Here is a 57671-nt window from a genome sequence, read left to right as displayed (position 1 = left end):
AGGTGCTCGTCAACTACGGCACGGAGACGCAGAAGGCCGCGTGGCTGGAGCGGATCGCCTCTGGTGATGTCGTGGCCTCGTTCGCGCTGACCGAACCGGATGCCGGGTCGAGCCCGGCGGGCCTGCGCACGAAGGCCGAGGCGGACGGCGACGACTGGGTGATCAGCGGCGGCAAGCGGTTCATCACGAACGCGCCGATCGCCGACCTGTTCGTGACGTTCGCGCGCACCCGCGAAGCGGCGGGCAAGGACCCCGGGATCGCGGTGTTCCTGATCCCGGCCGGCGCGCCCGGTGTCCACGTGGGGCCGAAGGACCGCAAGATGGGGCAGGAGGGTGCCTGGACGGCCGATGTGACGTTCGACGGCGTGCGCGTGCCTGCCGATGCGCTGGTCGGCGGTTCCGAGGAGGTCGGGTACAAGGCCGCGATGATGTCCCTGGCCAGGGGCCGGGTCCACATCGCGGCGCTCGCGGTCGGTGCGGCCCGGCGGGCGCTGGACGAGTCCGTGGCCTATGCGGCGGGTGCCACCCAGGCCGGCACGCCGATCGGCGAGTTCCAGTTGGTGCAGGCGATGTTGGCCGACATGCAGACCGGCGTGATGTCCGGCGAGGCGCTCGTGCGGGAAGCGGCGCGGAAGTACCACACCGGAGAGGATCGCAGGATCGCGCCGTCGGTGGCGAAGCTCCACTGCACGGAGATGGTCGGCAGGGTCGCGGATCTCGCCGTACAGGTGCACGGCGGCACGGGGTACATGCGCGAGGTGCCGGTCGAACGGATCTACCGCGAGGTGCGGCTGCTGCGCCTGTACGAGGGCACCAGCGAGATCCAGCGGCTGATCATCGGTGGCGGTCTGGTCAAGGCGGCGCAGCGCGGCCGGTGAGGCTCACCGCCGGAGCAGTCCTTCTGCGATCTCGCGGCCCTCGGCGAGCAGGCCCGCGCCGTAGATGCGGTGGTGGGCGAACGCGCCCTCCAGCAGCAGGAACAGGTGATCCGCGAGACTGCCGGGGTCGGGCGTGTCCGGCAGGTCCTCGGCGATGAGCTCGGCGAGCCGTGTCCGCACCAGGTGCTTGTGCCTGCGGATCACCGAATAGGCGGGGTGTTCCTCGGCGAGTTCGGCGGCCGCGTTGAGGTAGGCGCAGCCGCGTGTGATGGTCTTGGCGTCCTCGGCGTAGACGTCGAAGAACGCCAGCGCACGGGGCTTCTCCGCGGCTGCGATGGCCGCTTCGAGGACGGGCCACCACGTGTCGTGCCGATGCCGGAGGTAGGCCGCGACCAGGCCGTCCTTGTTGCCGAAGTTCTTGTACAGGATCGGCTTTGTGACTTTCGACTCGGCCGCGATGGTGTCGACGCCGACCGGATGGATGCCCTGTTCGTAGAACAGCTCGGAAGCGACCTCGAGAATCTTGCGCGCGCCCGGCGTGAGGTCATCGAGATCGATGCGCTGGTCGTCCACTCCCACTTCTCGGCCCACTCCTTGACTTTACAAACCTGTATACATAGCCTGGCCGTCGCCTGGTTACCGATCTGTATACCGGGTTGGCGGGAATTGTGACACCCCGCCTGGTCGGAGGAGGCGCCGAGGACGCCCGCGCCGCATGTCGAGTTCGCGGGCCGGGACCGCCGGTGCAGGGACGAGGGCAGTCCGGTGGCGAATCCGGCCCATCGAGACATGGTCGAACAGGAGAGTTTTCGTGGCTTCTCAGGAAGAGGCGAGTGTGGAGGCGGCGCAGGTGCCGCCGAAGGCACGGTTGTCCAAGCCGGTGTTCGTGCCGGCGGTCATCGTGATCGTCGCCGCGCTGGGCTTCGCGACGTGGTACGGCGCGCGCTACGGCGACGGCGCCGCGGACGCGTTCACCGAGTTGCGCAACGTCATCGGCACCAACATCGGCTGGTGGTACATCATCGTCGTCACCGCGATGCTGGCGTTCTGCCTGTGGGCTGCGCTGTCCAAAGTGGGCAATATCCGCCTCGGCAGGGACGACGAGCGGCCGGAGTTCTCGCTGTATTCCTGGTTCGCGATGCTGTTCTCCGCGGGCATGGGTATCGGCCTGGTCTTCTCCGGTGTGTCGGAGCCGCTGAACCACATGTTCAGCCCACCGGAGGTGGCCGGCGTCGAGGCCGGTAGCGCCGAGGCCGGGCGCGCCGCGATCGGCCAGTCGATGTTCCACTGGGGACTGCACGCCTGGGGCATCTACGCGATCGTCGGGCTCGGCCTGGCGTACATGACGTTCCGCCGCGGCCGGCCGCTGTCGATCCGCTGGCTGCTGGAACCGATCTTCGGCCGCAAGCTCATCGAATCGTGGGTCGGCCACGTGATCGACGTCGTCGCCATCGTCGGCACCGTCTTCGGTGTCGCCACCTCGCTCGGCATGGGTGTACTGCAGATCCAGGCAGGACTGTCGTACCAGGGTTGGTTCGAGCCCTCGGACACGCTGCTGGTGATCCTCGTGCTCGGCATCACCGCGCTCGGCACGATCTCGGTCGTCACGGGCCTCCACAAGGGCCTGCGGTGGTTGTCGAACGCGAACATGGCGCTCGCCACGGTGCTGGCCGTCGTGGTGCTGCTGCTCGGGCCGACGGTGTTCCTGCTGCGTTCGGTGGTGCAGAACTTCGGCGAGTACCTGCAGACCATTCCGCAGTTGGCGTTCGTCACCGGTGCCGGCGCAGGCGACACGTGGACGCTGGACTGGACCCTGTTCAACCAGGCCTGGTTCCTCGCGTGGGCGCCGTTCGTGGGCATGTTCATCGCGCGCATCTCGCGTGGCCGCACCATCCGCGAGTTCATCCTCGGCGCGCTGCTGGCGCCGACCCTGGTGTCGCTGGTGTGGTTCACGATCTTCGGCAGCACGGGCGTGATGAGTCAGCTCACCGACGGCAACCTCGTCGGCAACGACGGCGCGGTCGACCAGGACACCGCGCTGTTCCTGCTCTTCGGCGAACTTCCCGTCACCGAGGGCATCGTCACGGTGCTGTCGGTCATCGCGATCGTGGTGATCACGCTGTTCTTCGTCACCAGCGCCGACTCGTGCTCGCTGGTGGTCGACGTGCTGTCGCACAACGGACGGAGCGAGACGCCGTGGATCACCCGCGTGTTCTGGGCGGTGCTCGTCGGTGTGGCCGGTGCGCTGCTGCTCCTCGCGGGCGGTGAGGCGGCGTTGACGGTGCTGCAGGTCAGTTCGCTGGCCGGTGCCGCTCCACTGTCGATCGTCTACGTGCTCGCGATGGTCGCGCTGTGGCGGATGTTCCGCCTCGAGGTCGCCACCATGCCGCGGTACGTTCGCATCCGGTCGCAGGCCACGCCCTCGGCGTTGGTCTCCGCGGCCCGCGAGAACTCCGACACCGACCGCGAGGCCGAACGGAATCTGCGTGAACTGCTCCGCTCCCGCAACAACCACGGCAACGGCAACGGTCGCGTCGCCTTGAAACGTGCCTCGGCAACCCTGCGCGGCCTGGACATCACCGCAACGGCCTCGCCGGCCCGCACCTTGCAGCCCGACAGCACGATTCTCGCGGTTCAGGAGGTGCCCGCGCACGCGACGACCGTCGACCCGGAGACCGGCGCGATCGGACTCGACGACGACGGGGTGCACACCGACCCGACCGCGGGCGAGGTGTTCAACACGCCGGAGTTCACCGACTCCGCGGTGGGAGCCGAGCACCACTCGCAGGAGCTGCTCGAACGCTACGTCGACGGACAGGACGGCGACCGGCCCGAGAGCCAGAACGGTGACCGGTCCGACAACCAGGGCAGCGACCGGGTGACCACGCACTGACCCGGACCCGGGTGCCGGCCGGCACCGGCCGGCACCCGGGCAGCGGTGTCAGGGCAGCGGTGAGACGTTGTCGGTGTCAGGGGCGCCAGGCCGGGTCGCGGCCGAGGAACCCCATCAGCCGATCCTGGGCAGGCGCGTCGTCGGGTACGGGGACGGCCGGGCCGAACTGGCCGCTGTCCCGCAGGATCCCTTCGATGGCCCGCATGCCCTCCAACGCCGAGGCGCACCGCTGCTGGCCGAGGTCGGGCTCGTGGCCGAGCGCCTTGGCCAGATCCCAGGAGTGCATCCAGACGTCCGCGGTGTAGAACTCGTCGATCGCCTCGGCCACGGGTTTGTCACCGATGTGCGGATTGCTGAGCACTCGCCCGGCGGGCGCGTCGAGGATCGCCTGGATGTCGGTGACGTGCTGCTTCCAGGCGGCGGCGGGGTCGGCCGCCACGTCCAGGTCCGGCAACGTGATCCCGGCGCCGGCGAGGAACCCGCGTGACCACTGGACGAGGTGCTCGACGATGTCGAGCGCCGTCCACTCCGCGACCGGCGTCGGCCGAGCCCAGTCGCCGGGTGCGGCGGAGGCGACCAGGGCGCTGAAGCGGGCGGCATCGTCGGCGTGCCGCCGGGCGGCGCCGTCGAGTGCGGTAGCCATCGTCAACCGGCCTTCGCCAGCAGCTCGTCCAGTTTCTCGTAGCCTTCGCGGACACCGACGTCCATGCCGCTGGCGAGGATGCCGTCGCGGGATTCGAAGTCCGCGACGAGGCTCAGTACCCGCAGACGCGTGCGCCCGCCGTCGAGCCGTTCGAAGGTCAGCGTCTCGAGCGCGACGCCGTCGGGCACGCCCTCGTAGGTGAACGTCCACACGACCCGTTCGTCCGGCCGGACCTCGTGGAAGCTGCCGTAGAACGCGGCGATCTCCTCGCCGTCCCGGTCGTTGGCGAACGCCCACTCGCCGCCGGTGCGGGCGTCCCATTTGATGATCCTCGTCGTCAGCGAGTGCGGCCCGACCCAACGGCGGTACAGCTCGGGGTCGACGTGGGCGCGGAACACGCGCTCCGGTTCTGCGTCGAACTCGCGGACGATCTCGATCGTCGGGACGCGGTCGTCGGCCTTGATCTCGGTCTCGTGCGTCGTGGTGGTCATGATGCCTCCGTCTCGGTGTGCTGTTCGTGGTCGCCGCTCGTCTCGGCCAGCAGTGCGTCGAGTCGGCGGTACCGCTCCTCGGCTTGCCTGCGGTAGCGCTCGATCCATTTCGACATCAGGTCGAACACGTCCGCGTCCAGGTGGACCGGGCGGCGCTGAGCCTCCCTGCTGCGGGTTACCAGTCCGGCGTCACCCAGCACCTTCACGTGCTTGGAGACGGCCTGGAGGCTCATGTCGTAGTGCTCGGCGAGCTCGCCCACGGTTGCGTCGTCGCAGGCCAGTCGGGCGACCAGGTCGCGGCGGGTCGGGTCTGCCAGTGCGGCGAAGGCCCGGTTGAGCCGTTCCGTACGTTCGTCCACCGTTCTCGTCCTCAACTTGTTGGTTGAATAAAAGTTAGGACGCGTGCGCCGGCTTGTCAACCTTGCGGTTGAATAGTGTGGTCGGTGCGGACGGGCGGTCAGCTCGGGGTGGTCAGCTCAGGGCGTTCAGCGAGGCGAGCTGCTCGTCGAGCCACGGCGCGAGCGTGCGCGCGTACGTCGCGGTCAGGTGGGTCGTCACGCCGTAGACGACGACGTCGCCGATGACGGCCGGGCACGTGCCGTCGCGGCAGAACGCCGGTGTCGGGTCGAGGAGCCGCGCACCGTCGACGCGGTTCGCGGCGTGGTCGGCCACGTGCGGGTAGGCGAACGCGGTGTCCTGCGGAATGGCACACTCGGCCAGTTGCTGAGGGGCGCGGGAGACGCAGCTGGGCACGTCCTTGTCCGGGTGCGGATTGTCCTTGATCGTGACGACCCGCGCGCCCGTGCCGCGTAGTTCGGTCAGCGTGTCGGCGTAGCCGTCGCGGAGCGCCTCGGCACTGCCGGCCGCATCGAGCCGGCGTTCGCCGTCCACCACCGTGTACGTGTCGCGGCCGCCGGTGAGGACCAGGTCGGGCTGCTCCTTCTTGATGCGGTCCAGCATGTCCGCACGCCACGTGTCGCATTCGGAGTAGTAGCGCCGCAGCGCGTCGTTGTGCAGGCCGACCTGCGGCGGTGGGCAGCCGGACTTGGTCAGCGAGACCAGCCGCCAGCCCCGGTCCTTCGCGAGGCGTTCGAGCGCGGGGAAGTACTGCATCGCGTGGGAGTCGCCGAACAGCACGACGGTGCGGTCGGACTCCGGGTCGCCGTAGACGCACGCGGGCGAGGTGGTCTCGGGCCGGTCGGCGTGACAGCCGTCGTTGTAGTTGCGGGGCCAGTCCTGGCGCGCCAGCCGCGGCTCCGGGCGCACCGCGTCGACGGAGCGCTGCACGGCGTCGCCCTGGCCGAGTGCGGGGGCTCCGGTCGCCTCGCCGGGGGCCTTGGTCGGCAGCGACGGAATGGTCAGCGACAGCACGAGTCCGGGGATGACGGCGATCGTGGTGCACGCCGCACCGAGCGTCAGGGCGCGCCGTGGCCGCTGGAAGACGGGCGATCGGCGGAAGGGTTGCTCCACGAGGTGGTAGGTCGCCGTCGCGAGCACGTAGGCGCCCGCGACGGCCGCGAGCCCCTCGGCCGCCGACAACTCGCCGACAGCCGACGCCGCGAACACGAGTGCCGGCCAGTGCCAGAGATACCAGGAGTACGAGATCCGTCCGAGGTGGCGCATGACCGGAGTGCCGAGGAGCTGTTGCGGCCGGGCCGACGGCAGCGCTGTGCCCGCGGCGATGACCGCCGCCGTGCCCAGGGCGGGCAGCAGTGCCCACGGCGCGGGGAAGAGTGTCGCCTCGTCGAACGTCACGGCCGACCAGCCGATCGCGGCGAGCCCCGCCCACGCCAGGACCGTCGCCGCCTTCGATGCGAGCCGCGGGACGCCGACGAGGGCGACCGCGCCGCCGACGGCGAACTCCCAGCCGCGGCCGACCGTGTCGAAGTAGGCGGTGTCGGCGGCGTGGAGCGTGCCGAACACCGAATACGCCAGTGACGCCGTTCCCACGCCCGCGACGACCGCGAGCAGGGTTCGCCGGGGACTTCCCGTGCCGGTGAATCGCCGCACCAGCCACACCGCTCCGAGTAACAGGACCGGCCATACGACGTAGAACTGTTCCTCGACGGCCAGCGACCAGAAGTGCTGCACGGGGCTGGCCTGCAGTCCGGACGCGAAGTAGTCGACCGCCTGGCCCGACAGCCACCAGTTGATCGCGTAGAGCGCGGAGGCGACGAGGTCGACGGCCACCGAATCACGGTCGACGGGGGAGAACAGCAGCCAGGACAGGAGCGCCACGGCCGCGAGGACGACGGCGACGGCCGGCAGTAGTCGTCGCGCGCGCCGGGCATAGAAGCGGCTTATCGACAGTGATCCGGTGCGTTCGATCTCGTCGAGAATGAGCCGGGTCATGAGGAAACCGGACAGTACGAAGAACACGTCCACGCCGACGTAGCCGCCGGTGACGGGCAGTCCGGCGTGGTAGAGCAGCACGGCGAGGATCGCGACCGCGCGCAGGCCTTCGATGTCGGGCCGGAACCGGTGCGCCGCGTCGGTGCCCGGTGCGGGCGCGTTCGGTTCGCCGGTACCGGAGACACCCGAGGTCGTTGTCAGCGGCGAGTCCGACCTCGATGGCGAGTCCCGGCGGTTCGACGGCGATTTTCCGTGGCGCGACGGTGAATGCCCTGGCCGCGGCAGCGAACGCACAGTGGTGCAACCTCTCGATCGGCGTGCTCGGCCCGCGTGGGGTCGCGGGCGAGGAGAGGGCGAAGCGACGTCGGCGTCGTCGCGGACAGGAACGGGCTCGGCCGCGCGCATGCGGGGACACCGCAAAACTGCCGTCGTTCGCCGTGGCTGTCAATGGTGTCGACCACCACGTTTTCCGTTGACTCACAACGGTTTCACGCGAGATCTCACGTGTGTCTCACGGCGGTGAGGTTCCGGTCGAGGCTCGATGAGTCCGACCGGGATCGACTGGCCCGGGGTGACGGAGAGCGTACGTTCGGTCTCGAGGCGGCACAGTAGGTGATGTGCGCTCCGGTATCGCCCGAGCCTTCAGTGATCCGACGGAGCTGGGTACGGATGAGTCGTGGTCAGGTTGAGGCGTTTCAGCGGTGCCAGGCCGACGCGCAGCGGTGCGGCATCGGCGATGAGCTTTGCCGCGAGACCAGCGCCGGGGCAGACGTAGAACTTCGGCCGGAGACCACGGTGGGCCGGCACCCTCCGGTGACGGCCCACCGCACGAGCCGGTCAGCGGAAGGCCGCCTGCCCGGTGAGTGCCTGGCCGATGACGAGCTGGTGCACCTCGGAGGTGCCCTCGTACGTCAGGACGGACTCGAGGTTGTTGGCGTGCCGCAGCACCGGGTACTCGAGGCTGATTCCGTTGGCGCCCAGCAGGGTCCGGCATTCGCGGGCGATGGCCAACGCCTCCCGCACGTTGTTCAGCTTGCCGACGCTCACCTGTTCGGGCCGCAGCCGGTGCGCGTCTTTGAGTCGTCCGAGTTGCAGCGCGAGCAGCATCCCCTTGCCGAGTTCCAGCGCCATGTCGGCGAGCTTGAGCTGCGTGGCCTGGTAGCCGGACAGCGGTTTGCCGAAGATGTCGCGTTCGCCGGTGTAGGCGATCGTCGTCTCGAGGCAGTCGCGGGCCGCGCCGAGTGCCCCGAACACGATGCCGTAGCGAGCCTCGTTGAGGCAGGACAGGGGGCCCGACAGGCCGCGGGCTTCGGGCAGTATCGCGGAGTCGGGCAGTCGCACGTCCTCGAGCACCAGTTCGCTGGTCACCGATGCCCGCAGCGAGAGCTTCTGCGTGATCTCGGGGGCGGAGAAACCCGGTGTGTCGGTCGGCACGACGAAGCCGCGGATCTTGTCGTCGGTCTGGGCCCACACGACGGCGACATCCGCGACCGAACCGTTGGTGATCCACATCTTGCTGCCGTTGAGGACCCAATCCGTACCGTCGCGGCGGGCGTGGGTGCGCATGCTCCCGGGATCGGAGCCGAAGTCCGGTTCGGTGAGTCCGAAACAGCCGATCGCCTCGCCTGCGGCCATCCGGGGCAGCCATTCCTGCTTCTGCTCCTCCGAACCCCAGCGCCAGATCGCGAACATCGCCAGCGAGCCCTGCACCGAGACGAGGCTGCGCAGACCCGAGTCGGCGGCCTCCAGTTCGAGGCAGGCGAGGCCGTAGGCGGTGGCGCTGGTACCGGCGCAGTCGTAGCCCTCCAGGTGCATGCCGAGCACGCCGAGCTTGCCGAGCTCGCGGGCCAGTTCGCGGGCCGGGATCCGGGCGTGTTCGAACCAGTCCGCGAGGTGCGGGCGGATGTGGTCGGCGGTGAACTCGCGCACCGTGTCGCGGATCGCGCGCTCCTCCTCGCCGATCAGTTCCTCGCTGCCGAACAGGCCGAGCGGGGTCTGAGTCATCGGTTCTACCTTTCTGCGGCGCGCAGCGCCTGGGTGCGTGTGTTGCGGTGTGGTCGGTCGGCCCTGGTGTGGCACCAGGTCGAGTGCGGAACGGTCACAGGAAGGCGTTGACGCCTGTCTCGGCTCGGCCGATGAGCAGTTTCTGGATCTGGCTGGTGCCCTCGTAGAGGGTCATCACACGGGCGTCGCGCAGGTATTTCTGCACCGGGTACTCGTCGATGTAGCCGTATCCGCCGAAGATCTGGATCGCACTGTTGGCCGCGCGGACCGCGGCCTCGCTCGCGAAATACTTCGCCTTCGACGCCGCGACCCCGAACGGTTCGCCGCGTTCGATGAGGTCGGCGGCCCGGTAGACGAGCATCCGCGCGGCGTCGAGTTCCACCGAGATATCCGCGATCATGTCCTGGATCAGCTGGAACGACGCCAGCGGCCGATCGAACTGCCTGCGCTGGGTCGAGTAGTCCACAACGGAGTCGAGACAGCCCTGGATGATGCCGACGCAGCCGGCACCGACCGAGACGCGGCCCTTGTCGAGCGAGTGCATGGCGATCGAGAATCCCTGCCCCTCCTCGCCGAGCCGTGCCGATGCGGGTACGCGCACGTCGGTCAGGTAGACCTCGCCGGTCGCCTGGCCGCGCAGGCCGAGCTTGCCCTTGATCTCGCGGGTTTCGAACCCGGGCATGTCCGTGGGCACCAGGAACGCCGAGACACCCTTGGGGCCCGGCTCGCCGGTGCGCGCGAACACCAGGCACACGTCCGCCCACGTCGCGTTGGTGATGAACATCTTCTGTCCGTTGAGGACGTAGTCCCCACCACCCTCACGCACCGCGCGCGTTTTCAGGTTTCCCGCGTCCGACCCGGTGTCCGGTTCGGTGAGCCCGAAGCACGCGAGCGCCTCACCGGTCGCGATCTTCGTCAGCCAGTGGCGTTTCTGCTCCTCGGTGCCGTGGGACAGGATCACCTTGCCCACCAGCCCCATCGACACCGACACGATGCCGCGCACGTTGGAGTCGGCCCGGCCGAGCTCCTCCATGCCGACGCAGTAGGAGATGTAGTCACCGCCGAGCCCGCCGTACTCCTCCGGGATCGTCAGGCCGAAGAAGCCCATGTCACCGAGCTTCGCGATGATCGCGGTGTCGACGGATTCGGCGCGGTCCCACTCCATGCGGTGGGCGACGACCTCGCCGTCGAGGAACTCGCGGGCGTATTCGCGGAACTTCTGCTGTTCGTCGGTCAGGGTCAGGTCCATGTCGGCTCCTGGGGTCGCGGCCGGGGAGTCTTGGTGCCGTCGGCGGTGTAGGCGTACCAGCCGAGGCCGCTCTTGCGGCCCAGCTCGCCGCGTTCGACGAGTGCGGTGACGCTGCGGCTCGGCGCGTCGGCCGGATCTCCGGACTCGGCGAACCGGGCGCGCTTGGTGAAATAGCCGATGTCGATGCCGGTGAGGTCCATCAGCTCGAACGGGCCCATCGGGTAGCCGAGCGCCGTACGGCACGCGGTGTCGATCGCCTCGACCGAGGCGAAGTCGCCTTCCAGCAGCGAGATTGCCTCGTCCCGGACGGCGCCCAGGATGCGGTTGGCGACGAACCCGGGGATCTCGCGGTCGAGCACGACCGGGGTCTTGCCGATCCGCTCGGCAAGCGCCACGGTCACGTCGATCGTCGCGTCGGACGTCTGCGGGCCGCGGACCACCTCGACGCACGTCATCACCATGGCAGGGTTGAAGAAGTGCAGGTTGCACACGCGGTCCTGCCGCTGCGTGGCCTCGGCGAGCTGGGAGGGCACGAATCCTGACGAGTTCGAGGCCAGGATCGCGTGTTCGGGCACCAGCGCATCGAGGCGGGCGAACAGTTCACGCTTGACGTCGAGCTGCTCGACGGCGGCCTCGACGACGTAGTCGACAGTGCGAGCGGCGTCGAGTTCCGAGGTGACCTCGATGCGGGAAAGGGTGGCCTCGCCCTCCCCGGCCGAGATTCGCCCTTTGTGGACACGGCCTGCGACCAGCTCGGCGATGTCCCCGTGGGCCGCCGTCAGCCGGTCGGCGTCGATGTCGTACAGCGTGACGCGATGGCCTGCGAGGGCGCAGACCAGACTGATCTGCGAGCCCATGGCGCCCGCGCCGACGACGAGAATGCGGTCGATCATGGTCAGCTCCCCGTGAACGCGGCGGGGCGCTTGGACAGGAAGGCCTCAGCGCCTTCGCGCTTGTCGTCTGTGGTGTAGAGCAGTGCCTGGGCGAGCCGTTCCACGGTGAGCCCCGTGCGCTGGTCGGCGTCCATTCCGGTGCGGATCACCAGCTTGGCGAGCCGCACGGCCAGCGGGCCTCGGGCCAGGATGCGCCGCGCCGTCTCGCGCGCCGCGGCCAGCGGGTCGTCGGCGACCTCCGTCACCAGGCCGATCTCGCGTGCTTCAGCGGCGTCGACCGTGCGCCCGGTGAGGATGAGCTCGAGTGCCCTGCCGACACCGACGAGCCGGGCCATGCGCTGGGTGCCGCCAGCACCCGGCAGTGCCGAGAGCATCGTTTCGGGTAGGCCGAACTTCGCGGTGGGCCCGGCGACCCTGATGTCACAGGACATCGCCAGTTCGCAGCCGCCGCCGAGGGCATACCCGTCGACGGCTGCGATCGTCGGCTTCTCGAACGCCTCGACGGTGTCGTAGAGGCGCTGCATCTGCGCGGCCAGCCCGGTGCGCAGGGTGTAGTCCTTGAGTTGGCCGATGTCGGCGCCCGCCGCGAAGGCACGGTCGCCCGCGCCGGTGAAGACCACGGCACCGACCTCGTCGTCGGCGCCGACCGCCTCGAGCGCCGCGGCGATGTCGGCCTGCACCCGGGCGTCGATCGCGTTGCGGACCTCGGGGCGACTGAGCGTGATCACCGCGATCCCGTCGGTGACATCGACGAGCAGCGTTTCGAACGTGAGCCCAGTTTCGAAGGTCATGGTCCGTCCTCGGTGGCTTGGGGAGCGACTTGCGTTCGCAGCTGGAACTTCTGGATCTTGCCGCTGGGGGTGCGCGGCAGCTGGGACATCACTTCCAGCAGTTCCGGCCAGTACTGCTTGGCCACGCCCTTCTCGGCCAGGAACGTCCGCATCGTCTCCAGATCCAGCTCGGCGGAGTCCGGCTTGAGCACGACACACGCGCATGCCCGTTCTTGGAGGCGTGGGTCGGGTACGGCCACGACGGCGACCGCGTCGATGTCCGGGTGTTCGTAGAGCGTGTTCTCGACGTAGGCGACCGGGATGTTCTCGCCGCCGCGGACGATCACGTCCTTGGTGCGGCCGGCGATGCGCAGATAGCCGTCGGCGTCGAGTACGGCCAGGTCGCCGGTGTCGAACCACGCTGCTCCGCCCGCTTCGCCCTCATCGGTAGGGGAGAAGCACGCTCGGGTCATGTCGAGGCGCTCAGCGTAGCCGACGAACAGGAATGGTCCGGTCACCTGCAATCTGCCCTCGGTGCCAGGGGGCAGTTCCTTCCCGTCGCTGTCCACGACTCGGAGGTGCATGCCCGGCCACGGGTACCCGTCGGTGTCGATCAGCTTCTCGTCGGGGTCGCCCGGGATGCCGAGTGTGACGAGGGCGTTCTCGCTCTGCCCCCAGCCGCCGAGCACGACGAGCCCGGACAGTTTGCTGCGCGCCTCGCGCACCAGTGCCCTGGGGATGGGTGCGCCCATGCAGCAGAACCGCCGCAGCGACGACAGGTCGTGTTCGCCGAGGTTCGGTGCGGAGAGCAGGTCGTGCAGGAACGGTGTGGCCGCCGACGTGTAGGTGATGCCGTGCTCGGCGACCAGTTCGACGAACCGGGTGGCGTCCCAGACGTCCTGAAGTACGCAGGTCGCGCCGTTCTGCACGGGCAGCCGCGCGCCGTAGAGGAACCCGGTGAGGTGGGCGAGTGTCGAGGCCATGTGGATCACGCTGTCGGAGGTGATCCCGAGCCGCTCCGGGAGCGGGTTGTTGGCCGCTATCGCGGTGTTGTGCGTGTGCATCACGCCCTTCGGCTCACCGGTCGTGCCCGAGGTGAAGATGAGCAGCGTGACGTCGTTGGGGTCCGGGCGCAGGTCCGCGAGTTCGGCGGGGTCGCGGCGCTCCTCCCACGGCGTCGCGGCGAATTCGTCCCATGACGAGCCCACGACCAGCACGTGTTCCAGGTCGGGCCACTGTGGACGGAGCTTGTCGACCATCGCCGGGTAGTCGAAGCCGCGGAAGGAATCCGGCACCACGAGTACTTTGGACCCGGCGAGGCCGACCATGAAGCCCACCTCGCGCTCGCGGTAGATCGGGATCAGCGGGTTGCTGATGGCGCCGATTCGGCTGGCCGCGTAGTGGACAACCACCCATTCGATCCAGTTCGGCAGCTGGAAGGAGACGACGTCACCGGGACGAACGCCGAGCTCCAGCAGGCCCAGTGCGCACCGGTCGACCTCCTGCTTGAGCCCGCCGTAGGTCACGCTGCGGCGCGAGTCGACGAACGCGGTCTTGTCCGGTGTCGCCGCTGCCACGTCGTCGAGGTGATCGGTGATCGTGCGATTCACCCAGAACCCGGCGCGGGTGTAGGTGTCGATCTGCTCGTCGTTGAGGATCGTCGTGAAGGACATGAGGGACTCCGGATCAACTCATGGTGAGGCCGCCGCTGACGCTGACGGTCTGGCCGGTGACATAGGCGGCCTCATCGGAGGCGAGGAAGGCGACGACGCCCGCGAGGTCGCTCGGCTGCGCGAGCCTGCGGAACGGGATCGCCTTGGTGAGTGCTTCGCGCAGCTTCGGGTCGTCGCCGCCGATCGAGGCGAACAGCGCGGTGTCGGCGGGGCCGGGGCACACGGCGTTGGCGTTGACCTGGCTGCGGGCCATCTCGCGCGCGATCGACTTGGTGAACGCGATGACGCCGCCCTTGGCCGCCGAGTACACGGCCTCGCCGGAGGAACCGACCCGGCCTGCGTCGGAGGCGATGTTGACGACGGAGCCGTGTCCCTGCTCGGCGAGCACCGGCAGCACGGCCTTGCAGGTGTTCAGCACGCCGTAGAGGTTGATCTGCACGACGCGGTCCCAGTCGGCCGGATCGGAGTCGACGAACGGGCCCGCCTTGTCCCAGCCCGCGTTGTTGACCAGCGCGTCGATGCGGCCGAACCGGTTCGTCACCTGCTCGACCATCGCGGCGGTGGATTCGCGCGAGGTGACGTCGGTACGGATCCCGGCGCCGCCGATCGCCTCGGCCGTCTCCTTTGCGGTGACCTCGTTGACGTCGGTGACGACCACCGTCGCGCCCTCGGCGGCGAGCTTTTCGGCGATGCCGCGGCCGATGCCCTGGCCCGCGCCGGTCACGATGGTGATCTTGTCGGTGAGCTTGCCCATGGTTGTGCCTTTCAGGGTGCGTAGTTGCGGCCGAGGAGGTTGCGGGCGATGACGAGCTTGGAGACTTGTGCGGTGCCGTCGCCGATCTCGAGGCCGATGACGTCGCGGAGCCGCTGCCCGACCGGGCTTTCGCTGGAGTAGCCGAGGTGCCCGAACGTGAGCAGGCACTGGTGGATCGCCTCCGTGGCGAGCTTGGGCGCCCAGAATTTCGCCATGGCGGCCTCGCTGCTGTGCTCGAGGTCGTTGTCCTTGCGCCACAGCGCCTCGTAGCAGACGTGCCGCGCGCCCTTGAGGTACGTGGTGTACTCGGCGAGCGGGAACGCGACGCCCTGGAACGTGCCGATCGGGGAGCCGAACGTCTCCCTGTCGCGGGCCCACTGCACGGCCTCGTCGAGCGAGGCCGCGGCGGCGCCGAGGCAGGCCAGCCCGATGATCGCGCGGGAGTAGTCGAAGCCCTGCATCACCGAGACGAACCCCTCGCCCTCGGCGCCGACGAGCTGTTCACGGCTCACGGGAAGCCCGTCGAAGTGCAGCGAAGCGCGGCCGATGGCGCGGCTGCCCAGGTCGTCGAACGCGGACCGGGAGACGTAGCGCTTGTCGAGGTCGACGTAGAACGCGCTGACGCCGCGGGCGCCGGGGCCGCCGGTGCGGGCGAGCACGAGTGCCGAGTGCGCGGCCATGCCGAGCGTGATGGACGTCTTCTCGCCCGAGAGCCGCCAGCCCCCACTCCCGTCGGGTTCGGCCTTCGTTTCCAGTTTCGCGGCGTCGGTGCCGTGTTCGGGCTCGGTGATGCAGAACGCGGGCAACGCCTCGCCCGAGGCGATCGGCGGCAGCCAGGCGGCTTGCTGCTGCTCGGTGGCGTTGCGGGTGAGGATGTCGCTGATCAGCGCGTTCACGATGATCAGGTAGCCCGCGTTGAAGTCGCCCCGTGCGACCTCTTCGGCGGCCATCCCGGCGATGACCGCGGTGGCCTCCTGGCCGCCGTGCCGCTCCGGGATGCGCAGACCGGTCAGTCCCATGGCCGCCATGTCGGTCACGAGCTCGGACCGCAGCTTCGCCACCTTGTCGTCGGACTGATAGTGCGGCGCGAGCACCTTGGTGGCGAAGCGCTGCAATTCCTGTCGGTAGGCGTCCTCTTCGGACGAGAAGGTGAAGTCCATCGTCAGTGCCAGTTCACGTGCTGCGCGAAGTCGGGCTTGCGCTTCTCGGCGAAGGCGATCGCGCCTTCCAGCCCCTCGGGGGAAGCCGTGAACAGGTCGAGCGCGGACATGGCCAAATTGGACAGACCGGCCTGATGGTCGGTGTCGGCGTTGAACGACTGCTTGCAGAAGCGGATGGCGGTCGGGCTCTTCTCGGCCACCTCGCGGGCCCACTCCAGAGCGGTCTTGCGCAGTTCGGCGGCGGGCACGACGGCGTTGACCAGGCCCATCCGCTCGGCTTCGGTCGCGTCGTACTGGCGACACCAGAACCAGATCTCGCGGGCCTTCTTCTCGCCGACCACCCTGGCGAGGTAGGCGGTGCCGAACCCGGCGTCGAACGAGCCGACCTTCGGACCCGCCTGGCCGAAGCGCGCGGTCTCGCTGGCGATGGAGACGTCGCAGAGCACGTGAAGCACGTGACCGCCGCCGACGGCGATGCCGTTGACCGCGGCGATCACGGGCTTGGGGATGTCGCGGATCAGCTTGTGCAGGTTGCCGATCTCGAACATCCCGCTCTCGGTGGGGCCGTAGTCGCCGGTCTCGGCGCGCTGTTTCACGTCGCCGCCGGTGCAGAACGCCTTCTCGCCCGTTGCGGTGAGGATCACGGCCTGTACCTGCGGGTCGGCCCACGCTGCGCGGAAGGCCTTGATGAGCTCCTCGACCGTTCTGCCGCGGAAGGCGTTGTAGCGCTCCGGACGGTCGATGGCGATCACCGCCGCCGGGCCGTCGATCTCGTAGCGGATGTCCTCGTAGCTCACAGCTGTGCTCCTTCGCGAGTCGGTTCATTGACTACGGTGACGAAGTTTGAAGTGATAGTCAATATTTGACCGTAAAGTCAAATGAGTACGCTGTAGTCGATAGCAGGTGAGGGAGGATTGGCATGAGCACCGAGGAGACGATCGAGCCGACGCGATCGGCGTCCAGCCGGGTACAGCGCAAGCGGGGACGGCGGATTCAGGAGATCCTCACCGCGGCGGCCGAGCTGTTCGGCGAACGCGGCTACGACGCGGTCAGCCTCGAAGACGTCGCGGAGCGGCTCGACGTGACCAAGGGCTCGCTGTATTACTACTTCTCGAGCAAGGACGAGCTCGGTACCGCCGCTATCGAGACGTTGGGCACCGAGTGGACCGCGCGCCTGCAGAAACTGGTCGACGGAACGAGCGGGTCGGCGGCGGACCGGCTTCGCGCTCTGATTCACGAACACGTGCTGATCGCGGTGCGTGACCATCCGGCCGCGCTCCAGGTGTTTTTGGTGCCGCGCCGCTGGCCGCACGAACAGCGCGAAAGCATCAAGGAGTTGCGTCAGCGACACGACCGGCTCTTCCGTGCGCTGATCGAGGAGGGCGTCGCCGCTGGCGAATTCACGGTGACCGGCGTCGACACCGTGCTGCAATGCATGCACGCGGCGATGAGCCAGGCGCCCGTGTGGTGCGCGGACTTGCCGGCCCGGGCTCAGTATGAGGCGGTCGACGAGGTCGCCGACACACTCATGATGCTGGTCGGGCAGGCACCGCCGGAGTGATCCGGAGGGTGAGCACGGCCGGTCCGATCAGCCGGTCGAAGCTACGCCTCGCCGGCCGTCACGCGCTCGCCGTACTAACCTCGGTTCACCGGCCGGAAGCCGCCCATGCCCGGGGGACGTGCCCGAGACGGATCCGCTGTGGATGGTCGCCGAAAGGTATCGACGCGACCTTCTCCCCGGTGGTGGTGAAGTCGATCGCGCTCACCCTGTCGTCGGCGCTCTCGGAGATCACGCAGTGGCTGCCGTCGCCGTTGACGGTCGCCCAGTACGGCTTTCCCGACGGTACGAGCGGACCTTCCTCCAGGGTCTCCCGGTTCACGATGGTGGCGTAGTCGTCCATGGTGCCTGCGACGCACAGCCGTTCACCGGACGGGTTCATCGATATCCCGTGGTGCCGGGAGTCGTTGACCCACTTCGTGCGGTTCTCGGTGGTGTCGGGGTTCTTCGGCAGCGTCTTGACGCGGGTGATCCGGTCCTCGGCCACGTCGTATTCGAGGAATCCGTTGAAGAACGAGACCTGGAAGTACGGTCTCGACTCGTCAGGGCTGAACACGGCAGGGCGCAGCGCGTCCGAGAACTTCTCCAGTCCCGCCGCATCGAGCCGTTCGCGCATGTCGATCACCCGGACCACGTCGAAGGTCCTGGTGTCGACCACCGTGATCCTGCGGTCACCTTTGGTGAAGTCCATCGCGGGGTCGTCGAACGGTGTGTGGACCTCACCGATGGACATGTTCCACAGATACCGGCCGCCGTCGGTGCAGACGTTATCGTGCGGCTTGTCGCCGGTCTCGAAGGAGCCGACCTCGTTGCCGGTGCGGATGTCCAGGACGTGCACGCTGTGGCCTGTCGATGCCGACACGGCGACGCGTTCGCCGTGTCGGGGGAGACCGCCATGTGGTCCGCGCGGTAACCCGAAACCGGAAACCGCCAGTTGGAGGGCTCTCGAACACCACGAAAGTGGCACGGAGCGAGCCGCCAGAAGTAGAATATGTTTCGGTAACGAGGACAAGGCACGGTTCAACGGGAACGAACCGACCGGGTCGCCGATTCGTTAGTGTCCGATGTGGATACCTGTGGCCGGAACTCGCCGGGTGCGGCGCGTTCGCGATCCGGTCACGTCTCGTGTGGCTCGTCCGCCCTGTGCTCGGGCCGTCGTGCGTGTCGCCGCCCGTACCAGATGACGGCCGCTGCCGAGGCGTACATGAGCAGCCCGTATACCCCGGGCGGCACCGCCATCTCGGGCTGCCCGATGACGGTGACGGCGATCAGGATGCCGATCGTGGCGTTCTTGATGCCCAGCTCGACGGCCCCGGCGACCCGGTCGGCCCACGAGGTTCGCGCCAGCACCATCGCGCCGAAACCGATCGCCAGCCCGCCCAGGTTGAGCAGGATCACCGGCAGGCCGGCGCTGCGCAGGTACTCCCAGAACTCGTCGCCCAGCGACACCGAGATCACCACGATCAACGCGGCGAGGACGAGCCCGCCGAACACCGACACGACCCGCTCCATGGCATCGGCGATCGCGGGCTTCGCGGCCCGAACCGCCATCCCGAGCAGGACCGGAACCAGGACGAGCACGAGGAGCAGGGCGATGGTGCGCAGCACGGGCACCCGGATCTCGCCGACACCGGCCACCGGCCAGATACCGAGCGCCAGGTTGGCGAAGACCGGAAGGGTCACGATCGTGATGAGGCTGGCGACCACCGTCAGCACGATCGACAGCGCGACGTTGGCCCTGGCCAGGTACGCGATGAGGTTCGACGTCGTGCCGCCGGGGCACGCCGCGATGATCACCAGGCCGGCCGCGACGAGCGGCGGTAACGCCAGCAGCCATGCCAGCGCCAGGCCGAGCAGCGGCATCAGGACCACTTGGCCGACGGTCCCGGCAACGGCGCCCCGGGGAGTGCGCAGCAGCTGGTTGAAGTCCCTGCCGCTGAGGCTCAGCCCGATCCCGATCATGATGACGAACAGGGCGATGGGAAGCCCCGTGTCGAGCAGCGGGTTGTCGAGCAGTGGGTGATTCTCGTTCACGGCCACCTCCCGGCTGTCGGCCGATCATCCCAGCTTCTCCGCGAGTGCGCGCGCCGTAGCGCTGCCGGAGGTGATGCCGGCGCCGTGCCGGGAGGGGCGGTTCACAACGGCTTGCCCGGCGGCAGCTGCTCGCCGAGGAGCCATTCGTAGCCACGCACGCTGGTGAACAGGCTCGGATCGAGGGGCTCTCCGCCGGGGTCGTCGGTGAGCACCGAGACCTCACCGGTGCTCTCGAGTACCACGGCGCGAACGCGGTCCAACCGGGTCACGCCCGCGAGCCGGAGCTTCGCGCGGACGTCGTCGCGGGTCATCTGGCCCTGGACGAGGTTCTCCTCGATGACGTTCGTGCCGACCATCAGCAGTAGCGGACGGTTGTCGACGACGTCCTGGACCCCGTCTGCCTTGCGCACGCGCGCGATGAGCCACTGCAGGGCGAACAACACTCCGAGGCCGACAGCTCCCTGCAGGAGCGACACCTCCGTGCTCACCGCGGTCGTCGCCGTGATCGAGCCGAGCGCCACCGTCGCTGCGACATCGAAGTTGGTCATCTGGGCGAACGAGCGCAGCCCGGCCAGCCGGGAGTACACGATGAGGGCCAGATAGATCGCGGTGGTGCTGACGGCGACCAGTGCGAGTGTCGCCCACGGGGAGCCGAGCTGCGCTACGAACATGGCGGAAGGGTACGTGGATCACCGGGCCGGGGCAGGCGAGGCGGCGGTGTTGCCCGGGCCTGCTCGGCAGGCGATCAACGCGGGTTCAGTCCTGCTGCCTTCGCGGTGAGTTCGGCGGAATGGAGACGGTTCGCCAGCCTCGACGACGGGTGCGTGACGATCAGCTCGTCCGCGTCGGCGTGCTTGCCGAACCAGTCGAGGTAGTCGGCGACCTGGTCGGCCGTGCCCACGGCGGTGTAGCGGACCATGTTCGTGATCGACGTGCCCTGCGGCGAGTCGAGCAGCGCATCGGCCTCGGCGTCGGTGAAGGTGCGCCCCCTGCCGGCGAGCAGGCGCAGCCGCGCGCGTTTGACGAACTGGAAGTCCGTGTTCGCCTCGTCGGTGGTGTCGGCGGCGATGACGTTGGCGCCCGCGATCACGTACGGCTCGTCGAGCTGCTCGGACGGCTGGAACTCGCTCCGGTAGGCCGCGACGGCGTCCTGCAGCGCGTCCGGTGCGAAGTGCGAGGCGAACGAGTACGGGAGCCCCAGCGCGGCGGCCAGCCTGGCGCCGAACAGCGACGAGCCGAGGATGTAGAGCGGGACGCCGGTGCCCTTGCCCGGGGTCGCGTTGACGCCGGACACGATGGAGTGCTCGCTCAGGTAGCCCTGCAGTTCCTGCACGTCGCGCGGGAAGCCTTCGGCGGAGCTCGGGTCACGGCGCAGCGCCCGCAGCGTGTTCTGGTCCGTCCCCGGCGCGCGGCCCAGCCCGAGGTCGATGCGGCCGGGATGCAGTGTCTCCAGCGTGCCGAACTGCTCGGCGATGGTCAGCGGGGCGTGGTTCGGGAGCATGACGCCGCCGGAGCCGAGGCGGATCGACTCGGTCTGCGAGGCCACGTGTGCGATGAGCACGCTGGTGGCCGACGACGCGATGGTCGGCATGTTGTGATGCTCGGCGTACCAGATCCGCCCGTAGCCGAGCTTCTCCGCGTGCTGGGCCAGCGCGACGCTGTTACGGAGGCCGTCGCCCACGGACTCTCCGCTGCCGATCGTGGCGAGATCGAGGATGGACAGCGGGAGAGTCATGGTCGCGCGCCTTTCGTCGGGGATCCACCGGGAGACGGGGTGTCTCGTCAGGGACAACCACGGGGCGGGACCCGATATTTCGACACCGGGCGATTCCGGCACAGGGCGTGACTCACAGCCGTGACTCACAGCTGGGACTCATGTGACTTTCTGCCTGAATCGGACAACCTCGGTACCACCTTTTCACCACAACGGCTCCATACGGTGACCGCACAGCAGCGCGGCTCACTCGAACAGGGGAACCCTGGGGGAGCTGTGGGTCGCGGGCACAGTTCACACCTACGAAAGGAAGTGCCGCGGTATGTCCGCTACCCAATCGCCGCAGATGCCCCCGGCTCCGACCGAGGAGCCGGCCCGCGAGGCCAGGAACGGCCTCGGCATCACCGGCTTCGTCCTGGGCCTGGTGGGCCTGTTGTTCTCCTGGATCCCGTTCATCGGCGTGATCGCCTGGCCGCTGGTGGTGCTGGGCCTGATCTTCTCGATCCTCGGTCTGCTGCGGGTCAAGAATCTGAAGGCCACCAACAAGGGCATGTCGATCGCGGGTCTCGTGGTCTCCGTCCTCGGACTGGGCGTTGCGATCGTGATGCTCATCGTGACGAGCCAGGCCGTCAACGAGGTGACCGAGGAGGCCAACCGGGAGGTCACCGTCCAGTACGAGGTCACCGGCGACGCATCGGGCGTCGAGGTCGTCTACAGCACGTTCGGCGGCGGTAACTACTCCACGAACACCGCCAGCGTGGACAAGCTGCCGTGGTCCGAGGAGCTCACCACGAAGGGCCTGTTCAAGGGCGGCGACCTGCGCGTCGTCGTCGGCGCCGGAGGCGGTAGTGCCGCGTGCAAGGTGACGGTCGACGGCGAGGTCGTCAAGACCGCCGAGGCCGAGGGCGTCGGCGGGGTCGCCAACTGCAACGGGTTCGCCGAGTAACGGCGAGCCCGCCCGGCGACCGGGCAGCCCGAGAACCTCGGTGCGTACCGGTGCTCGGGGAGTCGTGCACCGGTACGCGCGTCGCGGCATGCCCTGCCCGTGGGCGGGCGGTCAGCCGCCCGCGAGACCTGCGATGCCTGCCGCGAAGACGCCCTGGCTGAACGTCTTGTCGAGGGTCGGCTCGTCGGCGGCGTCGGCGTCGTACTCGGTCCACCACTCGACGAACGTGTCGCCGGTGGCGGTCACCGGGGCGAGGCGGATGGTGCTGATGTAGCGCCGGATGGGGAACGGGCCGTCGAGGATGTTGTAGGTGTAGCTGCGGCCGGGGTCGTCGAGGCACAGCAGCTGTTCCCGCACGACGCCGCCGTCGGCGAGGGTCAGCTTCCGTACGGCGCCGACCTCGGTGGCGCTGTGGCCGGGTTCGATCTCGCTGCTGGCGATGCCGGGGTGCCAGGCGGGCAGGCCGTTGAAGTCGCGGACGCGCCGCCACACCTCGTCGACGTCGCCGGGCACGATTCCGCTCGCGTAGGGCCGTGGCATCTACTTCTCCTCCGTGGTCGGCGCCTTCTCGGCGTGCTTCTTCTCGGTCTCCAGTGCCTTGAACTCGCGGGTGCGTGCCGTGAGTGCCTCTTCGACGGGCAGCCGTTCCATGCTGCTGGCGCCGTAGAACCCGTGGCAGCGCTCGGTGCGTGACAGCACGTACGAGGCGTCCTCCGGCGTGGCGATGGGGCCGCCGTGGCACAGCACGAGGACGTCGTCGCGGATCTCGCGGGCCGCGGCCGACCACTCGTCGATCGCCGCGACACAGTCGTCGAGGGTTTTCGCGGTGACCGCGCCGATGCTGCCGCTGGTGGTCAGTCCCATGTGGCAGACGAGGATGTCGGCGCCGGCCTCGGTCATCGCCCGTGCGTCGTCGGGTGAGAACACGTACGGCGTCGTCAGCAGGTCGGCGCGGCGGGCGGCGGCGACCAGGTCCACCTCGTGGGCGTATCCCATGCCGGTCTCTTCCAGGTTCGCGCGGAACGTGCCGTCGATGAGCCCGACGGTGGGGAAGTTCTGCACGCCGGAGAAGCCGAGGTCGGTCAGGCGGTGCAGGAACCGGTCGGTGTCGAGGAACGGGTCGGTCGCGTTGACGCCGGCGAGCACGGGAGTGTGGCCGACGACGGGCAGCACCTCGTCGGCCATGTCGACGACGATGTCGTTGGCGTTGCCGTAGGCGAGCAGGCCGGCGAGCGAGCCACGGCCCGCCATGCGGAACCGGCCGGAGTTGTAGATGACGATGAGGTCGATCCCGCCCGCCTCTTCGCACTTGGCGGACAGGCCGGTGCCTGCGCCGCCGCCGACGATGGGTTCGCCGCGCGCCGCCATCGCGGTGAACTTCGCGAGCAGTTCCTGCCTGTCGATCCGGGGCACATTAACTCCTTGCTGCGTCGGTGAAGGCTGCCACGAGCTCCTCGGCGAACTCCGGGTCGTTGAGGTGCCGAGGCGAGCGGATCAGTTGCCGGTCTGCCGTCTGGTGGACCTCTCGTTCGAGGGTGTCGAACAGCACGGCGTCCACCTCCGGATCGTGGAACGCCTGGCCCGGTGCATCCAATGCGGACACGCCTCCCTCCGGCAGCAGGAAACGGACGGGGCCGTGACAGGCGTTGAGTTTGCGTGCCAGGAACTCGCCGATCGCGCGGACCTCGTCCGCGGTCGTGCGCATGAGCGTGACCTGCGGGTTGTGCGGGTAGAACAGGCGGCCGGAGTAGCGGTCGGGCACGGTGTCGGGCGCGCCGAAATTGACCATGTCGAGGGCGCCGCACGAGCCGACGTAGGGGACTCCGGTGCGGGCGATCGCGTCGAGGCGGTGTTGCCCGGCCGCCAGGACGCCGCCCGCGACGAGGTCGCAGATCTCGGTGGTGGAGATGTCGAGGACGCCCGCGAGGTGGCCGTCGTCGGCGAGTTTCTCCATGGCCGCGCCGCCGGTTCCGGTGGCGTGGAAGACGAGGCAGTCGTAGGCGTCACCGAGCCGGTGGGCGACGGCGTCGACGCACGGGGTGGTGACGCCGAACATGGTGAGGCCGACGGCCGGGCGGGGGTCGCCCGCGGGCACCGGGTGGGCGCAGGCGCCCGCGAGCGCGTGGGCGGCGTTGCCGAGCACCTGCCGGGAGATGCGGTTGAGACCGGCGACGTCGGTGACCGAGTGCAGCATGGCGATGTCGCTCGCGCCCACGTAGGCGCCGACGTCGCCGGCGGCCATGGTCGACACCATGATCTTGGGAACGCCGACGGGCAGTGCCTGCAGGGCCGGTGTGATCAGCGCCGTGCCGCCGGAGCCGCCGAGTCCGACGACGCCGTCGAGGTCCCGCTGGGCCGGCAGGAACCGGGCGAATGCCTCGGTCATGGCGGCGACGGCGCTGCCGCGGTCTCCGGTGAACACCGCGTCGGCGCCGCCGGGGTGCCAGGCGGCGACCTCGCGTGCGGAGACGTCGGCGTCGGACGGGGCGGAGGTGTCGGACGGGCCGTCGGTGTTCGCGCTGCCGCCGTGTTGCCCGCTGCCGCCGTGCTGTCCGCCGGTGGCCAGATCGACGGTGCGCACGGGTACCCCGGCCTCACGGATCAGTCCGGCGACGTAACGCAGCTCGTCGCCCTTGGTGTCGAACGTGCCTACGACGTACGCACTGCCCACGGACGCCTCCTTCGGCGTGGCGGTACCGGTGATCACCGTCCATCTGACCACGATGGCCGGTTCGATGCCAGAGCTCGGGTTCCGGGGAGGCGGCGGGTCAGGCAGTGGTGCGGCGGCCGTCCTGGCACAGCGCGAGGATGCCGGTGTCGGCGGCGTGGGCGGCGGCGTCGAGGCGTGCTGCCAGGGACGGCGGCACCTTCGCGGCGACCTGCTCCGGCGTGTGGAGCGAGGCGGAGACGATCTCCGGGCCGGTGAACGTGAGGGTGCCGACCTCGGTCTCGGTGACCGGCCCGCCGTCCCAGACGAACATGAGACCCTCGGGCATGCGGCCGGACGCCGACAGGTTGTCGATCACCAGGAGCCGACCGAGGCGCCGGTCGAGGCCGATCTCCTCACGAACCTCACGGATCGCGGCATCCCACGGCGACTCGCCGGCCTCCACCACGCCACCGGGGATGTCCCAGGACCGCTTGTAGCTCGGTTCGACGAGCAGCACTCGCCCGGCGTCGTCGCGCAGCAGTACGCCCGCGGCCATGCGCCGCCGGGGCAGCGAACGCACGTACTCGTCGAACGGCAGCAGCTCCACACCCCGGAGGCTACGCGGGTGCAGTGCCTGTCACGGGGCCCGGCGTTCGGCGCGGGCATCGATGACGATGCTGGTGGGCGCTCGGCGTGTCCATCCAGTTCGGACGGTCAGGTGAGGAAGGGCGTTGCGATATCCGGTAGTCGATCTTCTTGGTCGTTGATCTCGTCGGTGGAGATGTCTCTTCATACCCACAACAACCCCTCGTTCTTGAACAGTTCCCAGGTGCGACCGGCCCGATGGCCGGGTTCGTTCAGAACGGCGGAGTGTCGTTGTTCTGCTGTTCCTGGTTGGTGTCTCGTGCGGGTCCGGCCCGGGCGGTTCGACGGCCTGTCGGGGCCTCGCGTGTCGGGGTGGTGCGACTCGGGGTGAGGACGGGTTCGCGGCGGCTGGTGTAGGTCGCTCCGTGTGGGGTCGTGACGCGGGTGATGCCGTGGGTCGGGTTGTAGTGGGTGTTCCAGCCGGGTTGGTCTTTCAGGCGGTGGTGTCGTCGGCAGCGGGGGCCGCCGTTGGCCACCGACGTGGACCCACCACCAGCGCCACCGGCGGTGCCGGTGTCGGGGGTGGCCCAGGGGTGTTGGTGGTCGTGGTCGCAGTGCCGGGCGGGTCGGTGGCACCAGGGCATGACGCATTCACGGTCCCGCACCCGCACCAGGTCACGGATCACCGCACTGGGCCGTCGCCGGGTACGACCGAGATCGACCGGCTCACCCGTGCCGGGGTCGCACAGCACGGCCCGCCAGGTGCTGCGGGCGTTGGTCATGATCTCCCGCGCGATCGGCGCCGGAATCGGTCCGTAGCCGTCCAGCTCGCACCTCTCGTCGGAGATCGACAGGGCCGCGTCGGCGGGAAGGTGCAGATAGACCATGGCCGCGGCCTCCGGTGGTGTCACGCCGGGATCGCGTCCCAGTAGTAGGTCGGCCGTCACGTCGGCACGTAGTTGTTCCAGGGTGCGCCCGTCGCGACCACGGCGCAGCGATCGTGCCATCCCATCGACCCGCGAATAGCAGGCCGCCGCAACCTCCGCGGGCAGGTGCGCTTCCAGCGAGGACATCGCATGCTCGCCCGGCGTGAGCTCCAGTTTCCGTTCCGTCCGCGCCCGCCGTGCACGTTCGGTTTGCCCGCCGGGGTCGACCTTCTCCACCAACCGGCGTACCCGTTGGGCCAGGTTTCCCGGCTGCCACGCCGTTTCCGGCGCCTCCACCAGCTTCTCGGCCAGCACCTCGTCGACCTGCCGGGCCGCGTCGTCATTGAGCGGATCGACCACGGTCAGCACCCGCCGCGCCCCGTACGCCTCCAGCTCGCCGGTGCGCATCGATGCGAGTAGCTGCGGCATCCGTCGCGTCAACGACTTGCCGTCGTCGATGCGGCGTTCGACCTCCCGGGTCGAGACCCGCAACACCGGCGTCAGCTCCTCCGCCAACCCACGGTCATCACCCACGGCCGCCGAGATATCAGCCAGTAGCGCCAGTTCTTCAGCGTCGAGGCCCGCCCGCCGAACCCGCAGGCCCCGCAACTGCTCGATCCTTTCACCAACACCGCCGTCACCAACTCTGTCGTCCCCCATGTCATCCACAACCCCCACCATATCGAACTGGTGTACGAATACACCATTGCACAATAGAGTGAACCAACCCTGCCCGCGTGCCGAAGGCTCGCTCAAGGAAACTCGCGGGGGCACCCCCGCGACGTGGTCCCAGTGTTCGAGATCGTCCGATGGTTCCTGGCTCGAGAACCTCGACGGTAGGTGGAACGGCCACCGGCCGGCCGGGGTGATGCCGATGGCGCCGTCCTGCGCGGCGTCGAAGTCCACGGAGTCCACGAAGTCCCGGAGCAGCCCCTGGAGCCCGCGGACGCGTGGTGCCGTCGACGGGCGCGGCCGCATCTCGGACGGTGATGGTCCAGTCGTCGGCGAACACGAGGAACGCGGCGAGTGCAGCATGCACGAGGCGATCGCCGTCTTCCGACACCGGCAGCTGGGTGGTTGGTTCACCGAGCGGGAGGAACGCCGGACCAAGCCGCCTCCCATGTCGCAGGTCCGATCCGGCCGGACCCATCAAGGTCGTTGGCCTCCTGAAAGGTCCAGAACCGCAGCCCTGCTCTCCCGGTAGTAGCACCCGGTTCCCTGGAAGTCGTAGCCGTAGGTATTCATCTGGAGTTGCCAGTCGACCAGGGCCGGGTCACAGTCGCCGAAGGCGTACACGGTGCCGGCCAAGCCGGCCACAGTGGGTCCTCGGCAGCAGCCTGCGGGCTCTCGAACTCCTCTGAGAAAATAGGAGGTGGGCCCGGGTCAGGGTACGAAGGGTCTCCGCTGCGGCAGGAACCTTGCAGAGGTCGTCGCGGCCCTTCCCGCATCCGAACTCCCCAGCGCACCGAGCTGGTTCGCCGTTCTCACGGCTTCGTCCGGGCCTGCCATGCTCCCGAGGGACGTGAAGGCCATCAGGTCTTCTTTCGACATCGAGCACAGCATGGCCTGCGCAGCCGCGAACTCCTGCCGATCCTTCTCGGAGTCCTGGATGGAGCGGCCACCTCCCCTCCGCCGGGACAGGCGCGCGACCATTCATGCCGGTTCCGAAGTCGGCGGGGTGAAGGGCCGAAAGTCACTTCTATCGACGACCTCGGGTTCTTCCTCGGCGATGGTGTCGCGGTGCATCGTGGGAATCACGGCGGGCCCGGAGGGGGAGGCGATCGCGGCACCGGACGGCGAAAGCAGGTCCGGTGCCGCGACGCCCGTTCGGGGTGGGTCAACGGCCGGGGTCGGGTAGCGGCGCCGACCAGACCACGCGAGTTCCGCCCGTCGGCGGCCGTTCGATCTGCAGGTTGCCGCCCGCCTGCACGGCGCGCTGCTCGAGGTTGTGCAACCCGCTGCGTGCGACCGTCTCCGGAATGCCGGCCCCGTCGTCGGTGACGTCGATGACCAGGTCGTCGGCGACCGACGCCGTGATCGTCACGGTGGTCGCACCGGAATGGCGCACAGCGTTGCTGACCGCTTCCCGCACCACGGCCTCGGCGCTGTCGGCCAGTTCGCCGGAGACCACGCCGAGCGGTCCCGCCATCCGGATGGTCGAGTGCAGCCCGCTGTCACCGACGAGTTCGGTCACCGCTTCGTGTAACCGCTGCCGCAGCTGACTGCTGCCCTGCGCGGAGCCGTGCAGATCGAAGATGGTGCTCCGAATGTCACTGACGACGTTCTGCAGGTCGGAGACGGTGTCCGCGAGCCGCCACTGGATCTCGGGTGAGCGCGCCCGCTGCTGGGTGCTCTGGATCGACAGCCCGATCGAGAACAGTCGCTGGATGACGTGGTCGTGCAGGTCGCGGGCGATCCGGTCGCGGTCACCCAGCACCTGCAGTTCGCGCAGCCGCCGCTGGTCGTCGGCCAGCTGCAGCGCCAGCGCGGCCTGGTCCGTGAACGCGGCCGCCAGCGGCAGCTGGTCGGGGTCGAACGGCGGCGCTCCGGACTCGCGGACGGCCACCAGGACGCCGGACACCGCGTCCGCGGCGACCCGCAGCGGCAGGGCGAGCGCCGGGCCCAGTTGCAGGTCCTGGCCCGCGGCCGGATCGGACTCGAGCTCGGCGACCTGCAGCGGAGTGCGCCGACGGTAGGCGGAGCCGGAGGTGGAGCCGTCGACGGGCAGGACGCGGCCGGTGAAGTCGTGCCCGCCACGGCCCCCTTTGCTGACGGTGATCACGAGGTCGGTGACCTCGTCCTCCGGCTGTTCCGGGTCTTCAGGCCGGGCGAGGAAGGCGTAGTCCGCGCCGGTGAGTTCGAGAGCGCGGTCGGCCACGAGGTCGAGCACTTCTGTGGGATCCTCGGTGGCGATCAGAGCGACCCTCACCTCGCTCGTCGCTTCCTGCCAGCGCCGGCGCAGTTGCGACTGTTCGTAGAGTCGGGCGTTCTCGATCGCGATCCCTGCGGCAGCGGCCAGCGCGTGGACGACGACCTCGTCATCCTCGGTGAAACGTTGCCCCCCGACCTTCTCCGTTAGGTAAAGGTTCCCGAACACCTTGTCCCGCACGCGCACCGGCACCCCGAGGAACGTGCGCATGGGCGGATGGTGCTCGGGAAAACCCGCCGAGGACGGATGGTTCGAGAGCACGTCGAGCCGCACCGGCTTCGGCTGCTCGATCAGCAGTCCCAGCAGGCCGTGCCCCGCGGGAAGGTCGCCGATCATCCCTCGGGTCTGCTCGTCGATGCCCTCGTAGATGAACTCGGCCAGCCCGTTGCCGTCCGGGTTGAGTACGCCGAGTGCGCCGTAACGGGCGTCCACCAGGTCGATCGCGGCGTGCACTATCCGGCGCAACGTGGCGTCCAGCTCCAGCCCGGAAGCCACGGCCAGCATGGCCTCCAGCAGCCCGTCCATCTGGTCCCGGGCGTTGATGACCTCGTCGATCCGGTCCTGGACACCGCGCAGCAGCTCGCGAAGCTGCAGCTGTGACAGTGTTTCGCGCAGTGGCGTGGCTCCCGAACTGTCGGACAGGTCATCACCGTCTGCCATATGCCGAGATTGCCACCCGCGACGAGAGATCACCACACGGAGCGGTTCCCGTGCGGGCCGTGCGATGGCGGTCAGTCGGTGCGGTTGCGCGGTTTGAGCCGGGTGGCGAGGACCGCGGCCTGGGTGCGGCGCTCGACTCCGAGCTTGGTGAGCAGCCGGGAGACGTAGTTCTTGACGGTCTTCTCCGCGAGATACATCTTCTCGGCGATCTGCCGGTTGGTGAGCCCCTCGCCGATGAGAGTGAGCAACGTGTGTTCACGGTCGGTGAGATTGTCGAGGGGCCCCGCGGACTCTGCGCCGGCTCGGAGCGAGGCCATCAGCGTGGCCGCGGCACGGTTGTCGAGCAGCGACCGGCCGTGGCCGACCTCCCGGACGGCCGTGGTGAGTTGCAGGCCCTCGATGTCCTTCAGGACGTAGCCGCTGGCCCCGGCGAGAATCGCGTCGAGCATGGCCTCCTCGTCGCTGTAGGACGTCAGGATCAGGCAGCGCAGCTCGGGCAGGCGGGAACGGAGTTCTCGGCACAGTTCGATGCCGTTGCCGTCCGGCAGCCGGATGTCGAGGACGGCGACGTCCGGCCGGATTGCAGGGATTCGCGCGAGCGCCTGGGCGGCGCTCGCGGCCTCGCCCGCGACGGTCAGCTCCGCATCCCCCTCCAGCAGATCCCCGATTCCGCGGCGCACGACCTCGTGGTCGTCGACGACGAACACCGTGATCATCCCGTACCGCCTGGGTGGTTCCGTTGTGGCCGCTGTTGCGGTGTAAGCACCAGCCTACGATCCCGGCCGTCGCCGGGCACGGTCGCGGACCGAACACCGGGTCTCGTCTTCTGCCGGGCATCCCGCATGCAACGTGAAGGGGATCGGTCCGACCTTTCGGTGGCATTGGAGCCGGCACCATGTTTCTCGTCGGCGGCACCGAACGGCAGGGCTGTAAGTCCCGAGGTCGAGTGACCAACGTACGCAGCGGCCTTCGAAGGACCGTTCGTAGTGTGCGCGGTCAGGAGTGTTCGGAGACGGTTCCCATGCACGGCGGGAGGCGATCGTGGACCGTGCGCATGACTGAGGCCCAGCAGCAGGGGAACGACGATCTGGGTGCGGTTGCCGCACACGCCAGCATGCGGATTCCGGTCGTCGCGCCGGAGGATCCCGTGGACGGAGTGATACCGGCGTTACGAGGACGCCGGTTCGACAGTGCTGCGGTCCTTGCGGTCTGCCGCGGTGAGCGCCTCGTCGGAGTGCTGACGGTCGAACGGCTACTGGCTGCGCCACAAGGGGCGAGCGTGCGGCAGGTGATGAACCCCGCGCCGACAACCGTGGCGCCTGGCGCGCCGCAGGAGCGGGCGGCGTGGACAGCGGTGCACCATGCCGAACCGGCACTGGCTGTCGTGGACGGCGACGGGCGCTTCGCGGGAATCGTGGCTCCGCAGCGCCTGATGGCCGTCCTGCTGGCCGAGCACGACCAAGACCTCGCCCGGCTCGGTGGATTCCTCGGTGCGGCGTCGGCAGCGAGGCGTGCCAGCGGGGAACGGGTCCGCCTGCGGTTGTGGCACCGGCTGCCATGGCTGCTCGTCGGACTGGTGGGGGCGTTGCTGTCGGCAGGCGTGGTCGGTGCGTTCGAAGCAGTGCTGGAACGACAGGTGTTGTTGGCCTTCTTCGTGCCCGCGGTGGTGTACCTGGCGGACGCGGTCGGAACGCAGACCGAGACCCTGATCGTGCGCGGACTTTCCGTCGGTGTCCCCGTCAGCTGGACCGTTGCTCGCGAAACGGTGACCGGGGTGCTGCTCGGCGTAGTGCTGGCGGGAATGGCGTTGCCGGCGACCTGGTGGCTGTGGGGCGATGCGGAGGTTGCGTTCGCCGTCGCGCTGGCGCTGTTGGCCGCCTGTGCCATCGCGACGTTGGTCGCGCTGGCACTGCCGTGGCTGTTGTCGCGGATCGGCGTGGATCCGGCTTACGGTTCGGGGCCCCTGGCGACTGTCATCCAGGACCTGTTGTCTGTTGTGATCTATTTTCTCACCGCTACGGCGATTGTCGGGTGAGCGTTCGCGTCCCGTGTCTCATCGGCGTTGTGGATGGTTGGTGGCCGCCAGCACGTTGCGCAGGACGTCGCGCCAGCTGATGATTCCCAGCATCCGGCCGTCGCTGACGACGGGAAGACAGCGCTCGGCGCTGTCGATCATCGTTGTCGCCGCGTCGGCGACCGTGGTGTCCGGTCGGACGAACTCCGCCGAGGTGCGCATGAGTCGACCGGCCGAACCGGCGCGGGAGGTGTTCGCCGAACGGGCCTCTGCGACGAAGAACCGCGCAGTCTCGGCTTCGCCGATCAGGCCCACCAGCAAGCCGTTCCGGTCGATGACCGGAACCGTCGTGAAGCCGTGCCGGTGGAGAACGGCTGCGACCTCGAGCGGAGTCGCATCGGTGGTCACGGCTACCACCGGGCTGGTCATGATCTCGCCTACGAGGATGCCGTTCCCGGTCAGCCGTCGAAGCCGTCGCTGTCGTCGAGCCCGGCCGGGATGACGACCACGGGGCAGTGCGCGTGGCGGATGCACTCGGCCGAGGTGCTGCCGAGCAGCATCTCGGACAGGGCGCCGCGCCGGTGCGCGCCGACCACGAGCAGATCCGCGTCCGCGGAGGCTTTGACGAGCTCGATGGCGGGGTCGCCGGTGACCACGGACTCGGTAACGGGTGCCTCGCCCACGGCTGCGATCACGGTTTCGTGCAGGTAGTCTCGCACCCCGACCTCGTCCCGGACGGCCCTGCGGCCGTGGGGCTGGAAGGTGTAGGACGTCCCGGGAAGCAGGTCGTCCCGTTCCCGCACGGCGATGACCTCGACCTCCCCGCCACATCGGCCGACGTGCTCGGTCGCCCACTGCAGTGTCCGGTCGGCCGACGGCGAGCCGTCGAATCCCACGATGATCCGTTGCGCGGAGGCGTGCTCGTTCTGGTGCATGGCTGCTTCTCCCGGCTTCGGCGCTGTGTTCTCGATGCTGCGCCCGCGCCGGGCTGGTCGACAGAGTCTTAGGTCACCGGCGTCGCGAAGACGGGGTCACCTCGGCGATCGAGACATCGGGGGCGGTTGCCGAAGGTCCCTGCGGCCGGGGACTTTCGGCAGCATCGACGACCCTCCGGTGCGTCATACATTCGGCACCGATCGCCGCTGCGCAGGAAGTCGGCGCAGGTCAACCGGCCCATGGGAGGTCACGATGAGCGCGGGCGAACTGGCCGACGGCCCGATCGTCGTCGGAACGGACGGGTCGGAGAAGGGGCGTGAGGCAGTGCGCTGGGCGGCCGGGTTGGCCGCACGCAGACAGCGGAGGCTGCGGATCGTGCACGCCGCCAACTCGCTGCGTGGGTTCAGTGTCGATCCCGTGTTCTCCCGGGACGTGTTCGAACGGCTGAATGCGGAGGGCAAAGACGTCCTCGCCGCGGCACAACAGGAGGCCGAGGCGACCGGCTGGCCGGCTGACATCGAGGTGGAGATGTCGTCCGGCGACGAGATCTCGGTGTTGATCGAGGAGTCCCGTTCAGCAGCCATGCTCGTGCTGGGCGCAGAAGGTGTGGGCGGGTTTGCCGGCATGCTGGCGGGTTCCACGGCGATAGCCGTGACCGGCCACGCGGAGTGCCCGGTCGTGGTCATCCGGCACCGTGACGACGGGACACCGGCGTCGGAGGACGGGCCTGTCGTCGTGGGGGTGGACGGCAGTCCGGTCAGTGAGGAGGCGACCGCGGTCGCCTTCCACGAGGCCTCGCTGCGAAACGTGAAGCTCGTGGCCGTGAACGCCATGCTGGACATCGAGTACGACAGCGCGCTCAACCAGGCGCTGGTGTATTTCGAGGGAGAGCCGAAGAAGCAGCATCACGAGATGGTGCTCGCGGAGCGGTTGGCCGGATGGACGGAGAAGTACCCGGACGTCGTGGTCGAGCGCGTGATCGAGCGGGACAGGCCCCGGCGCCAGTTGATGGAGTGGTCCGACACCGCGTCGTTGCTGGTGGTCGGCAGCCGCGGCCGGGGCGGGTTCCGCGGGTTGCTGCTGGGGTCGACGAGCCAGGCGATGATCCACCATGCGCGGTGCCCGGTCATGGTGGTGCGCCACGAGCGGCATCGGTGACTCGGGTGGCAGCCCCGGCCGGCTCGCAGCAAGGTTCGCGCGTCGCTCCAGTTGCAGAGGGCGCTCGGTCGCCGAGCCGCTGTTCCTCCCGCCCGTCGAGGGAGCGCAACGCCCAGGGGGAGCCGGGCGTTGCGCGGCGAGAGGTCCAGGGGCGCCGGTGAGGGGGTCGGCGGGCCGGGAGGTGGGGCGTCTCGGGGGAGGCGCTCCCGGCCCGCCGACGCGACGTCGTGGCGTCGACGCTGCGAGCCTGTGCCTACATGGTCGCGGTCATTCGTTCGATGATGCCGTCGCGGGTGTGACCGCGATGCCGGACGATGGCCCGCCCTGAACCCCTGATCTGCCACTTGTCCTGGGGAAACGTGCCGAGCTGGCCCTGCCCCGAACGTCGTGTTACCTTGAGTAACAGTAAATCTTGGTAACAGGCATTCTCGTCGTCAGGGAGCTTCCTATGACCAGCGTCGACCACCGCAGTGACGCGGACGCGCAGCACGACCACGACTCGGTCGCGCAGCGGCTGCTGGACTCCTCGGAAATGTTGTCGTACGACCCCGCGACCGAGGTCGACTGGGAGACCCCGCTCGACACCTCGTACTGGGGCACGTCTCCGGAGTGGAGCACGCTCTACGGCACGCCCTACTGGGACGAGATGACCGAGGACCAGCGACGCGAGCTGACGCGCCAGGAAGCGGCGTCGGTGGCCAGCACGGGCATCTGGTTCGAGATGATCCTGCAGCAGATGGTGCTGCGCGACTTCTACGCCAAGGACCCGACCTCGCCCGAATTCCAGTGGGCCCTGACGGAGATCGCCGACGAGTGCCGCCACTCGATCATGTTCGCCCGCGGTGCGGAGAAGCTGAACGCGCCCGCCTACCGTCCGAAGTGGTACGCGGTGCACGGTGGCCGGATCTACGCAGCCACCGCGCGCGGTGAGGCCGCCTACGCGGCGATCCTCGTGGCCGAGGAGGTCCTCGACGTGATGCAGCGCGACTGGATGCGCGACGAGCGCGTCGTTCCCTTCGTGCGCACGATCAACAACATCCACGTGGTCGAGGAATCGCGGCACATGAAGTTCGCCCGCGAGGAGACCAAGGAGCGGATGAAAAGCGCGGGCAAGCTGCGCCGCCACATCAACGCCGTCAACATCGCGATCGTGGCCTACTTCATCGTCGACGCCATGTGGAACCCGAAGGTGTACGAGAACGCGGGCCTCGACCCGAAGCGGGCCATCCGGGAGGCGCGCAGCAACGAGAACCACAAGGCGATGCTGCGGTCCAGCTGCTCCGGCCTGATGGAGTTCCTCAACTCGGCGGGCCTGCTGACTCCGGCGTCGAAGCGCATCTACAAGCGCGCCAACCTGCTCTGACCCCGGTTCGGCAACCATGGCCTACGCGATCACGCAGACCTGCTGCAACGACGCCTCGTGCGTCGCGGTGTGCCCGGTCAACTGCATCCACCCCACGCCGGACGAACCGGACTTCGGCACCACCGACATGCTCTACATCGACCCGCGCAGCTGCATCGACTGCGGCGCGTGCGCCGATGCGTGCCCGGTGGAGGCCATCTTCCCGGTGGACACACTGAGCGAATCCCTCAAGCCGTACGCCGACGTGAACGCCCGGTTCTACGACGGCAAGCCGGTGTCAGGGGACGTGCTCGGGTCCTCGCCGGTCTTTCACAACTGGGGCGCGCCCACGTTCGACCGGACGATCTCGTCCGACTTCCCCGCGCTCGACGTCGCCGTCGTCGGCAGCGGGCCCGCGGGGATGTACGCAGTCGAGGATCTGCTGCTGCACACGAGCGCACGGGTCACGCTGATCGACCGGCTGGACGTCGCGGGCGGGCTGATCCGCTTCGGCGTCGCCCCGGACCATCCGTCGACGAAACGGATCGACGAGACGTTCGCGCGCTACCGCGAGCACCCGCGGCTCACCCTGCGGCTGGGCGTCGAGGTCGGCAGGGACGTGACGGTCGACGAGCTGGCCGCGCGGCACGACGCCGTCATCTACGCCGTCGGCGCGTCGTCGGCGAAGTCGCTGGGCATCGAAGGGGAGCAGCTGCCCGGCAGCGTCGCCGCGACCGACGTCGTCTCCTGGTACAACGGCCATCCCGACGCCGGCCACCCGGACGCGAGCCGCGACGTGGTCGACCTGTCGTCGCAGCGGGCGGTGCTGATCGGCAACGGCAACGTGGCCCTCGACGTCGCTCGCATCCTGTCCAGCGATCCGGGCGGGCTCGAAGCCACGTCGATCTCGCGGGATGCGCTGGCGCGGCTGCGGTCGAGTTCGGTGCGGGAGGTCGTGCTGCTGGCACGTCGCGGACCGGAACACGCCGCCTACACCGAGCCCGAACTGCTCGCGCTGACGCGGCATCCGGACTTCGACGTCGTGGTCGACAGCCACGACGACCGCGTGGCGAAGGCGATCGACGCCGCCGAGCCGGGGGAGAAGGCGCAGCTGCTGCGGAGTCTCGTCCAGGAACCCGTCGACTGGTCGGCGCCGCCCGTGGGGGGTCGGCGCCGGATCGTGCTGCGGTTCCACTCCTCGCCGCTCGAAGTACTCGGCGGCGACCGGGTGACGGGACTGCGCACGAGCGGCACCGAATCCGATGTGGACATCGCCGCGGGTTCGGTGGTGCGGGCCGTGGGGTACCGCGGTGTCGGGGTGCCGGGACTGCCCTACGACGAGGCGGCGGGCACGATCCCGAACACGGCCGGCCGGGTGCAGGGCCGGGACGGCACGTACGTCGTGGGGTGGATCAAACGCGGCCCCTCCGGCGGAATCGGGGCGAACAAGACCTGTGCACAGGAGACCGTCGCCGCCCTGCTCGACGACGTGCGCAGCAACCGGGTGCAGCCGCGGCAGCCGCGGAAGCGGGCGGGCCTGCTCCGCCGGGCCTGAGGCCGCGCCGCCGCCCGACGAACCGCATCGCCGCACGATCGCGGCGGTGCGGTTCTTCGCGCGTGCGGGAACCTGTCCGAACGGACGGGGTCGGTTCCCGTCCCACGGGGGCGTTCTGCCTCCGCCGGTGAGCGGTTTCGGCCTCGGACCCCTTGGGCCGGAGTGACCACGGCCATAGCTTCAGCGTGGTACGTGTCACGACGGAAAGGGTCAGCCAATGCAGGTCGACGAACTTCTCAAGCCGTTTCCCCTCAAGGAATTCCACCCGATTCCGCGAGCGCTGCTGGGCCCCGGCTCGCACGAGATGATCGGCCCGGAAGCGCTGAAGATCGGGATGCGCAGGCCGCTGGTGATGACCTCCGGACTGCGCGGCACCGACATCGTGAACAAGCTCGTCGAGTCGCTCAAGTACCACGGGCTCGAACCGTCCGTGTACGACAAGGTGGAGTCGAACCCCAAGGACTACAACGTCATGGACTCCGTCGCGATCTACCAGCAGGACGGTTGTGACGGCTTCATCTCGATCGGCGGCGGTTCCTCCCACGACGCGTGCAAGGGCGCGCGGATCTCGGTGGCGCACGACGGCCGCAACGTCAACGAGTTCGAAGGCTTCAACAAGTCGGAGAACCCGAAGAACCCGCCGCACATCGCCGTGTCGACCACGGCGGGTACGGGCTCGGAGACCTCGTGGGCGTACGTCATCACCGACACCACGACGGACCCCGCGAACCCGCACAAGTACGTCGCGTTCGACGACCACTCGGTCGTCACGCTGGCCGTCGACGACCCGGTGCTGTACTACGAGTGCCCTTCGCACTTCACCGCGCAGTGCGGCTTCGACGTGCTGGCGCACGCCTCCGAGCCGTACGTGTCCAGGTTGGACTTCACGCCGTCGCTCGGCAGCGCGCTGTACTCGGCCGAGCTGGTCGGTGAGCACCTGCGTACGGCGACGTGGCACGCCGACAACCTGCCCGCCCGCGAAGGCATGATGTACGCCCAGTACACCGCGGGGCAGGCCTTCAACTCCGGTGGGCTCGGCGTCATCCACTCGGTCTCCCACGCGGTCAGCGCGTTCTACGACACCCACCACGGCCTCAACAACGCGATCGCACTGCCGCGCGTGTGGGCGTGGAACCTGCCCGTGGCGTACAAGCGCTACGCGCGGCTGGCCGGGGCCCTCGGCGTGGACACCACCGGGATGAACGACGTGAAGGCGGCCGATGCGGCCGTGGCGGCGGCGATCCGGCTGCTGCGCGACGTGGGCATCACCGAGCGGTTCACCGACATCACCCAGGACACCCACCCGAAGAACCGCCTCGGCACCGGTCCCACGGACTTCTACAAGAAGGCCTCGACCATCAAGGGCGACGCGAACGACGTGGACCGGGTGTCCAAGCACATCCTCGGTGACTCCTGCACGCCGGGCAATCCGAAGGAGACGACGTTCGAGACCGTGCGGCCGGTGGTCGAGCACTGCTTCAACGGCGACCTCGACGACCTCATCTCCTGAGCCGCTTGTAGTTCAGCCATGGGTGTTCCGCGGTGCGGGCGCCGCACCGCGGAACACCCATGGCCCAGGCCGAAAGGTGTTTGCCCGCGTGAGCTCACGAAACGGTCACCGCCCCCATTCCTTCTCCTCCGTCGGCGAGGTCACCTCGTTGCTGTCCGACGTCGGTTACCTCGCCGACCGTCCACTCGCGACCACCGTCTACCTCCAGGACCAGCTGGGCAAACCGCTGCTGCTGGAGGGGCCCGCCGGGGTCGGCAAGACCGAGCTCGCCAAGGCGCTCGCCGCCGCGACGGGCAGGCGGCTGCTGCGTCTCCAGTGCTACGAGGGCCAGGACGAGACGAAGGCCCTCTACGAGTGGGATTACGGCAAGCAGATGCTGTACACGCAGATCCTGCGGGAGAAGATCGGGCAGGTGGTCGCGGACGCCGACGATCTGCCGTCGGCGGTCGAGGCGATCGGCCAGCACGACAACGTGTTCTTCTCCGAGCGGTTCCTCGCGGAGCGGCCGCTGTTGCGTGCCGTCCGTTCCCCCGAGCCCGTGGTACTGCTGATCGACGAGGTGGACCGGGCCGACGAGGCGCTCGAAGCGGTGCTGCTGGAGCTGCTCGCCGAGTATCAGGTGTCGGTTCCCGAGCTCGGGACGTTCGCCGCGGAGCACATGCCGTACGTGGTGCTGACCTCCAACAATACCCGCGACCTTTCGGCGGCGCTGAAACGGCGCTGCCTGCACCTGTCGCTGGATTATCCGTCGGCGGAGCGGGAGCTGGACATCATCCGGTCGAAGAGCACCGGCCTGCCGGAAACCGTGGCGACCCACCTCGTCGACGTCGTACGCGAGCTGCGCGAACAAGGGATGCGCAAGCCGCCCGGCATCTCCGAGGCGATCGACTGGGCACGGACGCTCGCGGTGCTCGGGGCGTCCGAACCGGACACCGAACTGCTGACGGACACGATCTCGGTCGTGGCCAAGTACGAGCGCGACGTCGAGCGCGCCATGCGGGTGCTGCGGGATTCGGGTGAGCTGCGGGATTCGAGTGGACTGCGGGATTCGGGTGAGCTGCGGGAGCAGGGCGAACCGGGTCCGGCCGGTGAGGATCGGCGGGCTCCGGTCGAGGGGGAGCGGCGCGCGCCCGTCCCCGGAGTCGATCCGGACGACGAGGGGGCGGGTGCCGCGTTGCGCGCGGCGCGGGACACGCCGGGCAGACACGGCGCGGGCTACTACGGGGAGAACACGGGCACCCCGGCGCCGCAACGGTCGGTGAGCAGCAGCCAGGGTGAACGTTCCTTCGCGGCCAACCACGGTCGCGGCAAGCGGTAGGCCGCGGCCATGCTGACCGGACTGCATCGGTTCGTGCGACTGCTGCGCAGTGCGGGGCTGCGGATCTCGTCGGTCGAGATCGTCGACGCGGCCCGCTGCGTGGCCGATCCGGCCATGATCGGTGACCGCGAACTGTTCCGCGAGGGGCTGCGCTGCGCGCTGGTCAAGGACCACCGCGACAACGCGACGTTCGACGAACTCTTCGACGCCTTCTTCGCCCACGTCCGCTTCGGCGACGAACGCGGCGACGGCCCGGGTAACACCGGCACGACCACACTGCTCGACGACTTCACGATCGCCGAGGAGGCGGGCCAGCGCCCGCCGCGGGCCGACATGGAAAGCCCCGACGCCGACCTCGGCGACCTGTTCGACGAGGACGACCTCATCGAGCGCTACAGCCCGCACCCCGAGCTCAACCCGATCGTGCTCGACAACGAGACCGACGACGAGCTCGTGTTCTCGCAGCAGGACGTGTCCACCATGGACGGTTCGAACGAGGTGCTGCTGGAGATCGACCGCAGCCACGGCGTCGCGCCCGGCGAACTCGGTAAGGCCCAGGGAAACCCGGTGGAGGCCACCCTCAGCCTGGCCGAACAGGACGCGCTGCTCAACTGGCTGGAGCGCGGCCCCGGCGAGGACGACGAAGGCGACGAGACCGATGCGGCGGCCCTGCGGTCCGGTATGGGGGAGCGGGCCCTCGCCCGGCTGCCCGAGGCGCTGCGCCGTCACCTGGAACACCTGATGCTGCTGGAGCAGTCCGTCGCGGAGAACTCCCGGTCCGACCGGGGATCCGAGCGGGGCCACGACGAGCTGGAAGACGCGCTGCGCACCATTGTCGCCTCGCTGCGCGGCGCCGTGACGCACCGCAAACGGCCCGCGTCGCGTGGCCGCATCGATCCGGCCCGCACGATGCGCCGGAACCTGCGCTACGACGGCGTGCCGTTCCGGCCTGTCACCGTCGACCAGCGGGAGGACAAGCCGCGGCTCGTCGTGCTCGCCGACGTGAGCCTTTCCGTGCGCGCCACCGCCGGTTTCACGCTGCACCTGCTGTACGGGCTGCACGATCTGTTCTCGTCGGTCCGCTCGTACGCGTTCGTCGCCGAGATCGCGGAGATCACCGGTCTGTTCGCCGAGCAGCGGATCGACCAGGCCCTGGAGACGCTGTTCCGGGGCGATGTCATCGACGTCGACGCCAACTCCGATTACGGCTCCGTGTTCGGCGCGTTCCTCGACGAGCACGGCACCGCGGTGAACCGCAGGACCACCGTGCTGGTGCTGGGGGACGGCCGGGGCAACGGCAACGATCCGAATCTCGTCGCGTTCGAGGAGATCGCGCGCAAAGCCAGGGACGTGCTGTGGCTGACCCCGGAACCGCGCCATTCGTGGGGCCTCGGTGCGTGCGATCTGCCGGACTACGCCGAGCACTGCAGCCGGGTTCGCGTGGTGCGCGACGTCGCCGGACTGGAGAACGCCGCACGCGACCTGCCTGCGGCCGTCCGATGACGAGCCCGTTGCATGCCCGTGCCGAGCCGGCTCCGCTCGGCCACGCTGCCTCGTGGGACCAGCCGGCGCCGCCCGATGACGCCGCTCCGCCGGACCGCGCTGCTCCGGCTGCCGGCCCCGCTCCGCTGGACCCGCTGGCGCCGTGCCCGCCGGGTGAGTACCGGGACGAGCGGGTCCGGGTGGTGCACCGCGGTGGGTGGCTGGGGAGCCAGCTCGGGCCGGTTTCCGCCCGCACGACGCATTTTCGGCTGCACGGGGGCGATGCGCGGCTCGTCGTGAGTCACCGGCTCGGCCACGGTGACATCGAGGACGGGTTGACGGAGCTGGTCGCCGACGAGTTGTTCCGGCCGGGGTTCGTGGCCGAGCAGGAGCTGTTCGAGCGGGTGTTCGTCGGACTCGTCCGCTCTACCGTGCCCGGAGGGCTCGCGGCGTGGCGGACCTTCTACCGCAACACGCTCGCGCGGCTGCACGGATCGGACCGCGGTCCCACCGGCGGGCTGGAGCCGGTGTACGAGTACGCGCGGGCGCTCGTGCCGCCGGGCCGGGTGCTCGACCTCGGCTCGTGTTTCGGTTTCTTCCCGCTGCTGCTCGCGGCCGAGCCGGGCTACTCCGTGACGGCGTCCGACGTCGTGCCGGGAAGCATGCGACTGCTGTCGCGGATCGCCCGCGGCGAGGGCGTCCCGTTGTCGACGCTGGCCTGCGATGCGGCCTCGGTGCCGTTGGCAGCCGGTGCGGCCGACACCGTGACCGTGTTGCACCTGCTGGAGCACCTCGACGCCGGCGCCGGTGCCGCCGTACTCGCCGAAGCGGTGCGGCTCGCCGCCCGCCGGGTGGTCGTCGCCGTGCCGTTCGAGGACGAACCGGACACTTGTTTCGGCCACGTACGCCGGTTCGACGGTGCGGAACTGGCCCGCCTGGGAACTCGCACGGGCTTGCCGTTCACCGTGGCCGAACACCACGGCGGCTGGCTCGTCGTCGAAACCGCGCCCGACGCGTGAGGGCTCTGAGGGTGCGTCTGCCGGACGTCGAGTGCGTGTGACAGGGAGGCGTGCTGCTGCTGTGTTCGCCGGTGACCGGGCAGGCGTGTGAGACATTGGGGCATGTCTTCCGGCAGGCCCAGCGTGCTCTTCGTGACCGATCTGTCGTACGAAGCGCGGGGGCGCCGGTACTGTGACGAGGACATCTACCTGTCGTCTCAATTGCGCGAGGCCTTCGACGTCGCGCTCTGCCATCCGAGGGACGCCCAGGCGCTGATGGACCGGTTCGATGTCGTGCTCGTCCGCAACAGTGGTCCGGTCATCTACTACCCGGAGCAATACCGTGCGTTCCGCGACCATGCCCTGGCCACCGGTGCGCGGGTCTTCAACGAGCTGACGGGGAAAGCCGACATGGCGGGCAAACAGTATCTCGTCGACTTGTGTCGCGCCGGTTACCCGGTGGTCCCCACGGTGGAGGGTGTCGACGACTTGGACCGGCTCCCGCAGAGCGATGCCTACGTGGTCAAGCCCAAGTTCGGCGCCGACTCGGTGGGCCTGAGGATCCTGGACCCGACGCAGCTCCGCGGTATCGACGATCGCGACGTACTGATCCAGCCGCACGTCGCGATCGATTACGAGGTCTCGTTCTACTTCATCGACCGCACCTTCGAATACGCGTTGTACACACCCGACCCCGCACAACGATGGCAACTGAGGGCGTATGAGCCCACCCAGGCTGACCTGGACTTCGCCCAGCGCTTCATCGACTGGAACGGGATGCGCCACGGCATCCAGCGCGTCGACGCGTGCCGCACCGCCGAGGGCACGTTGCTGCTGGTCGAGCTGGAGGACCTCAACCCCTACCTGTCGCTGGACAGCATCAGCGAACAGCGTCGCCTGCGGTTCGTGCGGCAGCTGACCGGCGCGCTGTCGGAGCTCGCCGCCACCGACCTGCCGGGCCGATAACCACCAGGGTGTCCTTCCCCCGGGGTGGGTTCTCAGATGGCGTCTCAGGGCGCGTACGGACGCACTGGAGCTGGGTTGATCTGAGCGCCTGAGTGGTGCCGCCCGGTCCCCTCCTACTCTGTCTGGGTGAGCTGTGACTTTCTGCTCTGTCTCGTTGGCTGGTTGTTGTTGTAATCGGCATCGACGGCCAGATTGAACGGGGGAGGTCAGTCGGTGCGTGGGTCGCGGTATGGCACGAAGGCCAACGTGCCCGAGTCCGAGGTCACGGCCGAGGTGTCTCGGCCTGTGCTCGGTGCGGAGATGACCGAGGAGGCGCCGCAGGTCGTCTATGTCCCGGCGGCGGCGCCGATGCGCGGCGAGGATCTGACGGTGGTGTTGCGTGAGCTGGAGGACGCGTCAGTCGCGCTGTTGGTGTACTCCTCGTTAGACCTCTTGGTTGACGGATGCGGCGAGGAGCAGCCGTGGATCGGGTTCCACACCGCCGGTCTGGAGGAGTTGCAGCATCAGGTCGGCGCTGACCTGGTGTTGTGGGATGCGACCTTGGCGCCGGAGATTCGGCAGTACGGCGAGTACGGGGAGGACTCATGACCGGGGGTCACCGGGTCGAGGCCGACACGCTGAACACCGTGTCGGCGACGTTCCACAGCGCGGCCGACAAGTTGGGTGCCACCGAGCAGCCGCCGGAGGATGTCAAAGCCGGGGAACCGAGTGCCGCAATTGCGATGGTGATCGCCCATCTGGCCGAACAGTCGAGCCAGTTGGTGGCCGGGTTGCACTCGATTGGCGACGCCGTGGAGCAGAGCCGGACCGACTACGAGGCACAGGAACAGTGGTCGACCGACCACCTTCCGAAGCCGGAGCAGGGTGACAACCGACCGGTCTGACGAGGGGGAAATCATGGCGTTGAACATCGAGGTCGAGGCGCAATCAGCCAGCCTTCGTGAGGTCGCAGGCTGGCTACGCACAGCCGGCAAGAAGGTATCGGCGCGCCACGAGGACGTGACGAGCGCGTCGAACAACTCCGAGGACGGGTGGGACGGCGAAGGGGCAACCGCGTTCCGGCGGAACATGCTGCATTTCAAGCCCAAGATCGACGATCTGAGCGCCGGCTACGGCGGTCTGGCGAACGCGATCGACTTGCACGCGGCCGACATTGATACGACCAACGCCCGGATGGGGCAGGCCGTCGAGATCGCCAAGAAGGGCGGCCTGACCGTCACGGACAAGGAGATTCAAGGACCGGGCGAACCGCCGCCGAAGCCCGAACCAGCACACCGGCACGCCAAGAGCGGGGCGATCAGCAGCGACGACAAAGAGCGCTTCGACGCCCAATGGGATACCTACACCGCCTGGGTGAAGAAGGCCAAGGCCTACACGCAAGCCGGCACCGTGGTGACCGAAGCTCGGAAGATCGAGACCGACTCGCAGAGCATGCTCCTCGATTACCTGAAGAACGTCGGCCAAAAGTGGTACATCAACGCGCCTGACTTTGGCACCGGGCTCGCGGCAGCGCACATCGCGGCGCACAACAGTTTCAAGACCACCGCCTCGAACTTCCGCCAACTCGGCAGCAAGCTGGGTGACCTTGCCGACGACGCCACCCGTGGATCGTCGAACCAGGCGCGCTATCTGGTTGCCTCCCTGGTCGCGAACTCGAAGGCCAACGTCCAAGCGGCACAGGCCGAGGGCAAGAAGTTCGGCAAATGGCTGAACAAGCTGCCCGGCGGGGTCAAGAAGGCGCTCACAAGCACTCTCGCCAATTTTGTACCGAGGAACGCGAAATACCTGGCCGGTGCGAAGCCACTGCTGGCGAAGCTTCCCGCGGTCGGGACGACGCTGGGCGGGTTCAGCCTCGTTGACGACTTGGCACAAGGCAAGGACCCGACGGTCACTGTGCTGTCTAACGGCGGCAGCATCGTTGCCGGGGCCGCCGCCGGTAGTGCCATCGGCGGTCCGCCCGGAGCTCTGGCCGGGTTCATCGCGGCGACCGGGACCGGCTTCCTGATCGAGAACTTCGCTAGTGACGATGTCAAGGCAGCTCTCGACGTAATGTCTCAGGAAGGCTACCAGAATGCCGAAACCAACCCGTGGCTACCTGACTTGAAGCTGCTGTCCAAGTTCACCACGGGAAACTGGTAGAAGGTAGCTGTGAACACTGACCTACCGCCGAAGCCCGACCCGCAGACGGGAGAGCCCAGACCGCCGGCCGCTCCCGGCCACTTCAACGGCCGCAGGGAGCCGCAACCTTACGACGCCAGCAAGGTTCCAAGCGGCCCTAGCGCAGCACTGGAATGGCTCTACGGCACTCGAAAAGCCGGATGGTGGTCAGCAGCCACGATAGTCGTCTTGATCATCGTTTTCCTTATGTTAAAGTCGGGACTGGACTGGATGCTTTACTGGCCGATGTGGCTGTTTATCGCGGCCGTGGGCGTTGCGTTCTGGTTTCTTCCGCGGAATACCAAAATGGCCGCTGGCGCCGATTGGGTAAACGCAGGCGGCGATGTGGTCCATACGTATGAGCTGGTAGAGGTCAAAACCTCAGGAACTCCGGGTAGCTGGGAACTAATCCTGAAAGACCAGCGAGGAAACGTCGATCGCGGCAATATAGCGGATTATCAGCAGAATCCACTATTGTGGGACTTGGTATTCAACGGAATTCGTCATTCCGTGGCTGTGGGTGCAACGATCGACCCGGAGACATACCGCGTACTAAAGCTTGACGAATACCCGAATCCTCCCCGGTCCCGCCGGGGCGACACTGGTGTTTAGGTCCGAACAGTTCGGCGTCGGACCACGGTGGTTGGGCGCCGTGGTCCGGGTCTGCCTCAGATGAGCCCCATCTTGCTGGCCTCGTAGACCGCTTCGGCGCGGGTGGAGGCGCCGAGTTTGCGCATGATGTTGCGGACGTGGAACTTGACCGTGGTCTCGGAGATGAACAGCGTCGTGCCGACGATGCGGTTGCTCAGTCCGGACGCGAGCAGTTCGAGCACCCGGTGTTCGCGTTCGGTGAGCGCGGGTTCCTCCGGTGTCGTGCGGAGCGAACGGGCCATCACCGACGCCGACCGTGAGTCGAACGCGCTCTCGTCACGCGCGACCGTCCGGATCGACGAGACGAGTTCGCTGGTGTCGACGTCCTTGATGACGTACCCCTTCGCGCCGCGGTGCACGGCCTCCAGCACGTAGGCGTCGTCGAGGAACGTGGTCAGCACGAGCACGCCGACCTCCGGGTAGCGCCGGGTGATCTCCGAGCAGAGGTCGAGGCCCTCGGTGTCGGAGCCGGTGCCGAGTTTGAGGTCGAGCAGCACGATGGCGGGGCGCAACTGTTCGAGCGCCGTACGCGCCTCGGCGGCCGTCGCGGCCTCACCGACCACCCGCATGTCCTCCTCGCGGTCCAAAATGGATCGCAGACCCTGGCGGACGATGGCGTGGTCGTCGACGAGCACGATGCTCAGCCGGTCCTGCCTGCCCGTGTCCTGCTTGCGGGTGTCCGGTAGCCGTTCGGCGTCGCGGTTCGGGCGCTGTGCCGGTGCAGGGTCCGGGTGCATCGCCCTGGACGGTGGGGTGTTCATGATGCCGCCTTTCCGTGCCTCCGCAGGGGGAGCGGAATATCGAGTACCAGCATGATCCCGCCGAGCTCGGAACGCCGGATCGACATCGTGCCGCCCAGTTCGCGGGTTCTGCCCTGCATGTTCGCCAGGCCGCGGTGCACGCCCGCCAGGTCGGTCGCCGCGGTGAGCTTGAGTGTCCTGCGCAGCTGGGCCGGGTCGCCCTCGCCGTTGTCGGAGATCGACAGCACGATCCGCTCCGGCAGGTACTGCAGCCGCACCAGCGCTTCGTCGGCGGTCGTGTGCATGACGGTGTTGAAGAGCGCCTCGCCCGCGAGCCGCAGCAGTGAGTGTTCGACCTCGCCGGGCAGCGGCACGGGGCTGCCCACGATGCGGACCTGCACCTTCAGGTCGCTGGGAAGGTGCACCGACGAGAGCCGTTCCAGCAGCACGGGCAGCGATCCGGGAGGTTCCTCTGCACCGTTGTGCAGCGCGTAGATCGCGGCGCGCAGCCGCTCGACCGCGTGCCCCGTGAGGTCCTTGGCCGCGCTGAGCTGATCGACCAGTGCGTCGTGATCGCCGCCGGCGGCCAGTTCCGCCCGGCACACCTCCACGGTCATGCCCGCCGACAGCACGTCCTGGGTGACGCTGTCGTGCAGTTCACGGGCGATGCGGTGCCGTTCGTCGTCCAGCGCTTGCCGCTGCATCGACTCGATGAGGCGCTGCTGCGTGTCGGCGAGCTCCTTGGCCTGCTGTTCGGCCGCCTCGGAGAGCCGTTCGGTCTTGCCGCGCAGCGTGGTCGCCGCGTGCAGCAGGAACGAGTTGTGCAGCGCGACCGCCGCCTGGTTGGCGAGCACCCGCAGGATGGCCAGGTCGGTGTCGGCGACCTCGACCGCCTTGCCTGGCAGCCCCGCGATGCCGCCCATCGGCTCGCCGTCCAGGGTCATCGACACGCGCACGATGCCGTCGCCGGGCTCGTCCTCGGCCTCCCACGGCCGTGCCCGCAGCACGTGCAGGTGGGGGAGGGCCTCGGCGGGCAGGGACCGTTCGTCGTCGATCAGTTCGCCGCCGTGGAGCACGAGGAACCGTGGCCGCGCGGCCTGCAGCGCCCCGTCGGCGACCGCGACCAGCAGCCATTCCGCGCGCAGGTGGTCCGCCGCCGCGGCCGCGACGGCCTCGACGAGTTCGCGTGGACCTTCGGCCGTGCGGACCAGTGCCCGCGAGATGCTGTCGAGGGCGCGCACCGCGTTCTCCAGCCGTTCGGCCGAGCGCACGTACTCGGGGTAGAAGGAGCGTTTGCCCGAGCGCACGCCGGTGAGTGCGCCCAGGTCGGCCTCGTCGCGGCCGAAGCCGGAGCGCACAGCGCCGCTGTCCCTGGAGCGGCTGTCCCTGGAACTGGAGTGCGCGGACGAGGTCATCGGTTCCTCACAGCGTTCATGAGCGTCACGGCGTCCCCCGGTCAGAGGGCCTGCCGGAACAGGGCGAACACGTCGGCGATGTCGACCTCCCGCGGGTTGGTGGCGAGGCAGGCGTCGGCGAGGGTGGTGCGGGCGAGGGTCGGCAGGTCGGCCTCGCTGACGCCCAGGTCGGACAGGCCTTTCGGCACGCCGACGTCGTCGGCCAGCGTGCGGATGAACGAGGCGAGCCCGTCGGCCACCTCGTCGGCGGGCCTGCCTTCGACGTCGATGCCGACGGCCGCGGCGAGGGGCACGTAGCGGTGTGGGTCCTCGGCGGCGTTGAACCGGATCGCGTGGGGCAGCAGGACGCCGTTGAGCACGCCGTGCGGGGCGTCGAGCAGCCCGCCGACCTGGTGACTCATGGCGTGTGTGATGCCGAGGATGGCGTTGGTGAACGCCATGCCTGCTTCGAGGGCGCCCTGAGCCATCCCGATCCGGGGGGCGGCGCGCCGCGGTTGGAGCGTCGTGTCGCGCAGGTTGCCGGTGATCAGGTGAGCGGCGTGCAGCGCGTGGTGGTCGGTGAGGCGGTTGTGCGCCCGCGAGACGTAGGCCTCGACGGCGTGGGTGAGTGCGTCGAGTCCGGTGGCCGCGTTGAGCTCCTCGGGCATGGTCGTGAGCAGTCGCGGGTCGATGACCGAGATCTCGGGCACGAGCGTCCGGCTGATGATCGTGATCTTGATGTGCCGCTCGGTGTCGGTGATGACGGCGAACTGGGACACGTCGGCGCCCGTTCCCGACGTCGACGGCGCCATGACCAGCGGCGGGATCGGCTGCACCACCTTGTCGACTCCGGCGTAGCCGAGGATCGTCCCCCCGTTGGAGGACAGGATCGCCACGCCCTTGGCCGCGTCGATGCAGGAGCCGCCGCCGACGGCGAGGATGACGTCGGCGCCGCTGTCGAGGTAGTGCTCGTAGGCGGCGGCGATCTCGCCGTCCTTGGGGTTGGGCGTCACCTCCGACCACACCACGGGCTGCAGCCCGGCGCCGCGGAGGTGGTCGACGGCCTCGGCGGCCCAGCCTGCCGCCACGATGCCGGGGTCGGTGACCAGGAACGGCCTGCGCGCGCCGACGCGCAGCGCACAGTGGCCGAGTTCGGCCAGCGCGTGCGGGCCGAACACGATCTCGGGCACGTGGAACTTCGCCAGCCCCGTGGACCGGTCGGGGTATGCGGGCGCAGTGCCGGGGCCTGCCAGCTCGACGCCCCGATCTTCGACGCCCCGATCTTCGGCGCCCCGGTCTTCGGCGCTCCGGTCGTCCGGTTCGATGGGCGGCGGGGCCGGCAGTCGCGGTAGCCGGGCGCGGGGCCCGACGTCGTCGGACAGTTCCGGCGCGGCCCGGGTCGGATGAAGCACGCGGAAACGCCTCCTCATCTTCCAGCCGCGGTGCTGGACTGTTCTCAGGCTAGTGCTGGTCGGACGGCAGGCACACCCTCCGTTTGCGGTAGCGGGTACCTGTCCGATCGGACAGGGGGTCGCAGGAGGCTTGTCAGCAATGCGGGTGCGCCGCGCTGCCTTCGGATGGCGAACGCGAGGACGTTGCCGGTGAAGACACGGATGACATTGTCGTTGCGCGTCCGCAGGTGCTGTTTCGACGGCCCGCGCCCCGGATCTTCGATGGCCCGCGCCCGGATCGGCTGGTCACAGGACGGTTACGGCCTCGACGGCGCCCCGCGTGCGGAGGGCCGGTGGGTGGCTGCCTACCCTGCCAGGTGACGTCGTGTCCGCTGCCCGCGGAAGAGGGGAGACCCGTGCCCATGCCTCGTGTCCAGGCCAATGCGTTCGTGGACTGGTTCAATGAGAACTCCACGGAGATGGTGTCCGGTCTGATCAACATCGCGATCATCGTGGTGATCGCCCTGGTGTTGCGCGCGATCGTCGGCCGCGTGATCGACCAGCTGGCCAAGCGAATGGTCAACTCTCGCGAGCGGATCGACAAGGCGAAGGCCAAGGCGGCGAGCCGGGTCATCAAGCAGAGCAACGACGGTCGCGGCGAACGGCAGCGGCAGCGGGCGGGCACGATCGCGTCGGTGCTCAAGAGCGTCGCGTCGTTCGTGATCTTCGGGATCGCGTTCGTGACGATCCTCGGCCAGTTCGGGATCAACATCGGCCCGATCATCGCGAGCGCCGGTGTCATCGGCCTGGCGATCGGTTTCGGCGCGCAGAGCCTGGTCCAGGACTTCCTGTCCGGCATCTTCATGATGGTCGAGGACCAGTACGGCGTCGGCGACGTCGTCGACGTGGGCGATGCCGTCGGCACGGTCGAGGCGGTCACGCTGCGGATCACGAAGATCCGCGACCTCAACGGCGGGCTGTGGCACGTGCGCAACGGCGAGATCATGCGTGTCTGCAACATGAACCAGGACTGGGCGAACGCGGTCGTGGAGCTGCCGCTGGACTACTCGGTGAACCTGGAGGAGGCGAAGGCCGTCATCCAGCGCAGCATCGACGAGTTCGCCGACAACCCGGCGTTCGCGCCGAAGATCATCGAGCGCCCGGACATCACCGGTGTGGTCGGCATCGGCAACGGTGCCGTCACGGTGCGGGTCATGGTCATGACACAGCCCGGCGACCAGTGGTCGATCGGCCGCGACCTGCGCGCCCACCTGAAGGCCGGCCTCGACGCCGCCGGCGTCCGCGTCGCCTACCCGATCCTCCCCCTGGCCAACGCCGGCGCCTCCCAGTCCGGCTGACCCGCGGGGCCGGCGGCTGGCCAGGCCTCGCGGCTTCTCCGGCCGCCCTGCGCGGCGGCTGTGTTGCGGGTCCAGGGGCCCGTGTTGCACTTTCCGGGGCGCGTGTTGACGTTTCAGGGGTCCGTGTTCCCCTTTCCGGGGACTGTGCTGCGCCCTCGTGGAACGTGGGTACGCGCGATCAGAGCCGCGTGTCGTCCGCTCAAGCAGACGCATGGTGCACTTGCGTGGACGTGTTGCACTCTCGCGGACCGGTCAGGAATCGAACAGTTGAACGGCCGTCCGTTGACGCGGCTTCCACCTCGCGATGATCGGCACTCGTCATGGACGGAAACGTTGCGCCTGAGGCGCAACGTGCCTACTCGCCTGGTTCGATGGTGCCGTCGGCGAGGGCGGTGGTGAGGTGGGTCGCGATGTGGCGGCCCGTGTCGCCGGCCCGGCGTAGGCGGGTCTCGAATTCGGTCAGCTTGCGGAACGCCTCGCCCAGTTCGCGTTGGCGGTCGAGCGGCAGGACCGGCACCTCCGCCCGGCGGATGTCCAGCCGGTGCACGCCCGACGCCGTCGTGCTCAGCGCCCGCGCCCGGCTGCTCGCACGCAACTGGCCCGCGAGGAAATGCACGTCCAGCTTGTCGCCATCCACCCGCAGCAGCGACAGGTTCGGACCCAGCACCAGATCCGCGGCCTCGACCACCAGCGTCGACGGTGTGCCGTCACCCGCCGCCACCAGCGGCACCACCAGATCACCCGGTTGCAACGGCGTCAGCTCGCCGGGGTCGTCGCCCGCGTAGCGCAACGTCGGTTCCTGGCCGGTCGCCACGTCACGCCCCGTCAACACCCGCGGACCGTCGCCGTCCTCGGCCGTGTCGAACGGGCTCGTGCGCTGCCGCAACGTCAGCGCCCCGGCGCGGCCCAGGTCGTTGATCGTCGAATACATGCCCGCACGGCCGGTCGCCTCCCGCACCGCAGGTAGCAAGTCGTCCAACTCCGAGAGCGTCCGTGCCAGCTCGTCGCGCTCCCGCTCCAACGCGCCCAGATCGACCTCCGCAAGCGGTTGCGGCAGGTGCCGCGACGGCGTCACGTCGACGTCCTCGTCCAGCAGCTCGATCGGTTCCACCGTCCGGTGCCGCCCCGCCACCTCCTCGACCGCGCCGTGTTCACAGAACTCGTGCCAGGCCGCCACGACATCCCGCTCGATCGCATTCCAGTCGACGTGGCCGCGCCGAGACGGCCGATGCCGCGTTGTGTCCACGAGCAACACCGGCTCCGCGGCCTGCTCGGCAGGATCCCGCAACACCCACAGGTGCAAGGCGATGCCCGTAGACATCAACACGCCCGCTGGTAGCGCCACGACCGCGCGCAACGCGCCCCGCCGCAGCAGTGCCTGCCGGATCGTCCGTCCCGACCTGCGCCCCGCTGCACTCGCCGGCAGCGCCACCACCACGGATCCGCCGGATTCGGCGTGCGCGAGACAGTGCTGCACCCACGCCAACTCCGGCTCGCCCTTCACCGGCAGGCCGTACTCCCACCGCGGATCCAGGCCGAGCTCCTCGTGCCCCCAATCGCGGTAACCGAACGGCGGGTCGCACACGACCGCATCGAATCGCCGGCCTGTGAACACGTCATGGCGCAGCGCGTCCCCGGTCGCGACCTCGACGTCGTCGTGTTCGGCGAGGCGAGCGCGCGCGATCCGGGACATGGCGTCGTCGATCTCCTGTCCGAACAGGGTTTCCGCGCCGGCCGCCGCGGCGGCCCGGAGGATGTTGCCCGCACCGCAGGCCGGGTCGAACACCGAGTTCGGCTCGCCGGCCAACCCCATCATCAACTCCGCGAGCGGTGGGGGAGTGACGAGGTGCTGCCGCTGCTGTCGGTCGAAAATCCGTGTACACAGCTCCTCGATCACCTCGCCGGGGGGCGTGTCGTCGAGCTCCTCCAGAGCCGCACGGACCTCCCCCGGCAGGTCGACGTTCCAGTGACCGGTCAGGTGGTCGGCGATGTCGGCGGCCAGCTCGACGGGGACGGCGTCACTGCGGCCCGCGGCGAGCGCACGCCACACGACGTCGGCAGGCGACGGTCCGATCGGTTTTCCCTGCGCGCGAAGCCAGCGCTGCACCTCGTCCAGCCGGAACGTCGGTGCGCCGCGCGCTCCCGCGACGGGCTCGGGGAAGTCCGCGTGCCGCTTACGCCAGTTGCTCACGGCTGCCCGTCCCACGTTCGCCAGTCGCGCGATCTCCGCGGCCGTCACCCACGCCTCGTCTGACATGCCACCTCCCAAGTGTCTTGGTCTGTGAGCGTATCAGAATCAAGAAGCACTGTTGACTGTGAACATCGACGTGTGCTGAACTATGAACGTCAACAGGTCGGGTCGCTGTATCTGCGGCCGAACACCACTACTGGGAGTCGCCATGGAATCCGGGGAAGATCTCGACGAGCTCGCCCTCGCCGCCCGTGACGGTGACCGGACCGCCGTGTCGGCGCTGCTGCGGGCGATCCAGCCACGGGTGGCCCGGTACTGCCGGGCGCGAGTGGGTGGACGGCTCAGCACGTACGCCTCCGCCGACGACATCACGCAGGAGGTGCTGATCGCCGTGATGCAGGCGCTGCCGTCCTACCGGCCGGACCGCTCCGCGTTCACGTCGTTCATGTTCGGCATCGCCTCGCACAAGGTCGCCGATTTCTACCGCAAGCGGCAGCGGGAACCCACGACACCGATGGACGACCTGCCGATCACTGTGGACATCCGTCCCGGGCCGGAGGCCGTGGCGCTCCAGGCCGACGAACGTCAGCGGCTCGAAAAACTTCTCGAAGGGCTGACCGAATCGCAGCGAAACATTCTCGTGCTGCGGCTCGTGGCCGGGCTGTCCGCTGACGAAACGGCACGCGCCATCGGTTCGACACCCGCCTCGGTACGGGTCACGCAACACCGAGCGCTCGAAAAACTACGCCGCGTTCTTACCTCTCAGTCCTGCGCGGCGTAGCGGTTCCCGCGCATTCCCGGCAGGAAATCCGGGTACCTCAGCTTTCCGCTCCACCGAACAGCTCACGCACCACCGCAGTCATCGCCTACCGCAGTTCTTGCACTACCGAAGTGGGGACAACCATGTCTGACAACCCGTACTCGCAGCAGCCGCCCTTTACGCCTCCTGGTGCGCAGGGCCCCGCCCCGCAGAGTCCCGGCATGCAGCAGAAGCCCGCGAAGTTCGTCGGTCTCGCGTGGTCGAGTCTGATCCTGGGGATCGTCGGCCTCGTCGGATCACCCGTGATCATCTTCAACAACATCACCGCCATCGCCGCAGGCGTCGGCCTCGTTCTCGGTATCATCGCCCTGTTCGGGAGTAAGAAGGTCGTCGCGGGAATCGGCGTCGTGCTGTGCGTCGCCGCGGTGGCCGTCACGGTGGTGGTGCAGCAGAATGCGGTCGAGGAGCTGGACCGCATCACCGACGAGTTCGACGCCTCCCTCGAGGACACGTCGACCTCGATCGAATCCGCACCGTCCTTGCCCGATTCGACGTCCGTCGACGACGTGACGCAGCCCGAGACGAACGAGCGCAACTACATTCCCATGCAGCTCGAGGACAAGGCCTGGGTCGGGCCGCCCGGGGACGCCCGCGGGTCCAGCGGGACGTCGTTCGCCATCGACAGTATCGAGGTCGACCCGGGTTGCCACGCCTACGGCATGCCACCTGAATCCGGTCACACGCTGCTGCTGCACGTGCGGGTCGCGACCGGCAGCGATCAGCTCGCGGCCATGGACGCGGCAGGCGTGGTCAATCCGTTCAGCTTCGTCGAGATCGGGGCCGACGGCGTGTCGCACCCGGCGGATATCGGGTCGTGCACCGACTTCGAGGACGAGCTCTCGTCCAACTTCGGCGTGAACCAGAAGTACAGCGGCACCATCGAGATCGTCGTCCCCGAGGCGAGCGGCACGCTCGCCCTCGACCCGGGAGCGATGGCGAACGGGCCGTCCGGCTGGGAGTGGACGTACTGATGAGTGCGCTGCCTTCTCGTACCTGCTGCCATGCCCGTGATTTCGCTGACCCGGCTCTCGTCCGACGAGTGCAGGTTCTCCGGATGCGGTCCAATTTGCCGAACCACAAAGCTGTTCCGGTCGAGAAATTGTACTTGGGTGTTGCGTTTTTCGGTGCCGAAGCGATGAACTGAGACAGGTTCGGATTCGACAATGATCCGAAACTCTACTGGGTCGGTTTTCTTGGGGGTTTGAGCAGGACAAGGCATCGAATTGCCGAATGCGTCGACAGCTGGTAATCAACACCTTGCCGGACGGTCGTCCCGGCGATAGCGCCCACGGCCCCGGTGATTCCGCTGCGCTCGACGAGCAAGTTCCTGGAAGGAAGAACGATCATGCGGGTGCGCACGGGTGATGTCATGGCGCGGCGTAGGCGGTGGCCGCTGGTGGTCGCGATAGGTGCGGCGCTGCTGTTGGGTGTGGGGATCGGTGCCGTGTCGGTTGGCTTCGCCGATGGGGAGCAGGTTTCCTCTGCAGCAGCGCCCGCGGAGACGGTGTTTGACACCGTGACGGAGTCTGCGCCGCCGAGCACCGAGACTGTGACGGAGTCCGCCCCGCCGCCGGTCACCGAGACCGAGACCGTCACCGAGTCCGCACCGGCCGAGCCGGCACCGAATGCCACCACGGGCGAGTCGGAGGAGGTGGGATTGATGATGGGGATGTACCAGGTTGGTGTGGACACACCGCCGGGTAGGTACGTGACCGACGGGCCGGAGCCGGGTGACCTGGCGGGCTGCTACTGGGAGCGCACCCGCGACGACTCGGGCGAGTTCGAGTCGGTCATCACGAACGGAACACCGATGGGCAAGGCGTCGGTGACTGTCGAAGAGGGTGAGTTCTTCAACGTCGACGGCTCATGCATGTGGTTTCAGGAATGACCCAGTGGTTCCGGTGGCGACCGTCCCTATCGGACGGTTGCTCGCCGCGCCCGCTCGGGCGAATCCAGAGAGCGGGCGGAACCGCACCCGTCCCCACTCGACGTCGACATCAGCTCAACGGTTCGGCGTTCGAATCATAAAGGAAGTGTCACCATGTCCACACCAACGCCATATTCGTCCTCGTCAGGAGCCGTCGAGCCGCCCCGTGGGGAGCCGCCGCGCAACGGACTCGGTACCAGCGGCTTCGTCGTCGGCCTGATCGGTTTGATCTTCTCGCCATTGCCCTTGATCGGCGTGGTTGCCTGGCCGCTGGTCATTCTCGGGCTCATTCTGTCGTCGATCGGGCTCAGCAGGGCCCGACGCGGGAAAGCGACCAACAAGGGCCTCTCGATCGCAGGTGTCGTGGTGTCGGCTGTCGGGCTGGTCATCTGCATCCTGTGGCTCACTGCCTTCGGCAACGCGGCCAACGAGGTCGACAAAGAGGCCAACCGTGAAGTCGCGATTCACTACGAGGTCACCGGTGACGCGCCGAACGCCACCATCAGTTACACCACGTACGGCGACGGGACGACGTCGACGAGCGAGGAGAACGTCACCGAGCTGCCGTGGTCGAAGGATCTCACGACGAAGGGTCTGTTCAAGGGTGGCAGTCTCACCGTCATGACCGGTGCGGAGGGCGGCAGCGTGACCTGCACGGTGACCGTCGACGGTGAGAACGCCAAGACCAGCACCGCCAACGGTCAGTACGCGACGGCATCCTGTGACGGCTTCGGCGGCTGAACCGGACAGGGTGACATGAGTACCGGCCCGCGCCGTTGGGCGTGGGCCGGTCACCGGATCGCCCCTTTCGGTGTCGACATGAAGGGGATCGTGCGGGTGTTGTCCGGGCAGCTTCCCTGACTGGTGGGTGCAGTCCGAGACTTGGCTGTGGCCACGGCTTCGTGCACGATCAGTTCGTGAGCGTCGGCTCGTCGCTCACCGCTTCGGCCAGTGCCATGTCGGACGGTCGAGCACGCCCGGCCGCTCGGCGAGCACCGTCGCGCCGAACTCCTTCTCCAGCTCCATCAGGTTCGCGTCGTCGGTGGCCGCCTCCACCGACCGGACCAGCTCGCGGGCGTGGCTCACCACGACGACCTGCGTGCGTTCTGCCGCCGTCGCGATCAACGCTGCCAACGCCGGCAGCAGACTCGGATGCAGGCTCGTCTCCGGTTCGTTCAACACGAGCAGCTCAGGTGGGCGCGGACTGAGCAACGCTGCCACCCACAACAGGTACCGCAATGTCCCGTCCGACAGCTCCGCCACCGACAACGGCCGTAACAACCCGTACTGGTGCAGCTGCAGCTCGAACCGGCCGTCCTCACCGACCCGCACCGACAGCCGGGAGCCCGGAAACGCGTTCTCGACCGCCGTGTGCAGCGCGTCCCTGTCGCCGATCTCCTCGATCGTCTGCAACGCAGCGGCCAGATCGCCACCGTCGTGGTCGAGCACCGGAGTGCGGGTCCCGACGCGCACCTGGCGGGCCGGGGCGTCGGCATCGGTGCGGAAATGGTCGTAGAACCGCCACGACCGGATCCGCTCCCGCACCACCAGCACCTCCGGTGAGACTCGTGGATCGGCGAACGACGTCAGCATGCTGTCGGTCACCGCGATCCGATGCGGCTCGCGGCCCCATGCTCCGTCCTGGTCCCGGGTCCGCACCACCGGGCCGTCCCGATCGGCCAACAACGCGGCCTTACGCATTACCGGGCCGCTCCACAGGCATTCCCGTTTGAACTCCGGATCCCGGTTGAACGCCGACTTGTCCGGGACCGGCATCCCCAGGTCGAGCGCATAGCCGAACTCGTCACCGGCGAAGCCGAGCCGCAGACCCACCGACTTCGTCCGCACAGTGCCCTGCGGCGGCGCGCTGCCCTCCCGCACCGCGCGGCCGATCGTTTCGGGACCCGCCCACAACGTCGACGGCAAGCCGCCCTCACGAGCCAATGCCGCGACGGCCCCACTGCGCGCCGCGTCCGCCAGCAGGCGCAACGCTCGATACAG

At 68.7% G+C, this 57671-nt stretch carries 55 protein-coding genes (2 of these 55 cut by a window edge); 22 read left to right on the top strand and 33 right to left on the bottom strand.

Going from position 1 to position 57671, the window contains the following annotated elements; translation table 11 throughout:
- Positions 1-878 carry the 3' portion of an acyl-CoA dehydrogenase family protein gene (locus LY12_RS11010; RefSeq protein WP_372493495.1) on the top strand. 322 nt of this gene lie to the left of the window's left edge, so the window shows 878 of its 1200 coding nt (coding positions 323-1200); its start codon lies off the left edge, out of view; it ends in the stop codon at positions 876-878.
- 3 nt (positions 879-881) lie between these two features.
- On the opposite strand, the gene LY12_RS11005 is transcribed toward LY12_RS11010, so the two are convergent.
- A complete protein-coding gene (locus tag LY12_RS11005) occupies positions 882-1469 on the bottom strand; it encodes a TetR/AcrR family transcriptional regulator (RefSeq protein ID WP_253855677.1) in 588 nt (195 codons plus the stop codon).
- Positions 1470-1689: 220 nt separating this feature from the next.
- Between LY12_RS11005 and LY12_RS11000 the strand changes: the two genes are divergently transcribed.
- A complete protein-coding gene (locus LY12_RS11000; protein WP_253855675.1) occupies positions 1690-3771 on the top strand; it encodes a BCCT family transporter in 2082 nt (693 codons plus the stop codon).
- A gap of 76 nt (positions 3772-3847) precedes the next feature.
- On the opposite strand, the gene LY12_RS10995 is transcribed toward LY12_RS11000, so the two are convergent.
- The 12 genes from LY12_RS10995 to LY12_RS10940 form a co-directional block, all read right to left on the bottom strand.
- Positions 3848-4414, bottom strand: coding sequence for a TIGR03086 family metal-binding protein (locus LY12_RS10995; protein ID WP_253855673.1), 567 nt, complete (start codon positions 4412-4414; stop codon positions 3848-3850).
- A gap of 2 nt (positions 4415-4416) precedes the next feature.
- Positions 4417-4905 carry an SRPBCC family protein gene (locus LY12_RS10990; RefSeq protein WP_253855672.1) on the bottom strand — a complete coding sequence of 163 codons (489 nt, stop codon included), beginning with the start codon at positions 4903-4905 and terminating at the stop codon, positions 4417-4419.
- Entirely contained in the window at positions 4902-5264 is a 363-nt protein-coding gene (locus LY12_RS10985) for an ArsR/SmtB family transcription factor (protein WP_253855670.1), read from the bottom strand. Before LY12_RS10985 ends, LY12_RS10990 begins: the two co-directional genes overlap by 4 nt.
- A 112-nt stretch (positions 5265-5376) precedes the next feature.
- Positions 5377-7551, bottom strand: a complete 2175-nt coding sequence (locus LY12_RS10980; protein ID WP_253855668.1) for an acyltransferase family protein — start codon at positions 7549-7551, stop codon at positions 5377-5379.
- Between the two features lie 543 nt (positions 7552-8094).
- Positions 8095-9261 (bottom strand): acyl-CoA dehydrogenase family protein, encoded by a 1167-nt coding sequence (locus LY12_RS10975; protein ID WP_253855666.1) that lies wholly within the window; start codon positions 9259-9261, stop codon positions 8095-8097.
- Positions 9262-9355: 94 nt separating this feature from the next.
- Positions 9356-10510, bottom strand: a complete 1155-nt coding sequence (locus LY12_RS10970) for an acyl-CoA dehydrogenase family protein (RefSeq protein ID WP_253855664.1) — start codon at positions 10508-10510, stop codon at positions 9356-9358.
- Entirely contained in the window at positions 10501-11403 is a 903-nt protein-coding gene (locus tag LY12_RS10965; protein WP_253855662.1) for a 3-hydroxyacyl-CoA dehydrogenase family protein, read from the bottom strand. Before LY12_RS10965 ends, LY12_RS10970 begins: the two co-directional genes overlap by 10 nt.
- Before the next feature lie 2 nt (positions 11404-11405).
- Complete coding sequence (locus LY12_RS10960; RefSeq protein ID WP_253855660.1) at positions 11406-12194, bottom strand: enoyl-CoA hydratase/isomerase family protein; 789 nt, start codon at positions 12192-12194, stop codon at positions 11406-11408.
- Positions 12191-13846 (bottom strand): AMP-binding protein, encoded by a 1656-nt coding sequence (locus LY12_RS10955; RefSeq protein ID WP_253855658.1) that lies wholly within the window; start codon positions 13844-13846, stop codon positions 12191-12193. Before LY12_RS10955 ends, LY12_RS10960 begins: the two co-directional genes overlap by 4 nt.
- Before the next feature lie 13 nt (positions 13847-13859).
- Positions 13860-14600, bottom strand: coding sequence for an SDR family NAD(P)-dependent oxidoreductase (locus LY12_RS10950; RefSeq protein WP_253855656.1), 741 nt, complete (start codon positions 14598-14600; stop codon positions 13860-13862).
- Positions 14601-14611: 11 nt separating this feature from the next.
- Positions 14612-15760 (bottom strand): acyl-CoA dehydrogenase family protein, encoded by a 1149-nt coding sequence (locus tag LY12_RS10945; RefSeq protein ID WP_253855654.1) that lies wholly within the window; start codon positions 15758-15760, stop codon positions 14612-14614.
- A 2-nt stretch (positions 15761-15762) separates the two neighbouring features.
- Entirely contained in the window at positions 15763-16557 is a 795-nt protein-coding gene (locus LY12_RS10940; protein ID WP_253855652.1) for an enoyl-CoA hydratase-related protein, read from the bottom strand.
- Between the two features lie 122 nt (positions 16558-16679).
- Between LY12_RS10940 and LY12_RS10935 the strand changes: the two genes are divergently transcribed.
- Positions 16680-17321 carry a TetR/AcrR family transcriptional regulator gene (locus LY12_RS10935; RefSeq protein WP_253855651.1) on the top strand — a complete coding sequence of 214 codons (642 nt, stop codon included), beginning with the start codon at positions 16680-16682 and terminating at the stop codon, positions 17319-17321.
- An 85-nt stretch (positions 17322-17406) separates the two neighbouring features.
- Here LY12_RS10935 and LY12_RS10930 read toward each other — a convergent pair whose 3' ends face one another.
- The 4 genes from LY12_RS10930 to LY12_RS10915 all read right to left on the bottom strand — a co-directional run bounded on the left by LY12_RS10930 (position 17407) and on the right by LY12_RS10915 (position 21087).
- Entirely contained in the window at positions 17407-18180 is a 774-nt protein-coding gene (locus LY12_RS10930) for a YncE family protein (protein WP_308292098.1), read from the bottom strand.
- 254 nt (positions 18181-18434) lie between these two features.
- Positions 18435-19352 carry a bile acid:sodium symporter family protein gene (locus LY12_RS10925; protein WP_253855650.1) on the bottom strand — a complete coding sequence of 306 codons (918 nt, stop codon included), beginning with the start codon at positions 19350-19352 and terminating at the stop codon, positions 18435-18437.
- A 101-nt stretch (positions 19353-19453) separates the two neighbouring features.
- Entirely contained in the window at positions 19454-20023 is a 570-nt protein-coding gene (locus LY12_RS10920; protein ID WP_253855649.1) for a DUF421 domain-containing protein, read from the bottom strand.
- Positions 20024-20097: 74 nt separating this feature from the next.
- Entirely contained in the window at positions 20098-21087 is a 990-nt protein-coding gene (locus tag LY12_RS10915; RefSeq protein ID WP_253855648.1) for an LLM class flavin-dependent oxidoreductase, read from the bottom strand.
- 301 nt (positions 21088-21388) lie between these two features.
- Here LY12_RS10915 and LY12_RS10910 point away from each other — a divergent pair, with 301 nt between their 5' ends.
- Complete coding sequence (locus tag LY12_RS10910; RefSeq protein WP_253855647.1) at positions 21389-22012, top strand: DUF4190 domain-containing protein; 624 nt, start codon at positions 21389-21391, stop codon at positions 22010-22012.
- A 111-nt stretch (positions 22013-22123) separates the two neighbouring features.
- Here LY12_RS10910 and LY12_RS10905 read toward each other — a convergent pair whose 3' ends face one another.
- The 9 genes from LY12_RS10905 to LY12_RS10865 all read right to left on the bottom strand — a co-directional run bounded on the left by LY12_RS10905 (position 22124) and on the right by LY12_RS10865 (position 30478).
- Positions 22124-22552, bottom strand: a complete 429-nt coding sequence (locus LY12_RS10905; protein ID WP_253855646.1) for an SRPBCC family protein — start codon at positions 22550-22552, stop codon at positions 22124-22126.
- The gene (locus tag LY12_RS10900; RefSeq protein WP_253855645.1) at positions 22553-23425 is read right to left on the bottom strand and encodes a phosphoenolpyruvate hydrolase family protein; all 873 of its coding nucleotides are present in this window, start codon (positions 23423-23425) and stop codon (positions 22553-22555) included.
- Position 23426: 1 nt separating this feature from the next.
- The gene (locus LY12_RS10895) at positions 23427-24683 is read right to left on the bottom strand and encodes a Tm-1-like ATP-binding domain-containing protein (RefSeq protein ID WP_253855644.1); all 1257 of its coding nucleotides are present in this window, start codon (positions 24681-24683) and stop codon (positions 23427-23429) included.
- A 97-nt stretch (positions 24684-24780) separates the two neighbouring features.
- The gene (locus LY12_RS10890; protein WP_253855643.1) at positions 24781-25269 is read right to left on the bottom strand and encodes an NUDIX domain-containing protein; all 489 of its coding nucleotides are present in this window, start codon (positions 25267-25269) and stop codon (positions 24781-24783) included.
- A gap of 250 nt (positions 25270-25519) precedes the next feature.
- Positions 25520-26833 (bottom strand): DUF222 domain-containing protein, encoded by a 1314-nt coding sequence (locus LY12_RS10885; RefSeq protein ID WP_253857290.1) that lies wholly within the window; start codon positions 26831-26833, stop codon positions 25520-25522.
- A 489-nt stretch (positions 26834-27322) separates the two neighbouring features.
- Positions 27323-27490 (bottom strand): hypothetical protein, encoded by a 168-nt coding sequence (locus LY12_RS10880; protein WP_253855642.1) that lies wholly within the window; start codon positions 27488-27490, stop codon positions 27323-27325.
- A 66-nt stretch (positions 27491-27556) separates the two neighbouring features.
- Positions 27557-27826, bottom strand: a complete 270-nt coding sequence (locus LY12_RS10875; protein ID WP_253855641.1) for a hypothetical protein — start codon at positions 27824-27826, stop codon at positions 27557-27559.
- 184 nt (positions 27827-28010) lie between these two features.
- Entirely contained in the window at positions 28011-29762 is a 1752-nt protein-coding gene (locus tag LY12_RS10870; protein ID WP_253855640.1) for a sensor histidine kinase, read from the bottom strand.
- Between the two features lie 71 nt (positions 29763-29833).
- On the bottom strand, positions 29834-30478 hold the full coding sequence (locus tag LY12_RS10865; RefSeq protein ID WP_253855639.1) for a response regulator: 645 nt from the start codon (positions 30476-30478) through the stop codon (positions 29834-29836).
- A gap of 338 nt (positions 30479-30816) precedes the next feature.
- Between LY12_RS10865 and LY12_RS10860 the strand changes: the two genes are divergently transcribed.
- Positions 30817-31797, top strand: coding sequence for a magnesium transporter (locus LY12_RS10860; RefSeq protein WP_253855638.1), 981 nt, complete (start codon positions 30817-30819; stop codon positions 31795-31797).
- 18 nt (positions 31798-31815) lie between these two features.
- Here LY12_RS10860 and LY12_RS10855 read toward each other — a convergent pair whose 3' ends face one another.
- Both LY12_RS10855 and LY12_RS10850 read right to left on the bottom strand, forming a co-directional pair.
- Positions 31816-32205: a CBS domain-containing protein gene (locus LY12_RS10855; protein ID WP_253855637.1), complete on the bottom strand. Its 390-nt coding sequence runs from the start codon at positions 32203-32205 to the stop codon at positions 31816-31818.
- 29 nt (positions 32206-32234) lie between these two features.
- Positions 32235-32711 (bottom strand): universal stress protein, encoded by a 477-nt coding sequence (locus LY12_RS10850; protein WP_253855636.1) that lies wholly within the window; start codon positions 32709-32711, stop codon positions 32235-32237.
- 253 nt (positions 32712-32964) lie between these two features.
- Between LY12_RS10850 and LY12_RS10845 the strand changes: the two genes are divergently transcribed.
- From LY12_RS10845 to LY12_RS10790, 12 genes are all read left to right on the top strand, one after another.
- Entirely contained in the window at positions 32965-33870 is a 906-nt protein-coding gene (locus tag LY12_RS10845) for a universal stress protein (protein ID WP_253855635.1), read from the top strand.
- 448 nt (positions 33871-34318) lie between these two features.
- Positions 34319-35233 carry an AurF N-oxygenase family protein gene (locus tag LY12_RS10840; protein ID WP_253855634.1) on the top strand — a complete coding sequence of 305 codons (915 nt, stop codon included), beginning with the start codon at positions 34319-34321 and terminating at the stop codon, positions 35231-35233.
- 16 nt (positions 35234-35249) lie between these two features.
- A complete protein-coding gene (locus tag LY12_RS10835; protein WP_253855633.1) occupies positions 35250-36767 on the top strand; it encodes an FAD-dependent oxidoreductase in 1518 nt (505 codons plus the stop codon).
- A gap of 217 nt (positions 36768-36984) precedes the next feature.
- Positions 36985-38277, top strand: coding sequence for an NDMA-dependent methanol dehydrogenase (gene mdo, locus LY12_RS10830; protein WP_253855632.1), 1293 nt, complete (start codon positions 36985-36987; stop codon positions 38275-38277).
- Between the two features lie 88 nt (positions 38278-38365).
- Positions 38366-39595 (top strand): AAA family ATPase, encoded by a 1230-nt coding sequence (locus tag LY12_RS10825; protein ID WP_253855631.1) that lies wholly within the window; start codon positions 38366-38368, stop codon positions 39593-39595.
- A gap of 9 nt (positions 39596-39604) precedes the next feature.
- Entirely contained in the window at positions 39605-41098 is a 1494-nt protein-coding gene (locus LY12_RS10820; RefSeq protein ID WP_253855629.1) for a VWA domain-containing protein, read from the top strand.
- Complete coding sequence (gene mftM / locus LY12_RS10815) at positions 41095-42096, top strand: mycofactocin oligosaccharide methyltransferase MftM (RefSeq protein ID WP_253855627.1); 1002 nt, start codon at positions 41095-41097, stop codon at positions 42094-42096. Before LY12_RS10820 ends, mftM begins: the two co-directional genes overlap by 4 nt.
- A gap of 132 nt (positions 42097-42228) precedes the next feature.
- The gene (locus tag LY12_RS10810; RefSeq protein WP_253855625.1) at positions 42229-43041 is read left to right on the top strand and encodes an ATP-grasp domain-containing protein; all 813 of its coding nucleotides are present in this window, start codon (positions 42229-42231) and stop codon (positions 43039-43041) included.
- Positions 43042-43254: 213 nt separating this feature from the next.
- Positions 43255-43629: an SAV_915 family protein gene (locus tag LY12_RS10805; RefSeq protein WP_253855623.1), complete on the top strand. Its 375-nt coding sequence runs from the start codon at positions 43255-43257 to the stop codon at positions 43627-43629.
- A complete protein-coding gene (locus LY12_RS10800) occupies positions 43626-43925 on the top strand; it encodes a hypothetical protein (protein WP_253855622.1) in 300 nt (99 codons plus the stop codon). Before LY12_RS10805 ends, LY12_RS10800 begins: the two co-directional genes overlap by 4 nt.
- 13 nt (positions 43926-43938) lie before the next feature.
- The gene (locus LY12_RS10795) at positions 43939-45180 is read left to right on the top strand and encodes a WXG100 family type VII secretion target (RefSeq protein WP_253855620.1); all 1242 of its coding nucleotides are present in this window, start codon (positions 43939-43941) and stop codon (positions 45178-45180) included.
- A 207-nt stretch (positions 45181-45387) separates the two neighbouring features.
- On the top strand, positions 45388-45810 hold the full coding sequence (locus tag LY12_RS10790; protein ID WP_253855619.1) for a hypothetical protein: 423 nt from the start codon (positions 45388-45390) through the stop codon (positions 45808-45810).
- A 56-nt stretch (positions 45811-45866) separates the two neighbouring features.
- On the opposite strand, the gene LY12_RS10785 is transcribed toward LY12_RS10790, so the two are convergent.
- Genes LY12_RS10785 through LY12_RS10775 form a run of 3 tightly spaced genes read right to left on the bottom strand, consistent with a single transcriptional unit; the run spans position 45867 to position 49395 of the window.
- The gene (locus tag LY12_RS10785; RefSeq protein WP_253855618.1) at positions 45867-46610 is read right to left on the bottom strand and encodes a MadR family response regulator transcription factor; all 744 of its coding nucleotides are present in this window, start codon (positions 46608-46610) and stop codon (positions 45867-45869) included.
- Positions 46607-48004: a MadS family sensor histidine kinase gene (locus tag LY12_RS10780; RefSeq protein ID WP_253855617.1), complete on the bottom strand. Its 1398-nt coding sequence runs from the start codon at positions 48002-48004 to the stop codon at positions 46607-46609. Before LY12_RS10780 ends, LY12_RS10785 begins: the two co-directional genes overlap by 4 nt.
- Before the next feature lie 41 nt (positions 48005-48045).
- Positions 48046-49395 carry an iron-containing alcohol dehydrogenase gene (locus tag LY12_RS10775; protein ID WP_372493494.1) on the bottom strand — a complete coding sequence of 450 codons (1350 nt, stop codon included), beginning with the start codon at positions 49393-49395 and terminating at the stop codon, positions 48046-48048.
- Positions 49396-49796: 401 nt separating this feature from the next.
- On the opposite strand from LY12_RS10775, the gene LY12_RS10770 reads away from it, so the two are divergent.
- Positions 49797-50732, top strand: coding sequence for a mechanosensitive ion channel family protein (locus LY12_RS10770; RefSeq protein WP_253855616.1), 936 nt, complete (start codon positions 49797-49799; stop codon positions 50730-50732).
- A 355-nt stretch (positions 50733-51087) separates the two neighbouring features.
- Here LY12_RS10770 and LY12_RS10765 read toward each other — a convergent pair whose 3' ends face one another.
- Positions 51088-52989, bottom strand: coding sequence for an N-6 DNA methylase (locus tag LY12_RS10765; RefSeq protein ID WP_253855615.1), 1902 nt, complete (start codon positions 52987-52989; stop codon positions 51088-51090).
- A gap of 142 nt (positions 52990-53131) precedes the next feature.
- Here LY12_RS10765 and shbA point away from each other — a divergent pair, with 142 nt between their 5' ends.
- The 4 genes from shbA to LY12_RS10745 all read left to right on the top strand — a co-directional run bounded on the left by shbA (position 53132) and on the right by LY12_RS10745 (position 56411).
- On the top strand, positions 53132-53704 hold the full coding sequence (gene shbA, locus LY12_RS10760; RefSeq protein ID WP_253855614.1) for an RNA polymerase sigma factor ShbA: 573 nt from the start codon (positions 53132-53134) through the stop codon (positions 53702-53704).
- 200 nt (positions 53705-53904) lie between these two features.
- Positions 53905-54714: a hypothetical protein gene (locus tag LY12_RS10755; protein WP_253855613.1), complete on the top strand. Its 810-nt coding sequence runs from the start codon at positions 53905-53907 to the stop codon at positions 54712-54714.
- Between the two features lie 374 nt (positions 54715-55088).
- Positions 55089-55631: an Rv1352/Rv1906c domain-containing protein gene (locus LY12_RS10750; protein ID WP_253855611.1), complete on the top strand. Its 543-nt coding sequence runs from the start codon at positions 55089-55091 to the stop codon at positions 55629-55631.
- 153 nt (positions 55632-55784) lie between these two features.
- Positions 55785-56411, top strand: a complete 627-nt coding sequence (locus LY12_RS10745; protein ID WP_253855609.1) for an MmpS family transport accessory protein — start codon at positions 55785-55787, stop codon at positions 56409-56411.
- Between the two features lie 195 nt (positions 56412-56606).
- Here the strand turns inward: LY12_RS10745 and LY12_RS10740 are convergent, their stop codons facing one another.
- Positions 56607-57671, bottom strand: partial view of an AAA family ATPase gene (locus LY12_RS10740; protein ID WP_253855607.1) — the 3' portion only. It continues 108 nt past the right edge of the window; 1065 of the gene's 1173 nt are visible here — the last part of the coding sequence; its start codon lies beyond the right edge, outside the window — the gene reads right to left on this strand; its stop codon occupies positions 56607-56609.

The sequence above is a fragment of the Prauserella alba genome (assembly GCF_024171735.1).
Lineage (GTDB): Bacteria > Actinomycetota > Actinomycetes > Mycobacteriales > Pseudonocardiaceae > Prauserella > Prauserella alba.
The sequence above is the reverse complement of the archived record's forward strand: the minus strand, read 5'-3'. Positions and strand labels throughout refer to the sequence as shown.

Coding starts and splice junctions, on each gene's coding strand:
- LY12_RS10840 (WP_253855634.1), top strand. CDS start 34,319: ATGACCAGCGTCGACCACCGCAGTGACGCGGACGCGCAGCACGACCAC.
- LY12_RS10845 (WP_253855635.1), top strand. CDS start 32,965: ATGAGCGCGGGCGAACTGGCCGACGGCCCGATCGTCGTCGGAACGGAC.
- LY12_RS10835 (WP_253855633.1), top strand. CDS start 35,250: ATGGCCTACGCGATCACGCAGACCTGCTGCAACGACGCCTCGTGCGTC.
- LY12_RS10975 (WP_253855666.1), bottom strand. CDS start 9,261: ATGACTCAGACCCCGCTCGGCCTGTTCGGCAGCGAGGAACTGATCGGC.
- LY12_RS10750 (WP_253855611.1), top strand. CDS start 55,089: ATGCGGGTGCGCACGGGTGATGTCATGGCGCGGCGTAGGCGGTGGCCG.
- LY12_RS10765 (WP_253855615.1), bottom strand. CDS start 52,989: ATGTCAGACGAGGCGTGGGTGACGGCCGCGGAGATCGCGCGACTGGCG.
- mftM (WP_253855627.1), top strand. CDS start 41,095: ATGACGAGCCCGTTGCATGCCCGTGCCGAGCCGGCTCCGCTCGGCCAC.
- LY12_RS10960 (WP_253855660.1), bottom strand. CDS start 12,194: ATGACCTTCGAAACTGGGCTCACGTTCGAAACGCTGCTCGTCGATGTC.
- LY12_RS10785 (WP_253855618.1), bottom strand. CDS start 46,610: ATGAACACCCCACCGTCCAGGGCGATGCACCCGGACCCTGCACCGGCA.
- LY12_RS10865 (WP_253855639.1), bottom strand. CDS start 30,478: ATGATCACGGTGTTCGTCGTCGACGACCACGAGGTCGTGCGCCGCGGA.
- LY12_RS10905 (WP_253855646.1), bottom strand. CDS start 22,552: ATGCCACGGCCCTACGCGAGCGGAATCGTGCCCGGCGACGTCGACGAG.
- LY12_RS10820 (WP_253855629.1), top strand. CDS start 39,605: ATGCTGACCGGACTGCATCGGTTCGTGCGACTGCTGCGCAGTGCGGGG.
- LY12_RS10850 (WP_253855636.1), bottom strand. CDS start 32,711: ATGCACCAGAACGAGCACGCCTCCGCGCAACGGATCATCGTGGGATTC.
- LY12_RS10870 (WP_253855640.1), bottom strand. CDS start 29,762: ATGGCAGACGGTGATGACCTGTCCGACAGTTCGGGAGCCACGCCACTG.
- LY12_RS10945 (WP_253855654.1), bottom strand. CDS start 15,760: ATGGACTTCACCTTCTCGTCCGAAGAGGACGCCTACCGACAGGAATTG.
- mdo (WP_253855632.1), top strand. CDS start 36,985: ATGCAGGTCGACGAACTTCTCAAGCCGTTTCCCCTCAAGGAATTCCAC.
- LY12_RS10755 (WP_253855613.1), top strand. CDS start 53,905: ATGCAGCAGAAGCCCGCGAAGTTCGTCGGTCTCGCGTGGTCGAGTCTG.
- LY12_RS10995 (WP_253855673.1), bottom strand. CDS start 4,414: ATGGCTACCGCACTCGACGGCGCCGCCCGGCGGCACGCCGACGATGCC.
- LY12_RS10800 (WP_253855622.1), top strand. CDS start 43,626: ATGACCGGGGGTCACCGGGTCGAGGCCGACACGCTGAACACCGTGTCG.
- LY12_RS10990 (WP_253855672.1), bottom strand. CDS start 4,905: ATGACCACCACGACGCACGAGACCGAGATCAAGGCCGACGACCGCGTC.
- LY12_RS10745 (WP_253855609.1), top strand. CDS start 55,785: ATGTCCACACCAACGCCATATTCGTCCTCGTCAGGAGCCGTCGAGCCG.
- LY12_RS10910 (WP_253855647.1), top strand. CDS start 21,389: ATGTCCGCTACCCAATCGCCGCAGATGCCCCCGGCTCCGACCGAGGAG.
- LY12_RS10855 (WP_253855637.1), bottom strand. CDS start 32,205: ATGACCAGCCCGGTGGTAGCCGTGACCACCGATGCGACTCCGCTCGAG.
- LY12_RS10920 (WP_253855649.1), bottom strand. CDS start 20,023: ATGTTCGTAGCGCAGCTCGGCTCCCCGTGGGCGACACTCGCACTGGTC.
- LY12_RS10955 (WP_253855658.1), bottom strand. CDS start 13,846: ATGTCCTTCACGACGATCCTCAACGACGAGCAGATCGACACCTACACC.
- LY12_RS10885 (WP_253857290.1), bottom strand. CDS start 26,833: ATGGGGGACGACAGAGTTGGTGACGGCGGTGTTGGTGAAAGGATCGAG.
- LY12_RS10950 (WP_253855656.1), bottom strand. CDS start 14,600: ATGGGCAAGCTCACCGACAAGATCACCATCGTGACCGGCGCGGGCCAG.
- LY12_RS10795 (WP_253855620.1), top strand. CDS start 43,939: ATGGCGTTGAACATCGAGGTCGAGGCGCAATCAGCCAGCCTTCGTGAG.
- LY12_RS10770 (WP_253855616.1), top strand. CDS start 49,797: ATGCCTCGTGTCCAGGCCAATGCGTTCGTGGACTGGTTCAATGAGAAC.
- LY12_RS10875 (WP_253855641.1), bottom strand. CDS start 27,826: ATGGTCGCGCGCCTGTCCCGGCGGAGGGGAGGTGGCCGCTCCATCCAG.
- LY12_RS10935 (WP_253855651.1), top strand. CDS start 16,680: ATGAGCACCGAGGAGACGATCGAGCCGACGCGATCGGCGTCCAGCCGG.
- LY12_RS10780 (WP_253855617.1), bottom strand. CDS start 48,004: ATGACCTCGTCCGCGCACTCCAGTTCCAGGGACAGCCGCTCCAGGGAC.
- LY12_RS10915 (WP_253855648.1), bottom strand. CDS start 21,087: ATGACTCTCCCGCTGTCCATCCTCGATCTCGCCACGATCGGCAGCGGA.
- LY12_RS10965 (WP_253855662.1), bottom strand. CDS start 11,403: ATGATCGACCGCATTCTCGTCGTCGGCGCGGGCGCCATGGGCTCGCAG.
- LY12_RS10970 (WP_253855664.1), bottom strand. CDS start 10,510: ATGGACCTGACCCTGACCGACGAACAGCAGAAGTTCCGCGAATACGCC.
- LY12_RS10860 (WP_253855638.1), top strand. CDS start 30,817: ATGACTGAGGCCCAGCAGCAGGGGAACGACGATCTGGGTGCGGTTGCC.
- shbA (WP_253855614.1), top strand. CDS start 53,132: ATGGAATCCGGGGAAGATCTCGACGAGCTCGCCCTCGCCGCCCGTGAC.